Source organism: Streptomyces sp. NPDC048142 (assembly GCF_043202835.1).
In the GTDB taxonomy this organism is placed as follows: domain Bacteria; phylum Actinomycetota; class Actinomycetes; order Streptomycetales; family Streptomycetaceae; genus Streptomyces.
The window spans coordinates 55,361-113,031 of sequence record NZ_JBIDBC010000006.1; the positions used below are offsets into that span (position 1 = coordinate 55,361).

The window sequence follows — 57,671 nt, forward strand, 5'->3', positions numbered from 1 at the left end:
CGCCCGCGTCGGCCATGAACGGCATCACGGTGATCGTGGAGGAGGTCTTGTCGAGGATGCGCAGGTAGAGCAGGACGAAGATCGCCGCGGTGATGAGGAGCGCCACCAGGCCGTCGGGCCACGAGGCCCGCAGGTCGGACCGGAGCGTCGGCCGTTTCGGCTCTCCCGACGGCCGGGATCCGGGGACCCGGGCGTCGTCGGGTGCGGCGCCGCCGGCGGCCGTGGCCGTTGCTGTGGCCACGCCTTCGGGTCCGGCTTCGGGGACCGGTGCGGTGCCTCCGGGCGTCTCGGTGGCCGCTGCCGGTTCGGGGGTGAGGGGCGGATTCGTCATGCGGCCTCTTCGGGGCGGGGGCATCGGCTGGCGGGGCGGATGCGGCGGCCCCGGGCCACGAGGCGTACGCAGACGCGTTGTTGGAGCAGTCGGACGTGGTGAGGGGAAAGTTCCCGGACATCGGCTGTGACGTGGATCACATTGTCATGCTGATGGGGCAAACGAGGTGAACTCCCCTTGTTTCGGCATCTGGGGCTCTTCTCTCCGGGGTGGGTGCGGCTGGCACGATGGCCGTCATGGGAGCCGGAACCGCACTCCGACTCGGGCGCACCGCGGTGTTCGCGGTGGTGTGCGTCGCCGTGTCCGGACTCGGCCACGCGCTGATGTCCGGCGCGCCCCTGCCCCTTCCCGTCCAGGCCGCCGCCCTGCTGCCGGCGGGCGGGGCGGGGTGGTGGCTCGCCGCGCGGGAGCGGAGCGCTCCGGTGACCGCCGCGGCCCATGTCCTGGGCCAGTCGGTGCTGCACGCCTTCTTCGCCTTCGCCGGATCCTGGCTGCCGTCCGGCTCCGGCACGCACCCCTCGGGCAGCGGGCACGGTGCCTCGGGTGCGATGAACCACTCCGCGCACCAGGTCCCGATCGGCGGTTCGTCGGACCTGATGGGGCTTCTGGCCGCCTTCGACGGAACGGTGTTCACCCTCGGCATGGCCGCCGCCCACGCGATGGCCGGGATGGTCTGCGGCTGGTGGCTGTGGCGTGGCGAGGTCGCCCTCGCCCGGCTGGGCCGCTGCCTGGCGCTGTTCGTCCGCACCCCGCTGCGGACGGCCTGGCGGCTGTGGTCCGCGACGCGGCCCGCCCCGCCGCCGCCCGCCCGGCGACGCACCCGTCGCAGGCCCGGCCGCCGCCCCCAGGACCTGCCGGCCCTGCACGCCATCTCGCGGCGCGGGCCACCGCTCTCCCTCTGCTTCCGCTGACCTCCATCCGCCTTCGGACCCCGTACGCCGGAGGCGGCAGGGGTGTGCGCCGCGCGCACACCCGTGACAGGCATGCCTCTTCTCCGGGGCGCCCCCAGCGGTGCCCGGACCGGTCACCGGAGCCGGGCGACCGCTGCCGCGGCTCCGCAAGGACGCGAAGGACTGCTGTGACACTCTCTGCTCCCGCATTACCCGCTCCCGTACTACCCGCTCCTGCTTCTGCTTCCACTCCTGCTCCCGCGCCATCGGTCGCCATACGATCCGCCGTACGACCCGCCGTGCCACCGGCCGCCGCGCCGTCCGTCCGGGTGTCCGCCGTCCGGCCGCCCCGCCCCCGGGTCCCGGCCGCCCGGCAGAACGACGGGCAGATCACCGACTGGGCGCTCGCCGCGGGCGGCGGCGACCGGGAGGCCGCCGACCGCTTCGTCCGGGCGACCTATGAGGACGTCCGCAGATTCGTCGCCTACCTCAGCGCCGACGTCCCGGGGGCCGAGGACCTGGCTCAGGAGACCTACCTCCGGGCGATGAGCGGGCTGGCCCGGTTCGCGGGGCGTTCCTGCGCCCGGACCTGGCTGATGTCGATCGCGCGGCGCGTCGTCATCGACCGGCACCGGGCCGCGGCCGTACGCCCCCGGACCGCCGACACCGCGGACTGGCAGACCGTCGCGGAACGCGCCCAGCCCCGCCACCTGCCCGGATTCGAGGAGTCCGCCGCGGTGCTGGACGCCCTGCGGAGGCTGGAGCCGGCGCGCCGCCAGGCCTTCGTCCTCACCCAACTGCTGGGCGCGTCCTACGAGGAGGCGGCCGCCGCCGCCGGCTGCCCGATCGGCACGGTGCGCTCCCGCGTGGCGCGCGCCCGCGGTGAACTCGCCGGGCAGTGGCGGGCGGAACCGGCCGGACCCGCACCCGACACCACGTAACAAAGCCCTACCGGGCAGCGCCCGCCCGGGATCCTTCGGGGTCCCGGGCGGTACGGCGGCGGAGCAGGAACACCGGCAGCAGCAGGCACTGGAGGCAGACCGCCGTCCAGAACCCCCGCGCCGAGCCCGCCGCCTCCGCCAGCCCGTACAGCTGACCGCCCACCACCCCGCTGGCGAACGCGCCGATGCCCGCCGCCAGCCGCTGCCGCCCGAACACGCTCGCCGGGGCGGACGACGAACGGGCCAGCGCCTCCAGGTCGTTCTTGAGGAAGAGCACGATCTCCCCGAGACACAGCAGCGCCCCGCCCACCGCGATCCCCACGTGCCCCCCGGCCCCGATCACCGCCATGCCCGCCGCCATCGCACCGAAGCCCCACCGCAGCGCGGCCGGATAGCTCAGTGCGGCGATCCGTTCCGCCAGCAGCGGCTGGGCGACGACGAGGAGGGCCGCGTACCCCGTCAGGACGGCCCCGTAGAAGGCCGCCGATGTCCGGGGGACCGCGTACAGGGCCAGATAGTGCTGGAAGAACATGAACGCGTACACGCTCAGCACGGTCACCACGAACGGCGAGGGCCCCGGGCCCGGCGCGCGGGGCTGCTGCCCCGGACCGGTGACGGGGCCCTGGGGCGGCCGGTCCGCGGTCTGGCGCGGCAGCAGCGCGTGCCCGGCCCCGACGAGCGCGAACAGCGCGGTGACGCAGGAGAACAGCACACCGGGGGAGCCCATGACGAGCGGCGCGGCGGCCGGCGGGCCCAGCGCCATGCCCGCGTTGAACGCCGAACCGCTCGCCGACAGCAGCCGGGGCCGCTGCGCCTTTGACGCCCCGTCCACCAGGTACGCCTTGTTCGCCGGGAGATACAGCGCAGCGCCCGCCGACACCAGCAGCAGCGCCCCGACCGCGAGGACCGGACTGGTCAGCCCGGGGACGAACGCGGCGAAGCCCGCCGTACGCAGCGCCAGCGCCAGCAGCATCGCGCGCCGCAGCCCGATCCGCCCGGTCACCGGCCCCGCGACCACGCCCCCGGCGAACTGGATCAGCGAGGCGACGGCCAGCACGAAGCCGACCGTGCCGAGCCCGAGGCCGAGCCGCTGGTGCAGCAGCACCGACATGTAGGGCAGCACGGCGAAGCTGCCCAGAGTGATCAGGAACGAGCCTGCCAGCAGAAAGCCCTGCGGGCCGGTGAACCGAGGCCGTGCGGTCGCCCGTTCAGCGCTCACCCGGCCCCTCCGGAGGGCTTGGCTGTCACGGCCCGTCCGCGATCACCGGGCGGACCCGGACGGCCGCGCTCCACGCCCGGTGCTGGGCCAGCTCCGCCGTGGACGCCTCGGCCAGCACCATGCCCGTACAGCCCCGCTGGTCGCCCACGTGGACGACGCTCTCGCCGGGCTCGCGGACCGGGAACCATTCCACCGCCCCGGGAAACGCCCCGAGTTCGTCGAGACCGAGCCAGCCCTTCAGCACCCCGGGCCGCTCCGCGTACACCAGGACGAAGCCGTACGCGGACCCTCGTACGTCGAGCGGGGCGTCCAGCAGCGCCGGGCGGCGGCCGAGCGCCTCGTCCGTCATCGCCGTGTAGACGTTGGTCCGCAGCGACCGGCACAGCACCTCGCCGACCAGCGCCCCGCCGATCCTGCGGTTGATCTCCACCAGCTCGGGTCCTTCGGCCGTCAGGACGAACTCCACATGGGCGAAGCCACGGGTGTGCCCGGCCGCCGCCAGGACCCGGCCCGCCCACGCCCCGATCCCGGCCCGCTCCTCCTCCGGCAGCGCCACCGGGAACGCCGCCGCCTCCTCCCGTACGACCGCCGCCCGGGACGTCTGGCGGCTCAGCACCCCGAGCAGCCGGGTGGTCCCGTCCCAGCTGAGGGTCTCCGCGCTGTACAGCGGACCCGCGAGGAACGCCTCGGCGAACAGGGCGCCCGTCAGGCGCTGCTGACCCGCCTGTGCCAGCGCCCGGTGCAGCGCCTCCTCGTCGTGCACGATCCACACATGGCGGGAGGAGGTGCCCGCCGAGTCCTTCAGGACCGCGGGCAGCCCCACTGCCCGCAGCACCTCCCCGGCGCCTTCGGGACCCGGCGGGACGGCTACGGCCGTACTCCGGCTCAGCCCGCGCGCGTGCAGCACCTCCCGGACCCGGCGCTTGTCGCGCAGCAGCCGTACGGCCTCGGGGTCCGGCCCCGGAAGGCCGAGTCCGGCGGCCAGCTCGGCGGCCGGCAGGCTCCAGGTGTCCGTCGTGTTGATCAGCCCGGCCAGGTCCGGCACGGCCGCCAGCGCCCGGTGGACGGCCTCCTGGTCCTGTGTGTCGACGTCCACGACGTCCAGCGCGTCCGGCGGCAGGACCGCCAGTTCGTGCCGGTAGACCGAACGGTCGCCGGTCAGCAGGCGCAGCCGGTGCCCCGCGTCGGCGGCGGCGTCCGCCATCCGGCCCAGGCCGAAGGACAGGGACTCCAGTGCGGCGATCGTCATGGCAGCAGCTCCACGGTCGGTACGGGGGAGGGGGCATCGCCCTCGACGGTCCTGGCGGCCTCGGGAGCGGCGCGCCCGGCCCACTCCATCACCGACCACGGCGGCCGCAGGGCGTCCAGTGAGGCGATGGTCCTGGGCCGCAGTCCGGCCGGGTCCAGGGCCTCGGCATGCCGGGCGAACACCCGCTCCGCGTACCGGTGTCCGGTGTCGGCGCCCAGCACCAGATGCAGCCGCCCGGGGTCGCGGGCCGTCTCCCAGGACGCCGTCAGATGGGCCGCCCCGGTGGACAGCCCCGCGAACACCGCGTGCTCCCGCAGCAGTCCGACCGCCCCGGCCATCGCATGGCGGAAGTCCAGCCAGTGGACGGTGTCGTACAGCTCGTGGCGGACGTTCCCGAACGGGATCGAGCTGCCGATGCCCGCGATGATCGCCTCCGGGTCCTCGAACCGCTCGCTCCCGAAGGTCACACTGCCGAACGGCTGGATGCCGACCAGCCGCACCGACCGCCCCGACTCCCGCAGCGCGCGGGCCAGCCCACCGGTCGAGGCGCCCGTGCCCACCGCGCCGACCACGGTCAGCGGGCCCTCCGGCAGCGCCCCGCCGAGCAGCTCCGCGAACTCCCGGTAGCCCTCGTGATGGACCCCGTCGTGGTACTGCCGCATCCAGTGGAAGTCCGGCCGCTCGGCCAGCAGCCGGCGCACCCGGCGCACCCGCAGCTCCTGGTCCAGGCGCAGGCTCTGCGAGGGCGGCATCGCGTCGACCGTCGCGCCGAGGATCTCCAACTGGGCCCGCATGGTGGTGTCCACGGTGGTGGAGGCGACGATGTGGCAGTGCAGCCCGTAGCGATGGCAGGCCATGGCGAGCGCCAGCGCGTAGATCCCGCTGGAGCTGTCGACCAGGGTCTGGCCGGGGACCACCCGGCCCCGGCGCAGCAGCGAGCGGACCGCGCCGAGCGCCGCGTACACCTTCATCGTCTCGAAGCGGGCGAGGACGACGTCGCCGGTCAGCCGGATCAGGTCCGGGGTCTTCACCGCGTCGGTGATGTGCTCGTGTACCGTCGCGACCGCCGGACGCGGTCTCCTCCCGGGCCCGGCCGTGGTGAGTGGACGGGCGTCCGCCCCGGCCCTCACTTGCGCCGCCCGCGTACGATCAGCCGGTCCGAGCGCTGGTCGTAACCGGAGGCGTCGAACCCGCCGAAGCACTCCACGTCGGTGAAGCCCGCGCTCTCGAACAGGGCGTGCAGCTCGGCCGCCGAATAGAGCCAGGAGGTGATGGATGCCGTCCGTGCCGACGTGCCGCGCACCAGCGTCCAGTCCGTGCGCAGCCGCCGCCAGCTGTCGAGGACGGTGTCGCGCTGCACGACGTAGGCGCCGTCCGGCAGGTCGACCGCCTTCGGCCGCCCGATCCAGCCCGCCAGCACCTCCTTGCCCATCACGTCCACCAGGAGCTGCCCGCCCGGCGCGAGGCTCTCGTACGCGTTGCGCAGCACCTGGAGGTTGTCCTCGGCCTCGTCGAAGTAGCCGAAGGAGGTGAAGACGTTCAGCACCACGTCGAAGGCGCCCGGCTCCCGGTACGTGAGCATGTCGGCGCGCTCCAGCCGGACCCCGGCGCCCGCCGCCGCACAGGCGGCACGGGCGCTCTCCAGCATCGAGGGCGACAGATCGACCCCCGTCACCTCGTACCCGCGCCCCGCCAGCGGCACCACGAAGAGACCCGGTCCGCAGCACAGGTCCAGGACTCTCGCCCCCGGTGGGAAGTCCAGCAGGGGCGAGGACGCGACCAGGGCGGCGGTGGACTCGGCCCGTGCCGCCGGGAACATCGTCGGGGCGAAATCGGACCAGAGCGCGTCGTCCTCGTACCAGTGCATGCCTCGCGGTCTCCTCCCGGGCCCTGGGGCCCCGTGGGTGTCCTGCTGCCGTCGCCCCGGCAGCCGTGTCGCGCCACCGGCCGCCGCCTCTGTCACCGGTGGGTCTCCCGCACCCGGTGTCTCTCCAGTAGTCGGCCTCCCCGGCCGGGAAGTTCCCGGGCGATCACCGGCCGGCGCCGGATCACCGCCCGTCACCGCATGTCGCCCCCCGTAACCGCCCGTCGCCAGCCGTCACCAACCGTCATTCGTCCGTCACCGAGGGGGCCTCACCGGAGGCTCCCGGGCGGTGTGCAGGCGACGTAACCAGCGTTGTTCGCCCGGTGTCATCCCCGGTTAACGGGCCCTTCCTAGATTCGGGGGTGACCGCCGCCCGCCCCGCGTCCCTCCGTGGACGCCCGCCCCGGAAGGGCCCTCATGACCGTGCCGACCCCGCCGCCGGACGCTCCTGCCACCGACCGGGTGCGCACGGTCTGCTCGTACTGCGGTGTCGGCTGCGGGATCGTCCTCGACATCGCCTCCGGCCCCGACGGCCGCCGCACCGTCGTGAAGGCCTCGGGGGACAAGGAGCACCCGTCGAACGCCGGCCGGCTGTGCACCAAGGGCGCGACCGGCGCGGACCTCCTCGCCGCCCCCGGCCGGCTGACCACCGCCCTGGCCCGGCCCGACCGCAGCGAGCAGCCCGCCCCGCTCGCCCGGGACGCCGCCATCGCGGAGACGGCGCGCCGGCTGCGGTCCGTGCTGGACACCCACGGCCCGGACGCGGTGGCCCTCTACGTCTCCGGCCAGATGACGCTGGAGGCGCAGTACCTCGCCAACAAGCTGGCCAAGGGTTTCATCGGGACCAACACCATCGAGTCCAACTCCCGGCTCTGCATGGCGAGCGCGGGCAGCGGCTACAAGCTGTCCCTCGGAGCGGACGGACCGCCCGGCTCCTACGAGGACTTCGCCCACGCCGACGTCTTCCTCGTCACCGGCGCCAACATGGCCGACTGCCACCCGATCCTCTTCCTGCGGATGATGGAGCGCGTCAAGGCAGGCGCGAAGCTGATCGTCGTCGACCCCCGGCGCAACGCCACCGCCGCCAAGGCCGACCTGTACCTCCGGATCCGGCCCGGCACCGACCTGGCCCTCCTCAACGGACTGCTGCACCTCCTCGTCGAGAACGGGCACACCGACCCGGAGTTCATCGCGGAACACACCGAGGGCTGGGAGCGGATGCCCGCCTTCCTCCGCGACTACCCGCCCGCCGCCGTGGCGGAGATCACCGGCATCCCCGAGGCCGACATCCGGCAGGCGGCCCGCTGGATAGGCGAGGCGGGCGCGTGGATGAGCTGCTGGACCATGGGCCTCAACCAGAGCACCCACGGAACCTGGAACACCAACGCGATCGTCAACCTGCACCTGGCGACCGGAGCGATCTGCCGCCCCGGCAGCGGACCGTTCTCGCTCACCGGCCAGCCCAACGCCATGGGCGGCCGCGAAATGGGCTACATGGGCCCCGGACTGCCCGGCCAGCGATCGGTCCTGGTCGCCGAAGAACGCTCCTTCACCGAGGAGTTGTGGGGCATCGAGCCCGGCACCCTGCGCGCGGACGGCTCGGGCAGCGGCACCGTCGACATGTTCCGGCGGATGGCCGAGGGGGAGATCAAGGCCTGCTGGATCATCTGCACCAACCCGGTCGCCTCGGTCGCCAACCGCCGGACCGTCATCGAGGGCCTGGAGGCCGCCGAACTCGTCGTCACCCAGGACGTGTTCGCCGACACCGAGACCAACGCGTACGCCGATATCGTGCTGCCCGCCGCGCTCTGGGCCGAGTCCGAGGGCGTGATGGTCAACTCCGAGCGCACCCTCACCCTCTCCCGCCGCGCCACCGACCCGCCCGGGGAGGCCTGGCCGGACTGGCGGATCATCGCGGCGGTCGCCTGCGCCATGGGGTACGAGGACGCCTTCGGCTACACGAGCGCCGAGGAGATCTTCGCCGAGATCACCCGCGCCTGGAACCCGCGCACCGGCTACGACCTGCGCGGGGTGACGTACGAGCGGCTGCGCGAGAGCCCCGTGCAGTGGCCGAGCGCCGACGTCGAAGGACCGGCCCGCAACCCCGTGCGCTACCTCAACGACGGCGTCAGCCAGGAACTGACCGTACGGCCCGACGGGAGCGTGCCGAGGCTCGCCTTCCCCACCCCCGGCGGCCGGGCCGTCTTCCACGCGCGCCCGCACCTGCCGCCGGCCGAGATGCCCGACGAGGACTACCCCTATCTCCTCAACACCGGGCGGCTCCAGCACCAGTGGCACACCCTCACCAAGACCGCGAAGATCGGCAGACTGAACCGGCTGGACCCCGGCCCGTTCGTGGAGATCCACCCCGACGACGCGGCGGCCCTCGGCCTCACCGAGGAGGACGGCGTCGAGGTCGCCTCGCGGCGCGGCCGCGCGGTACTCCCGGCCCGGATCACCGACCGGGTCCGGGCGGGGGAGTGCTTCGCCCCGTTCCACTGGAACGACCTGTTCGGCGAGTACCTCGGTGTGAACGCCGTGACCAACGACGCGGTCGACCCGATCTCGTTCCAGCCCGAGCTCAAGGTGTGTGCGGTCCGGCTGGCGAAGGTCGCCGCTCCCGCGGTGCGCCAGGACCGTGCCGAGGCGCAAGGCCCTGCGCTCACCGCCGTCCTCGGCCCCGCCGACACCGCGCCGCCCGTCCTCACCGACACGGAACGCCGCTATCTGGCCGGATTCCTCGCGGGCCTCGGCACCCGGCCGGAAGGCACCCCGGTGCTTCCGGCGGGCGCCCCGTTCGCCCCGGACCACGCCCTGTGGGTCAACGGGCTGCTGGCCGGCACCTACTCCCGGCTCCCGGAGACCCCGGGACCCGGGACCGTGCCCGCAGCACCGGCGAGCGCCCCGGAGGAACCGGGCCGGCCGGTCGTCGTGCTGTGGGCCTCGCAGACCGGCAACGCCGAGGAGCTCGCCGCGACGGCCGCCCGGACGCTGGCGGCCGAGGGGTACCGCACCACGCTCCTCGGCATGGACGACGGGGCGCCGGACGCCCTGCCGAGCCCGGCCGACCTCCTCGTCGTCACCAGCACCTTCGGCGACGGCGACGCCCCCGACAACGGCTCCGCCTTCTGGGAGTCGCTGAACGCCCCCGGGACCCCGCGCCTGGAGGGCGTCCGCTACGCCGTCCTCGCACTCGGCGACTCCTCGTACGACGACTTCTGCGGCCACGGCCGCCGTCTGGACGAACGGTTCGGCGAACTGGGGGCGGAGCGGCTGGTCCAGCGCACCGACTGCGAACCGGAGTACGAACAGCCCTTCGGCCAGTGGCTCAAGGAGGTCCGGGCGGCGCTGGAGTCGACGACACCGGAAGGGACGGCGACGCGGGCAGAGGCCTTCCCGGCGGCGGCATCCAAGCGGCCGGCGACCGGGACCGCGACAGCGGCAGTGGCGGTGGCAGCGGGCGAGGAGGCTCCCGCGCCAGCCCGCCCCTCCAGGGCCGCGCCCGTCACCGGCCTCCTCACCGGGAACCGCCTCCTGAGCCTGCCCGGCGCGACGAAGGAGGTCCGCGCCTTCACGATCGACACGCGGGGCGCCGGCACCCCCCTGACGTACACGGCCGGCGACGCCCTCGGCGTACAGCCCCTCAACTCCCCGGACCTGGTCGCCGAATGGCTCGCCGTCACCGGACTCGACCCCGCCGCCGAGGTGGACGTCCCCGGGCACGGCCCGGTCCCCCTCGACGAGGCCCTGACCGGCCACCTCGACATCGCCCGCATCACCCCGGACCTGCTGCGCCTGGTCGCCGAGCACACGGGGGACCGGCTGCTGAAGAAGCTGCTGCGCCCCGACAACAAGGGCGAGCGGGACCGGTGGACCTGGGGGAGGCAGGCCGTCGACGTTCTCGCCGAACACCCGGTACGGGCCCCGGCCGCCGCATGGGCCGACGTGCTGGGACCGCTCCGCCCCCGGCTGTACTCCATAGCCTCCAGCCCCCTCGCGGACCCCCACCGGATGCGGCTGACCGTCTCCGTGATCCGCTACGAAAGCCACCGCGGCCGGATACGCAAGGGCGTCGCCTCCACCTTTCTCGCCGACGCCGGACCGGACCGCCCCGTGCCGGTGTTCGTCCAGCGCAACGACCGCTTCAGCCCGCCCGCCGATCCGGCCACCCCGATGATCATGGTCGGGCCCGGTACGGGAGTCGCCCCCTTCCTGGGCTTCCTGGAGGAACGCCGGGCGCTGGGGCACTCCGGCGCCAACTGGCTGTTCTTCGGCGAGCAGCACCGTGCCACGGACTTCTACTACCGCGAGGAACTCGACGCCCTGAGCCGCTCGGGCACCCTCACCCGGCTGGACACCGCCTTCTCCCGCGACCAGCGGGCCAAGGTCTACGTCCAGGACCGGATGCGCGAACACGGAGCCCAGCTCTGGTCCTGGCTCCAGGACGGCGCCCACTTCTACGTCTGCGGCGACGCCTCCCGCATGGCCAAGGACGTCGACCGGGCCCTGCGCGACATCGCCGTCGCCCACGGGGGACTCGATCCCGACGCCGCGGCCGCCCAGGTGAAGCAGCTGGCCTCGGACCGCAGATATGTGCGTGACGTGTACTGAACGAGGGAGTACGGCCATGGGCTGGGCGGAAGTACCGGTGGACACCGAGCCGGCGGCAGGCGCGGTCCTGCTGATCGGTATCCCCGGCAGCGGCAAGAGCACGGTGGCCGAGGCTCTCGCCGCCCGCTTCGCCGCCTCCGCCCACATCGAGGTGGACGCCCTCCAGGAACTCATCGTCTCCGGCGGCCGGTGGCCCTCGCCGGAGCGGGACGAGGAGGCGGACCGGCAGATCTTCCTCCGGGCCCGCAACGCCTGCCTGCTGGCGGCCAGTTTCGTCGCCGCGGGCTTCCTCCCGGTCATCGACGACGTCGTCGTACGCCGTGCCCACCTCGACTTCTACCGCGCCACGCTCACCGGCGGACCGCTGCACTGCGTGGTCCTGGCCCCGGGCGCGGCGAAGGCCCAGGAGCGCAACCTCGCCCGGGACAAGAGGCTGACGACGGACTGGTCCCCGCTGGACGCTGTGATGCGCGCCGAACTGGCCGGCGAGAAGATCTGGATCGACAACGCGGAGCTGACCGTGGACGAGACGGTCGACGCGGTGCTGTCCGCCACCGGTCTCACCCCCCGGCAGCAGGCCTGACGCCTCACTGTCAGTGCCCGGCCGTACGGTGAAGACATCTGTCCGCGCCGCCGGCTGCCGCGCTGCTGGATCGCCCCGCCCGGCTGCTCCCGGGAGGGGTGCGCAACACCTACGGGGTGACGCCCGCGGACTCACCCGCGTGCGGGCTGAGCACCCCGGCCCAGATCAGAACGAACAGGACGACGCCGAGGAGGATGCGGTAGATGACGAACGGCATGAAGCTCTTGGTGGTGATGAACTTCATGAACGAAACTATGTCGACGTGTCCTGAGCGGCTTTGACCTGCTGTTTTCCACCACTTTTCAAGATCGAATAGTAGGGCAGTGGGAGATGGCGCCTTCCAGTGCTCTCTCTCGCTGGCCGCGAAGCACAGCCACCTGCTTTGCAGCGAATCGGCAATCTCCTGCTCCATGGCCAGGGCAACGTGCGAGTAGAGACCTTCCACGCCGGCGACCTCGCGGCCCATGCGGGTCTCCACGGCGATGCGACTGTGTCGATCTTCGTCCAGCCATTCCTTGCCGCCGTGGCGAAGCAGGTACAGCCGCTTACAGGCGTTCGTGGTCGCGGGGAACCGGCCCCTGACCCGCGGCCAAACTGTCCAACAAGGCACTGGCCGCAGTGCGCGCGCCCCGGTCGCTCACCAGCCCGGATGAGATTTTCGGCAAGGGCAGGATGCATGAGGCCGACTGGGACGACAACGGTGCGCCGGATGAGCTGATCGGCACGTGAAGAGCTGTGCCGCGGTGACCTGCATGCCCTGGCGGTCGCCGGAGGCGCTCCAGCGGTCACTGCACCCCAGCGGGCGCTGGCCGCGTTTCTGCGTCTGCCCGCCGGGTGATCTCCGCACCGGGGCACCGCTGCTCTGGCACTCGTGCCCGTACGGGGCGGTGTAGCCGGTGGTCGGGTGCACGGTCGCCTCAGGTCAATGTCGGTGCCGTCGGCTAGCGTGCGAGGTATGCGCTACTTCAATACGGCCGGGCCGTGCGTCCCCACGCGTCACTACATGGTGCCGGCCCAGGAGCGGCTGCCCAGGGCCCGCGGGTACATCGAGCAGGGCCAGTACTTCGTGGTGCACGCGCCACGGCAGACCGGGAAGACGACGGTGCTGGCGGCGATGGCCCGGGAACTGACGGCCTCGGGCCGGTACGCGGCGCTGCACTTCTCGTGCGAGAGCGCGGAGGTGGCCGGGGAGGACTACGGCCAGGCCGAGCTGCTGGTGCTGGAGGCGATTCGGCGGTCCGCGGAGTCCGCTGGGCTTCCTGATGAGCTCGCGCCCCCGCCTCCTGGCCCGACGCGGTGCCCGGGTCCCGGCTCACGCGGGGGCTGACTGAGTGGGTGCGGAACTGTCCGCGTCCGCTGGTGCTGTTCTTCGACGAGATCGACGCGCTGCGGGGGGAGAGCCTGCGCAGTGTGCTGCGCCAGTTGCGCGATGGCTTCACTGTCAGCCGTGGCGGCTTCCCGCATGCGGTGGTGCTGTGCGGGCTGCGGGATGTGCGTGACTACAAGGCGGCCTCGGGCGGGGATCCGGGGCGCCTTGGTACGTCGAGTCCGTTCAACATCAAGGTGGCGTCGCTGCGGTTGGGCGACTTCACCGAAGCCGAGGTCGCCGAGCTGTACGGGCAGCACACCACGCAGACGGACCAGGATTTCACGGTGGATGCGCTGGAACGTGCCTTCAGCTTTACCCAGGGACAGCCGTGGCTGGTCAACGCGCTGGCCCGGGAGGTCGTCGAGGAGATGGGGGTGCCGTCGGACACGCCGATCACGGCCGAGCACATGGAGGAGGCGAAGGAGCGGCTGATCCTGGCGCGTGCGACGCATCTGGACTCGCTGGCCGCCAGGTTGGGCGAGGACCGGGTGCGGCGGGTGATCCAGCCGCTGATCGCGGGCGAGCTGCTCCTGCCGACGGACACGTACGACGACGATCTGGCGTACGTGCGCGACCTGGGGCTGGTCGCTCCGGACGCGCCGGTGCGGGTGGCCAATCCGATCTACCAGGAGGTCATTGTCCGGGTCCTGGGAAACAACACGGAGGGCCAGGTCGTCGCCGTCCCGAGCAGCTTCCGGCTGCCGGACGGCCGGATCGACATGGACAAGCTGCTGTGCTCCTTCGCCGAGTTCTGGCGGGAGAACGGCGAGATCCTGGCCACCGCCTCGACCTACCCGGAGGCCGCAGCACAGCTGGTGATGATGGCCTACCTGCACCGGATCGTAAACGGGGCGGGTTTCATCGACCGGGAGTACGGGGTCAGCCGGCGGCGCGTGGACCTGCTGATTCGCCAGCCGTACACCGCTGCCGACGGTTCGCGGGCGGTGCAGCGCGAGGCGCTGGAGCTGAAGGTGCGGCGCCAGGGCCGCACCGACCCCCTTGCCGAGGGGCTGGCGCAGTTGGACGACTACCTGGACCGCATGGAGCTGTCCACGGGCACCCTCGTCGTCTTCGACACCCGCCCGCAGGCAGCCCCGGTCCACGAGCGCACCGCCTTCTCGCAGCAGACCACGCCCTCCGGGCGCACCGTCACCCTGCTGCGCGCCTGACGGCCGGGAGACCTCATCCAGAGCGCCCCCGGATCTTCCTCCCGTGGCCGTGTTCCCGGAGCAGACGGGTTCGGTGCGGGAGCCGAGGTCTTCGGTGCCCAGTACGCGACGTGCCCGGCCACCCGGGTCACTGGTGGCTGGCCTGCGACGTGTCGAACTACGGCATCGCCTGCAGACACTCCAACAGCGGCGGAGCCCGCTACAACGGTGTCCGAGAAGGCCGCGCCAAGGGCAGCCAGTTCCCGCTCGTAGGCGGAACCCGCGCCCGCACGTCAGCCGACGACCTGGACCGCGAACAGCCGCTGCTCCTGGACCCAGCCCACCACAGCGACCCCGACCTGCTCGGCTTCGACAGCGCCAACTACGCCCGGCGCAGCAACACCCCCTACTCGCCGGCCGAAACGAAACGCGGCCTGTGCCGCGCCGACGAAACCATACGGATCCTCGCGCTCAACGACTCCCACCTCGTCCCGCTCCGCAGCCGCCTCATGCGGGCGGTCGGCGTGCTCGCCCGCTACGGTGACAAGACCGACATCCAGCAGCTGATCGACGACAAGGTGAGAACCAAGGCGCCATACAGCTCGGCAGCCGCCATGGCCCTGGCCCTGCAGCTCGCCTGCGACCGGCCCGCCGCCGCGCCCACCACCGCAGCGACGCCCACACCCGCCGTCGACCCGGCACGTTCCCGAGTCGACCTGCAAGACCTGCTGGAACATCTGGACCCGGACGACCTGAAGGCCGGCATCACCCTCACCGGCCGGCACGAGAAGAAGGTCCACCGGGCAGTCCTTAACCACGAGGGCCAGATCAACGTCCTGGGCCGCCCCTGGCGCACCCCGACCGCCGCCGCCAGGGCCGCGACCGGCAGCAACAAGATCGACGGCTGGGATTTCTGGCGTCTGACCATCGCCGGTGTGGAGCAGACTCTTGCCGAAATCCGCGCCATGCACTTGCCGCCACCCGCACCAGCCTGAACGGCGCAGGCGAGGCATGGGAACGCCAAGGACAAGGCGGCTGGGCGGCTGGACGAGCCACCACTGAGTCACGCGAGCTCACTCGAGCCGTCGACCCACTCCAGTCGCCAACTCGCTAACTGAAGCGCGCAACCACGTGGAACCGTTGGTCAGGGGTTCGCTCGCGTATCTGCGGGGAGGTGGATGGTCATCTACACGTTGTTCGGTTCAACGGTGTCTCGTCGTCTCGATTAGGGCAGCGGTGCCAGCCGCGTCACACTCCGGTGAGCCCGAGGCGGCGGGCAAGGTCGTCTTCCGCGGCGCGGTCCTGGGGAGACAGGTTCTCGCGCATCCCCAGGGAGATGCCCACGTCGGGATCGTCGAGCTTCGGTGTCATCACAGCAGCCCCCACAAATGGGGTGGTCTCGGGCAGCCGTATCGCCAGACGCTGCGCCCAGACCTGTTCGGAGCGGACCCACGCCATGCCGGTGCGGGCGGCGTCGAAGAGGAGGATGGTGGGCCGGGTGTTGGCCTGGCGGAGCTTCTGCTTGTCCTCCAGCACGGCCATCACCTGGTCCTCCACGTCCGTCATATGCCGGCCTGGTTCCGCGCCCCAGAAGCCGCCGGTGACGATGATCCGCGATCCCTCCGTGAGGTCGGCCGCCCGGTAGAGCCCGACGTGGATCAGGAGGCGCTTGCGGGCCGACCAGGGCTGATCCACGGTGGTCACTGCGGTGCCGTAGTTCTGGCTGCGCGCCCGCTGGACGGTCTCTTCGACCACCTTGTCCCGCTCGGCCTTCTTGATCACGAGGGGCTGGGAGTCGGTCCTGAGTTCCACGAGGACCGACGGGGTGATGTCGGCGAGCGCAGCCTGGAGTTCGTCGCGCAGGTCCTGCAGACCGTCCAGGCGGCGGGCCTTGACCTCGATGGCGAGGTTCATGTCGCGCAGGGTCAGTTCCGGCTCGGTGGCGCCGTTGCGCCGGCCGAAGTCGAAGGGGATCCCGGCGCGGGCGAGCTTGGCGCCAGCCACCATCTCCGCCCGCGGGATCAGCAGGTCGTTGGTGGTCGCGGCAGCACGGAAGTCGTGGCGTATGCCGGCAAGCCGCTCGGGCTTCGCCTTCTCCAAGGTCCCGATGATGTTATCGAAGGCTGTGACGATGGCGGAGGCGACGCTGTCGGTGCCGCCGTTCCCGCTGGCCAGATCGAAGTAGTCGCGCAACGGGTGCCCCTGCGGGGCCCTGTCCATCCAGTCCTGCAGGAAGGGGAATGACGTGCCCACGTGAAGTCCTTCAGGGGTTGTGCCGGGCGGGGAAGTGGTCACGCCTGCGGCACGGCCAGCGTACGCGCGGGCGGGAATGGGGCGCACCGGGTTTCTGGAGGAGATGCGCGGGGCCGGACCAGTTGGTCCGGGCCCGCTCGCGTATCCGCAGGAAAATAGCTGCTCATGCACGCGATGCCGTGCTCAACCCACCTACTCCGGAGGCGGCGTCACCAGCTTCGTAGCGCTGGGGTCGACGTCCGCAGCACAGGACAGGGTCGGCAGGTCGCGGTCGAGCAGGCCGTTCATTTCGATGGCCGCCCGACTGAGGAGGTGGGCGGCCTGGACGGACTGCCCGTCGGCGACGGCGGCGTAGAACCGGGCGGCATAGGTGATGGCGTCGACATCGCCGATGCTGTCGGACATGCCGATGGCGAACGGCACTGTGTCGACCAGCTTCCCGGTCTGAGCTGCGGAGTGGCAGGAGTTGAGCAGGACCAGCAGCGGTTTGTCGTCCACTGCGGCGATGGCCCGGGCGAAGGCGCCGGCGCTGACGATGGCACCTTCGTAGAAACCGTCCTCGCCTTTCTCGAAAGCGATCAGGTCCTGCGTGCTGTGACCGGAGAAGTGCACGACGTGGGGACGGAACCGGGTCAGCGCGTCCAGGAAGACGTCCGCCGTCGCGGCCGGGTGGAGATCCAGGTCGACAAGGTCGCGATGGGTGGCACTCTGCACGGCCGCACGAATCCTCTGCTGCTCCTGGCCGACTCGCAGGTCACCGGCGGAAGCGGCCGCCAGGAGCAGCACCCGCAGTTTCTCCGGCTTCGGGGCCCGCAGTTCCCTCATCACCGTGCGCACCTCGCCCTCCGTCGCCGTCAGGCGGCTCTCGATCTTCTGCTGCTCAGCCGCGGCACGCCGCTCCGTCTTCTGCTGCTCACGCTGGCGAGCCTTCTCCGCGGCTGCCCGCTCAGTCTGTTCCGCCTTCGCCAGCTTGGCCGACAGGTCAGCTGCCTCCTTGGAGAGCTTGCCCACCTTGGCGCTCCACGTGCTGGCGTCCTGGCCCGCCTTGTTGGCTTCGTTCTCGTACCGCTGGGCGGCGCGCAGCTTGCTGTTGACGGTGCTCTGGCTGCTCGCCTTGGCAGCGGCCGCCTTCTCCTTCGTGGCCTTCGCGCGTTTGTCGGCTTCCTTTTTGCGGGACTCTCCGACCTTCTTCTCCGCGTCAGTGCGAGCCTTGGTTTTCCTGTCCAGTTGGCTCCGGTAGTAACTGGCGTTCATGGGTGTGCCTCTCTGCGGTTCCCGCCTCGCCAGGCTATGGTCACCCACTGACAAAGCTTCGTCTGCCAGGACTGTGTTCGAGTGGGACGGGGTCGAGGGGCGGGAGCGTTCGGACGGGTCTGACAGCAGCCAGGCCCAGGCCTGAAAGTTCTTGCGTTCTACTTTCACGCGTTGGAAGCGTCCGTGGAAGGCCGGCACCCCCTCGTAGAGGGTCTCGGAGACGAGGAGCGCGTACTCGGAGTGCGACTCCCGCAGTGCAGCTGAGTCGACGAGCCGACTGACGCGGATCACGGTTTCCCCTGCCAAACCGTTCCTCTCCGTAGAGACTGCTCCTGTGTCCATCGCGACTCTCACCCGCATGGTGTGCCCTTGTTCAAGGGCGTGTCGCAGTGCTTGGGCGAAGCCCTCGGCAAATTGAGGCACAGCCCTTGTTTCGTCTGCCCCTGGGGGCAGGAGGATGAGGACGCCATCGCCTTGGTCGTGGCGGACGCACGCGTCAGGCTCGACTCCCGCCGCTTGTATCGCATGGCGAAGAGCACCATCGAGATTCTCGCGCCATGACTGTCGCGAAGCCGCGGTCATCGCCGCGAATCCCACGGTGTCGACGGCGATGCACACCCTGTGGATCGCTGGCGCCGCACCATTCTGGAAACGCAGACCGGTGATCATCCTGTCGGGATGGGACGGCGGCGTGTAGCCGATGACGCATTCCTCGAGCGGTGCTGGCCCGGCAGGCTTTTCGTCATCGTCCACGGCCACAACGAAACCTGCGACAAAGGAATCGCCCGACATCCCCAGATGGTGCTCGGTCTGCGTGAAAGCCGCTTTCCAAGAGAAGGGCGTTCCGGTCCGCTTGCACTCCACTGGGTAGTACCGGCCGTCGATGTGCCAGAGCAGGTCGAACCGACGTGTGTCCTCCGGGCCGAGCCGACGTTCACGGTCTAGGTGGAGTCCCCGCCCATCGAGGAAATGTGATAGATCCTCGGCAATCTCCGTCTCCGTCATTCGCGAGCCGTCAGGCCGGGCGTGGACGTAGAGAAGCAAGTGGAGAAGCAGAAGGTCCGTGTCCTGTGGGGTGCTGCGCACTCGGGCGAAAGCGGCTTGGACTTCCGAAGGGCACAGGTGCAGCAGCGATTCCACATACTGCGCGCGTAGACGGGGTCTCACGTCGGCGGGCGGCTCGCCGCGGCGCTCTGCGACCGTGTCCACTAGATTCATGACGGAATCCCAGCGAGGAATATCCGTTTCGCCGGAGTCTGTGGCAATGCCTAGGTCTTCGGACAACATCTCCAGGGATCCGTCCAGTCCGTCGTTCGACACCCATGCGAACGCAGGCTCGGCGGAGGGTTCCCCGGTGGTCGGGGACAGCACAGCTCTGTCGGAGGCAGTGTTGTTGGTTTCGGGGTTCGCCAGTCCCAGGCGTGCCTGCAACGCGGGCCCGAGGTAGGCGAACGGTGTGGCGGTCACTTGGTCGTCCGGGCCCAGGGGCCACGCGGGGAAGTCCGAGGAGTGGCCGATCAGGGACTCGATGCGCTCTCCCACCCGCCGACTGCAGTCGAGGAGTTCGGTGGTGGGGACGGCATCGAGCAGCAGATCCTTTGCTTCGGCTGTGAAGTCGAACAACTGGTGGCGGCCGGTGAACTGCGCGTCCCCGGATGGCAGAAGGGGTTGCATCAGTCCGCCCAGGAGGACCTCGGCCAGCGGTGCGGCCCCCTGCCGCTGGTGGAGGCAGGAGTGGACGAGTTGCATCACGGGCACGGTGACGGGAGCCATGGCGGCCAGGTGCGCGGCCAGGCGTACCGCTTCGGGCGAGGCGGCGCGGCCGAAGTCCCGGACGGAGACGCGGCTGGGCTTGCCAGCAGGTGTCTGGGGCCGGTGGGGTGACCACAGGCGTACCCGCATGGGGCGCCCGACCATGGTGTTCACGTCGGCCCAGGTCGAGAAGCCGGTCGGGGTGAGGTCCAGTACGGGGATGGGAACGGGCGGAGGCGGGGCGACACTCGGGGGGAGTACCTGGTCCGTCACTGTCCAGGCGCTGTTCGGCACGCCCGGGCGGGGTGAGGTGACCTGCCAGGTGTCCGCCCGTACGCCGGAGCCCGCCCACAGCCGACGGGGGAGGGTGTGGATCACGGCGGTGGGACCGTTGCGGGCCCATCCTTCGAGTACGGGTCGGATCCGTCCGTCGCGCCAGGCGGCCGCCGCGCCGTCGGTCACCACCAGCACCATGGTGCGTCCGGAGGCGTCCGTGACGCACTCGGTCGGTCGGGTCGCCATGGTGGTGTTCCACGGGCGCCCTAGTCTGACTCCGGCCTCCTCGGTGGTGTAGCGGATCTGGTGGATCTCCACCTGGCGGAAGGCTCCACTGCGTTCGAGGAGCCCCTTGAGTTCGGCGCACTGGCGCTCCCACAGAAGCATGGACGTGCCGCCGTCGATGATCAGGGCCAGCCGAAGCCATCGCTCCGTCTGGGCACGCAGCGCAAGCTGCGGACTGCGGGTGTCGGCCTGGAGGTCGGCCGTCGCCACTTCGTCGACCTCGCTGTGCTGTCGGCTCGGGACGCGCCGCTTCAGAGGACGCAGCGCTCTGCCGAGCGGCAGGGTCCGGCCGAGGGCCCGGTCACCTGGGGTCCGCAGGGCCCCGGCCGGTGTTCCGGCGGCGGGGCCGGAGAGCACTGCGAGGCGGGGTTGCTGGGCGGCCTCTGCTTGCGCTGTCAGCTGATCAGCCCCTGCCCTGGGAAGATCTTGCGGGCCCGGCTCCGAGAGAGTGTCTGACAGGGCGGGGGCGGTGCTCGGTGCCTGCGGGTCCGTTGTGCTCCTGGCATAGCGGGTCAGGGGCGCCGCCGGGCCGGACGGGACGCGTGCTGCGAGCCAGAGGACGTCCAGAAAGTCTTCCGGTTCCATGGGCAGCTCGGTGCTTGCCAGGATCCTCCGCAGTTCTGCGAACACGTCTCAGCCGTCCGCGTTGAGCCGGTGCAGAACCGTCCTCAGCAGACCGCCGCCGTCCAGCCGGGCACCGCCGTGGCGCAGGAACACGGCGTTGAGGAGCTGGTCGGTGGCGAGTTCCCCGATGGCTCGCTGGGCCAGGAACGCCTGTACCAGATCACCGGCGTCAGCGAGAGCGTCCGGCCCGAGGTGGCTTTCGATGATCTTCTCCAGACGCTCCTTGTCCGGGTCGCCGAGGTGCAGGGGCAGGCAGCGGCGGCGGAATGCCGGGGGGAAGTCTCGTTCGCCGTTGCTGGTGATGACGACGAGGGGGAACTCGGTGCAGCGCACCATCCCCCTGTGTACCCTCGCCCGCTGATGCGGATCAGCGGTGAGGACGTCGATGTCGGCTTGGTTCTCGGGCAGTCTGGACAGTTCCGGGATCTCGAAGGTGCCTTCTTCGAAGATGGTGAGGAGGTCGTTCGGCAGGTCGATGTCGCCCTTGTCCAGCTCGTCGACGAGCAGTACTCGGGGGCCCTGCGTAGCAACGAACGCGGTGCCTACCGGGCCCAGCCGCAGGAATGAGCCGATGTCGGGCCCGACCTCCCCCGGACTCCGGTCGAGGCCGCTCTGCTGCAGCCGTCCGATGGCGTCGTAACGGTAGAGCGCCTCATGGAGCGTGGACCGGCTGTTAACCGGCCAGTGCAGTACCGGGCCCAGATCCAGTTCGTGCGCGATGGCGGCCGCGAGCGAGGACTTGCCGGTGCCGGGGTGTCCGGTGACGAGCAGCGGCCGGCGCAGGTGGATAGCGGCGTTGATGACGTCCGTCTCCTCATGGCCGATCACGTAGGGGGACTCACCCGGTGTGGTGCCGTATCCCATGCTTCCGAACCGCCGCCAGGGCGGAGCCTCAGGAATCGTGACGCTGTGCCGCAGGCCATCTCCTCGGAAGATGCGCCAGCCCTCGTCATCTGCGGCGGAGCCGGTAGCCGTGGAAGTATCCGTCTCGGGCTGATGCGTCATCGGGGACTCGCCTCTTCGGAATCGGAGGAACCGGTCGGTTCGGACAGTTCGGTGAGCGACAGTACGGGCGGCAGCGGCCGGTCTGCGGCTTCCAGCAGTACGGCGGGGCGTACGGGGTGGGCGATGGGGTCCGCGCAGGTTTTGGCCCGGTAGCTCCGAACACGCTCAGGCAACGACTCCACGGCCGCCTGTGGCTGCAAGGGGGCGAAGTAAGTGTCCGGGACCGGACCTGTTGCCTGCCGGTCCCACAGCACGACCGGACAGCCGAGTTGAAGCGCTGCCTGGACCAGCCGCTCCCGGCCTCCCGGTCCGGCCCGCACCACGGCACGGGCCGCGCAGATGTCGTCCATTAATGCCCCGTACGCCGCGTATCCCTCGGCGTGCCGGTCGTCGAGGTAGATCACCGTATTGTCGTGCCGCCCCGCCCAGCGGCGCTCCAGTGCGGCCCGGCGCTGCTCCTCGCGATCGTCGGAGGCCAGGGGCAGAGCGCGCAGCACAGTTTCCCACTCCACACCTAACAGGGTGGGCCGCAGGTCCCCGTCGTCTGAGCCGTTCCAGGCGTCGACTGGCAGCTGCACGGCGTCCGGCTGCAGCAGGATCTCGACGAGCGCGGTCTCGCCGGTGGCATCGCGCAGCCGCGACACCGTCTGCGCGATGCTGCGCACCACTTCCCGTGGTGAGAGGGGTTCCGCGCTTTGCGCGGCGGCCGGTGCGAGGTCGCCCGAACCCGTGTGGGTCCACAGCGCACAGGTGAAGCGTTCGCCGCCGTCACCGCCGCCGAGGACGCTGCGGTTTGGTGGCTCCGCGTCCAGCAGCGCTACGACACGCGGTCGGCCGCTGGCTGTGCCAAGCGAGCTACACCACGTCAGCGCGTCGGCGCGCCGCTCTGCCAGACCGGCTTCCTCGACCCCCAGTCTGCGGGCCACCCGGTCTGCCCACTCGCGCAGTTCCCCGCAGACTTGGGGGGTGAGCGCGGCGAGCAGTTCGGTGAAGCGGATGACCGCAGGAACCAGCTGTGTTCCCGGGTGCGCCACGCTCTGCCCGCCTGTGTATTCCTCGAAGTGCTCCACGCACGCCATGAGGTGAGCGACGGTGGGTCTGTGCGCGCCGCCCTCCACGGTCGGCGGCAACCATGCCTCGGCGAAAGGCTGTGCGTCCCGTACAGCGGCGATGACATGGGCCATCGGCGGCAGTGCCGGGGGCCGGCCGAGCAGTTCCTCCAGTGAGGCGTACTCCAAGGGGGACAGCAGGCCGGGCGCCCCGTGGCTGCGGCCCAGCGCCAGCAACTGGTCGGCCGACCTCCGGTCTTGTATGCCTACCACCTCTACGACGGCGGCCATGGCCCGTTCCACCGTGAGAAGCGCGTGGGCGATCTGCTCATCGGTGGGACATGGCCCGAGCTGCACCTGCGGGCAGTGCGTGGCGAGGTGTTCGACGCACCGGGTCCGCAGATCCTCGTCCCTGAGGACGCCGTGCAGAACGAGGACGAGCTGGCTCCGGCCGGTCGACGCCGGCAGCGGAGCGCGGCCTGGTGACACCAGCTCTTCCCGGGAGCCGTCCAGACTACGGATCTCGATACTGACCGGAGTCTGCAACTCGGGTGTCCGTCCCTTGACATGGGTGAGGAGAGCGGTCAGATCCGGTCGCAAGTCGACGGAGTTCGCCTCCAGCCAGTCGAGTACGGCGTGAGAGAAGACCCCGCTGCTCAGGGCGGCGTCGTTCTCCGCGACCTGGCCGGCGGCGGCCGCGCACAAGGCGAACTGCTGGACACCACGCCGGCGAACCGTGGGGAAGTCGGCGATCGCGGGTCCCGTCGGGTGGTGATGGTGCTCCAGGAAAGTCGCGCATGCGTCGAAGAGCAGCACCTGCTGTCCGAAGCCGTCCAGATCGTCGCGCTGGAGGTACTCAAGCAGGTTGGCTGTATTGATGCAGCGCTTGTCGTTCGGGGTAGCCTCGGGACAGAGCAGCAAACGCCGGTCCCCCTGCGCCAGAACGCCATGGCTGCCCCAGAAGACATAGAGCAGATCGCCGCTGCGCCCGTCGAGGCCGGTGGTGAAAGCATCCATGAGCTGGCCCCGCTGCCAGGCCGGCTGCCAGGTCAGTTCACCGGACTCGGTCAGAGGTTCGAGCCGACACCGGCTGTCCTCCCCAGGGGCCAGCAGGAGCTGGATGTTCGCCTCAGGCACACCGCCTTTGCGCAGCCATCTGTAGAAGCGCAGGGCGTCGTCCACAGCGCCGGGCAGATCCCAGTCGGGGTTCCGGGGGTACCGTTCGAGTCCGACAACCACGGCGTGGACACGTGCCGGGTCGTCGACGGCGTTCAGCTGAGCCATGTGCCGACTGCGTCCCAGACCTTGTGGTTGGACCAATAGGCGCTGTGCGCGAAGGGGAACGGCTGCCGGTTGTCGACCTCGTGATCGGTAGCGATGGTGGAGAAGACCTGCGCGGCCCGGAACGACAGTAGGTCGCGGCGATCGTAGATATTGAGCCAGCGCTGGGGGAAGTGCCTGGGAAGCGGGTGCGGGTGTTCGAGTGAGACCAGGGCACCTGCCTCGTAGAAGAACGGAGCCTGGGAGCCGACGGTGATCAGCTGGTCGACCCGGTCGACCTCCTCCTGCACCATGAGGTCCACGCAGGCCACTCCGCCCAGGCTGTGGGCGATCACGGTGACTGCGTCTCCGGGGGCGTGCTCGATGGTGCGCTTGATCAGCTGACGCAGGGCGTGCCCGCGGGCCTGGTAACGCAGGATGTCGCCGACCGCAGGCAAGATGAGGTCGTCGTTGTGCTTGCCTCGCCGCCGCCGTGCGTGCCTGGTCAGCGCGAGCAGTGCGGGGGTGGCGGCGGCCTTGGCTACCGTTCCCCCCAGCGTGCGCCCCTTCGTCCGCAGCTCAGCGCTGATCAGCGAGAGCAAGGCGTCCCGCTGGAGGCCTTCGAGGGAGTCGACGCCCTGGTCCGCTGCCTCTGCAAGCGTCGCGGCGACGACGGCTCGGGCGAATGCGTGCCGGTGCTCATAGCCGCCTTCGTCTGCCGTGGCCGCGGCGTCCCGCAGCTCCGGTGACTCGGCGACCGTCCGCACCGCGCGGTCGAGGGCGCTGTCCAGCCCGTGTTCCGCGAAGGCGTCTCGTACACGGGGAGACACGACGTAGCCGGAGAGTTCGTCGAGCAGCTTCTGCGCTGGGCTCTGTCCACGCCCCATTCCCGAGGCGACGGCGGGACGAAGGCCCAGTAGACGCAGTTCGTAGCCCGGGTCTTGGTAGAGCACGCCCCAGACGGCCACGTCCTCGTCCTCTTTGCGCCCGCCGCCGGAGTCGGTGTAGCCGGGGATGCTCGCGCCCTCAAGCGCCAGCCCCGCGCCAGCCTCGCGACCCCAGAAGCAGCCCCGCACTTCGGCCCCGGGTTGCAGCCCCGCTAACTCTGAACGCACCGTGGCGAACGTCTTGTTGTACGACTCCTCGCGCACTGCGGTGCCATGGACGAAAACCACTGAGCGCTGCACGTTCCCCCACCCCGCGGACGCATAGGACCGGGCGTCGTCGCCCGGCCACCTGATGCTAGTGCGGCTGTCCGCGGCAGGCCACCGCCGACAGCGTCTGCGGGTGTGGCGGCCAGGTGGGCGGTCCTGTGGGGGTACGCCCCCCGCTCGACACCACCCGTATACCAGCCCCCACCAGGACGGATGAGTTTTCGGCAGGCGCAAGGTAAGCAGCTCTGTAAGTGCGCGCCCCGTCTCGACGATCGACCGGCTGTGAGTTCGGGTCTGACTCAAGCATCAAGGAAGGCTGAGATCTGGCTTCGGACCGCGTCCGGAGGTCGAGTCTGGCGCACGCACTCTGCGGCCTCCACTAGACTTCCGAATACGTTCCGAATACTATGGATCCATGACCATCGCAGCAGACCTCCCCGTGGCGACTCGGCGCTCCTCGGACCTGAGCAAGCACTCCGCCGAGGTCTTCGCCGAGGCCGAGGACCACCCCGTGACGGTGACCCGGCGCGACGGCGAGGCTCTGGTCCTGATGTCGCAGCGCGAGGCCGAGGGCCGTGCCCGCTTGCTGAACTTTGCCGCGCAGCTCATCACCGTCACCCTCGACGACCGCGGCTCGCTCGCCGAGCGGATGTCCAAGGCCTTCCCTTGGATGCTCGCGCTGTCGTCGGCCGACCGGGAGTCCTGCGCGCAGGACCTCGTCGATGCGGCGCGCGCGTCGTTCGCCACCGACCAGCCGCACCTCGCGATCGCAGAGCTGACCTCCTGGAAGGAGACGGCCACGGCCGTCGCGGCCGGGCTCAGCAGCGGCAGCGCCGGTCTGGAGTGGTTCGACGACGATGAGACCGTGGAGCGTCCGTAGCCGTGGCGGCCGCCAGGAAGGGCGAGCTGGTTCCTCGCCCTCCGAAGAAGATCGAGTACGAGATCCGCTTCGCCACAGCCGACGCGCAGAAGGGTTGGCGCGACCTCGTCGCGACGATCCGCAACCCCATGACGGAGACCTGGGACTTCCTCACGCGGACGCCACTGTCCACGACGCCGACGAACTATCGGCTCAAGGGTGAGCTCGGCGTCATCGAGCGTGGCGGCGCGACCCATGAGCGGTGGCAGCACAAACCGACTGCGAAGGGCACCGCGCGCATCTGGTTCTACGTCCACGAGCGCACGGTCTTCCTGGAGCAGGTGCACACGAGCCACCCGAACGAGACGAAGTAGGCGCGCTTCGCAGCGTCGCACATCGTCGGTGAGCGCGCATCCGATAGGGATGATCGCTGTGTGGCTGCCGCGACCGGGGACTGGGAGCGCGAACGCGAGAGGAGGGTGACCGCACCCCGTGCCGCCGGTGCCGAGTACCGCTCCCACGGCCCGCAGCCGTCCGGTGTGGCGCTCCGTGTCCACGAGGTGCACTGGCCTGAGAGCCTGCCCGGCGCAGGATGGTGACGATCCGGTCGACTTGCGACTGTGGCAGAGGAGGCGCGCCGTCGGCCTTGGCGGCTCCCGCCTTCCGGAGGTCCTCGAGTACGACCGGAGAGGCCGGGTGGCGCGGTCATCGTGTTCGCGAGGCGCTCTGGTTGTCGGCGGGCTCTACGCTCACGGTCGTGCGTGCCAAGTGTCGAACTGACCGTGGTACATCGCTGCTGTTCTCGGCTGTGTCGCCTGCTGCAGCTGATGAACCCAACAGTTGCCTCCTTCCTCAAGTACGAGCCGCTCTCGACTCGTCAGCCGAACGCGTCGGTTTCGCTCAGGACGACTGGTCTTCGTCTGCCCGCAGCAGCGCTGCCATGCCCACCCATGACTGACGAAGCCGGTGCCAAGCGCGGAAGCTCGGCCTGTGCGGCGAGGAGGAGCTGAAGGCCGAGGCCTTCGAGCCGGGAGGACGCCATCGCCACAACCTCCTGCGCGAATGGGCAACGAGCCTCGCTCTCGCCGGGCCTGGAGTCGGGAGCCTCGCGGGGCCGCCGCGGAGGAGGAGGGCGAGCGGCTCCGCGGCATCGTGTCCACCGCTCTTCGCTACCTGCGCGAAGCAGGAGAGGGCCGCAGGGCGGGTCGGATCGAGCGCGGCCTGAACGGGAGGTAGCTCGAGTCGGTCGGAGTGTCAGTGGTCGCCGCCATACTCAGAAGATGTGCAACTGACTTTCAGGCGCATGTCCAGGAGCCCTCGACCGAGTAGGAACGAATTGACACCCGAGAGCGAAGCGGTGCCCGACCGGGACCCGTACCTTCTGGCGCAGATGCGAGAGGCCTTCGGGCGCGTGGTCTACAGCCACAAGAGCCATGAGAAGCAGGCGGACATCTGCTTCACCAAGCACCGGTGGCAGCAGGGCGTCCTTATTGCCCTCACTGCGATCGGTTCGGGCACCTTCCTTGCCGCGGTGGTCGGCCTGCTCGGCAACGCAGTGCTGACGAGCCTCGCGACCTCTTCTATTGCGCTCCTGGTCAGTTGGATGAGCCTTGGGGCGAAGACCTTCAAGTTCGAGGAGGAGTCTGAGGCCCACCGCGGCATCGCCTCTCGGCTGTGGGACGTCCGGGAGTCGTACATCTCCCTCATCGCCGACCTGATGTCCGGCACCGTCTCCAACGCGGAGGGCCGAGAGCGGCGGGACGAGCTGCAGCAGGCCGCGCGCGACGCGTACGCCGACGCGCCCAGGACGAGCAGCAGGGCGTTCGCGCGTGCCCAGGGCGGGCTGCAGAACAACGAGGAGATGACGTTCACCTCGCGCGAGATCGACCTCTTCCTCCCGGAGGCGCTTCGGCTCGGCGAAGGCGAGGCATGACGATGAAGACCTCAGAGATCTTCGAAACGCTGCTCCAGAACCTCAAGGTCGGAGAGACGGCCACGACGGTCGCCTCGCGGCGGGACGAGATCACGAAGGCGCTCAACAAGGACTTCCGCGACAAGGACGGCTGCACCGAATACAAGCTGATGGTCGGATCGTTCGGTCGGCACACCGCGATCAAGGGCGTGTCCGACCTCGACATGATCTTCATCCTCCCGCCCGGGATCCGGGCGAGCTACGACGGGGACACCGGCCCGCGGAGGGTTCTCGAGAGGGTTCGCGACGACCTCAAGGCGCGGTACAAGAACACGGAGATCCGCGTCGACCAGTGTGTCGTCCGAGTGCGGTTCACGTCCAACGCCTTCAAGTTCGAGGTCCAGCCGGCATTTGAGAACGCCGATGGCAGCTTCGACCACCCGGACACGAAGGCTGAGGGCTGGAAGGTCACCAAGCCGCGCGAGGAGATCGCCGTGACCAGGGAGTGCAAAGACCGTACCTCGACGAACATGCGCCACCTCGCCCGGATGGCACGGGCATGGAAGAACGCGAACGGCGTAAATATGGGCGGCCTGCTCATCGACACCCTCGTCTACAACTTCTTCGACCAGACCGACGACTACGACGCAGCGGGCGCGGGCTCGTTCGACCTCATGGCCCGCGACTTCTTCGCATTCTTCAAAGATCAGCCAGAGCAGGAGTACTACCTGGCGCTGGGCAGCCGGCAGCGGGTCCACGTCAAGGCGAAGTTCCAGCCGAAGGCGAAGAAGGCGTACAACCGATGCCTCGAGGCGATCGCGGACGAAGGCAAGACGTCCGCCAACAAGAAGTGGCGCGAGGTCTTCGGCACGTCGGTGCCGTTGGCGAAGAGCCCGAGCGAGTCGTCCCGGTCGTTCAAGGACACCGAGGAGTTCATCGAGGACGAGTTCCCGGTCGACGTGTCCGAGACCGTGTCCATCGACTGCGAGGTCACGCAGGCCGGATGGCGTCCGACCTGGCTCCGCACGATGCGTCGCGGCGGGATCCTGCTCAAGGCCGACAAGAGTTTGAGGTTCGTGGTCACCAGTTGCTCGGTCGGGGAGCCCTACACGCTGAAGTGGAAGGTGCTCAATCGTGGTCCGGAAGCCGAGCGGCGGGACAAGATCCGCGGCCAGATCGTCGACTCGAGCAAGCGCGGGGGTCCGCATCGAGCACTCGGACTTCAAGGGCGAGCACGTCGTCGAGTGCTACGTCGTCAAGGACGGGGTCGTCGTCGCTCGGGACCGGATCGACGTGCCGGTCAGCAACACGAGCGTAAAGACGGCGAACGTCTTGTAGGGAACGGATCCTCGGAGCGCGACGAGACCCAGCCGAATCTGCCGGGGTCTCGTCGCATCAGGCGCATCCGCCCGTTGGATTGAAGCATGAGCAGTTCTCTCGCTGCCATGCTCGAGTCCCTGCTCAACGCCGAGATGGCCTTCGCGGGCAAGTGGTACGGCGTTCGCTGCGCTGCTGAGCTGCGCTCCGAGGATCCCAGCAGGTCCGCGGAGCAGATCGTCTGCCTGCTCCGCGACGAAGCAGATACCGCGGAAGCGGAGTTCCGGCAGCTTCGAGACCTCGGCTGAGGCTGGTTCTCCGTCGGACGCTCCCAGAGAATGGTGCCGTGGAACGGCAAATCGACTTCTCGCGCGACCGGCAGATGCTGTGCGGCGGCTGCGGCCGTCGCTTCGTCGTCGATCTGGACTGGATCAATCGGTGGGAGCAGGTGAAGGAGACCTGCCCCGGCTGCGGCACGGCTTGCGGGCACGAGAACTCGCCTCGGGTGACGCTCGACTCCGGCGACCCGGCGCTCGACGACGAGAGGGTCGCGCAGTTCTCCTGGTACCACACGAGCACGCAGCCGGACTGGCCGACGCGGCACTTCGACCCGGCAGCCGTCTTGACTCCCGAGACCCGCAGGAGGATGGGCGGAGAGCAGCGGGTTTCCGCGTGGGCCGCGCGCCAGCGGGCGAAGGCCCTCCACGTCGGTACGTACGAGGCCGCTGTCCACAACATGCTGCGTCGGATCCGCGACCAGGCGGACCAGCGCAGCCAGTTCTATCTGTATCGGGTCCGTCTGAAGCCATCCGTCGTGGTGCGGGAGGGGTGGCTCGTCGACCCCAGCAACTTCGTCGGCGACGTCGTGCTCGACGAGGTCTGCCCGCCGGGCGTCGACGTCGCCCGCTACCTGAACTTCCACGAGGATCCGGGAGGGCTCTCGCTCGCGCTGGGGAGGGACGCGATCGCCAGCGTTCAGCGGATCTCTGTTCCGCTCCCCGACGCCTGGGATGGCGGCTGGGTGCGCGATGCCGTCGCGGCTCTCGAGGGCGTGAGCGGCACCGTCGTCCCGGCGACCGGCAAGCTGGCCCGCTTCATGCGGCCGTCTTCGTCGCGAGCCGTCCTGGGCCGAGAGCTCGGTGCGTTCCTGGCTGGCAGACTGCCGGTCAACCTCCAGGACCAGTTCGCGTCGGCTGCGGCGTTCGCGGAGGGAGAGGATCCAGAGCAGTGGGCGCGACGGACCAGCGGGCTGTTCGATCTGATCGACGATCCGGCTCGCGTGCTGGCCGCGCTCGACCAGCAAGATCCCCGGGAGGTCTGAGAACGGCCTGTCCGCTCCTGAGGGGCAGGAAGCCCGGAAGTTCGCTGTCGGTCTTTCAGGTTGACGCCGCCCTGAGTCGGGAGAGCGGGAGCAGGGGCTTTGGGGTTGGCTGCCGTCGCCGAGGAATCAGGTCGAGCTCTGCCGCCCTTGCCCGACCCGCAGTCGCCGCAGCCAACCGCTTGGTTTGAGGACCGTCTCGTAGACGGCCCGGAGTGTCGTCCGGGCGGACGGAACGCCCTCGCGTGGAGGTCGTGATGGAGTCCGTGGTGACCAAGCGCCTGGGCGCTCTGCCTGTCGCTGCCGAGTTTCTGCGTCGGCTGGACGTCGCGGGGATCGTCGACGGGCTGCGGCCACCGCATTCGCGGGCGGACCTGACGCACGGCCAGGTGATCGAGGTACTGATGGCGAACCGGCTGACCGCTCCCGCGCCGCTGTTCCGCGTCGGGGACTGGGCGTACTCGTGTGAGTGCGTTGTGGCAAAGGGAGTCCTTGTTCGATGAGCAGGGGTTTCTTCGTGTGCGGGGCATGGTCGTGGAGGGGTAGGGGCAGGCAGCGGGCGGCTTGTTGTTGATCGAGGAGGTTGTGATGCCGTCGGTGCTGGGGTTGATGGAACGGCGTGAGGTGCGGGCGAGGCAGGAGCTGGAGTCCTGGACGGAGGTCCTGGAGCAGGCTCAGGTGGAGGTGGATGCCGCGCGGGAGCGGGTCGAGCGGGCCCGGGTGGGGCGGGAAGAACTCGTGTCGGTGCTGGCCGAGGAGAGCGCGGTGACTACGCCGGTTTCTGTGCCGTCTGGTGGTGAGGTGGCTGCCGCTGGGGGGTCGAACGGTTCAGGCCCGGTGCATGGCGGGCGGCCGCCGGTGTGGCTGCCGGGCATGGGTGAGGAGGTGCTCAGCGGTGTATACCGGGAGGTGTTCGCTGCGGTGGTGGCCGCTTCGGAGCCGGTGAACGGGGTGGAGCTGGCACGTGCGGTGGGCCGGGAAGCGGAGATCAAGAACGAGGTGGAGAAGATCCGTCACCGTGCCTATGTGCTGGAGAAGCGGGGCTGGCTGGTGCGGGCGGAGGACGGACGATTCATGCCGACGCCGGAAGCAGTCGCTCGGGACGCTTCTCCGGCCGGCGCGGAGCGTCTGCGGCCAGGCGCCGGGACAGCCTGATGGTGGCCGCCCACCACACCATCTGGGCATGGTGGTCGGGGCGGCGTTCGTGGTCGCGGTTGAGGCGGCGTGAGCGGGAGAGCCAGCTCAGCGTGCGCTCCACCACCCACCTGCGGGCCAGTACGACGAATCCGCGTTGCCCGTCACAGCGCCGCACGACCTCGATGCGGACACCATGTCGGGCGAACGCCTTCGACAGCGCCGAACCCTGGTAGGCGCTGTCGACCCACACCAGTTTCAGCAGCCGGCCCGGCTGTTCCATGAATGCCTCCAGCAGCGCCGGGGCGGCCTTGGAGTCGTGCACATCGGCCGTGGTCACGGTCACCTCCAGGAGCAGGCCCTCGGTATCGGTCAGGATGTGACGTTTGCGGCCGTCGCGTGACTTGCCGCCGTCGTATCCGCGACTGTCACCTACGGTTTCGGAGGCGTCCACCGACTGGCTGTCGATGATTCCCCCGCTGGGCTCGGCGTTGGGCCCTGAGCGTTCCCGCGTCGTGCGGCGCAGGCGTTCGTAGAGTTCACGCGCGTAATCGCAGGCCCGCCAGCGGCGGAAGAAGTCGTAGACCGCCCGCCAGTACGGGAAGTCGACCGGCAGGGCCGTCCACTTCACACCGTTGTCGACGAGGTAGCGCACCGCGTCGAGCATCTCGCGATGGCAGAACGCCTCCGGGCGTCCGCCACGCTTCAGGAGCCAGGCCGGCACCGGCATCACGGAGCGGACCTCGGCCCACTCCGCATCCGTCATGTCACTCGGATAGCAGCCTGCCCGCCGCCCCGCAGCGATCGAACCGAACCTGTGCACGTAGCAGTCACACCCAAGGGTGACCGCGGTGGACGCAGGCACAGCAGAAGTGGTCAACTCGTCCGACAACGGGTCTCCTTGCTCCTGACCGGCCTCAACAACCACGTCACTACCAGGGGGCCCGTTTCTCTATGCCCACGACCGCATCGGCATCTCTGTCCGAATGGTCACCCGCCCCGCGGGCTTCGAACGAGATCCGGTTTGCCACAACGCACTGAGGCCGTCAAGGGTCTTGGTGGAGGCCGATGCGTGTCCCGGCTGGTGCATTGACGCATCTCATCGGTGTCTTGCGCGGGGCTTCGGCGATGCAACCGCAATGAAGTATCTCCAAGCGGCTCATCATCCGCACCGCTTTAAACAGGACCCAACACAGGCCTGACCAGCGCTGGTCTCCGGCGGCATGCCGCCGGAGAACACAGGACGATCAGACTGTCAGGTGCTTCGCGAGGTCGGTGAGGCTGCTGAAGATCGGAGTGTTGAACTCCTTGTCGAGATGGGAACGGTTGACCGCGGTGTCCCACGCCTTCTTATCCGTGACGACCACGTCGCAGTACGGAATCGCGATCGACAGCGCGGCTATGTCGCGCAGATCGTTGATCGTCCAGTTCCGGTGCACGTCCTTGAGATAGTGGAAGTGCATCATCGTGACGACCTTGCGGGACGGAAGCGCCATCAGGAAACTCGTGAGATCGTCCCGGCTGTGAAACGGACCCTGCTTCACGAAGCCGGCGCTCATGAGCGCGCGGGTGTAGTTGTCGATGATGTCGAAGCTGAGCTGGCGGGCGACAATGGCGTCCATCGATCGCTTAGCGATTTCCGGGACGGTGCGCAGTGTGTTGATCATGACGCTGAAACTGGCGAGCTGATCGTCCGCGACGCGCCGGGCCGCATAGGGGTCATAATCCGGGATCGCGGACCGAAGAGTCCCGGGTGGCCCCCTCAGGACCCAGTACTCGGTGGTCGCGTTCGCCGAGGCCTCGAACTCCGACACTGACATCCCCAGGCGGGTCTCCAGCTCTTGGCGGTTCTCCTCCGTGATTCCGTTCAGCACCATCCGCTTGGCCTCGCCGAACGCGAACCCCACGCCGATACCGAATTTCGTCACCTTCTTGGGGAAGGCGGGGCGGCCGAGCTGGCGGTTGAGCTCCAGCGCCAGTTCCTCATCGACGATCTTAGACCCGGGTGCCATGGTCACGAACCTGGACAACAAGGCCATCGCGTCCGCCGCCCGCTCGCGGTGAGCGTCGCGGGGATTCTCGGTCAACTCCATGTAGTGCACGGTCGAGAGGGGAAATATGACCTCTCCCCGCTCGACATGGCCCTGGAACTGCTTCAGAGCCATGACGTGGTCGGGGTTCTGCGGGTTGCCCGCGAGTGCGTCTCCGAGGGCATACCAGTGGTTCAGGTCGAGATAGACCATCAGCGGAAGGGGTGTTGCCATGCCCGCGATGCTAGGTCGCCCAATCGCCTGATGCATCGGACTTTTCCCGTTGCGCGAAGCCCGTCTGGCAACGAGTGGATCAGCTGGTATGTCTCCATCGTGAAAACGGGAACCCGTTGGTCTCTTCGCCCTGAAGAGCTCCGACACCTCCGAGTTCGGCGCGACAGGGCCTCAGGAATCCGCGAACCCGTCGGCTTCCACGGCCGTCGCCGCGCTGGACGACCTTACCGGTGCTACCTACGGCCGGGCCAAGATCGATGTTCTGGTCACCCCCGAGCAGTGGGACGCCCTGGGCCGCATCGGCGCCCCAGGTAGCCTGGCCTCCGGTGCCCAGAAGGCCATGGCAGCCGGGGTCGCGTCTCTCGACCAGCTATGAGGCGGCAGAGCGCCCGTTACCTCGTCCCCGGAACCACGGTCAGGCGTACGCCAACCCTCGTGACTTTCTTGGCCCCCGCCCACGACGGCGGGCGACCTGGACTGGGTTATGACCGCTGGCCGGGCGCAGCGCGCACTGACGATCGCGGCGCGCCTCAAGGCCGCCTGATCCTTACGCAGTTCGCGCTCCGTGCCCGCTGCCCGGTGCGGTCGCGTTCGGTGAACTGCTCCCTGTCCCTGCCGAGGATCTCGTCCGTGCAGGTCAGGCTGCATGTCGGTACTCGTGGATGCCGCCGAGGCGGTCACGTCGGCGTATGTCGAGGTGGGTGAGCTGCTCCGAAGCGGTGATCGGTGGGGGCAGAGCGTGCAGTGGTCGGGCGCCTGCGCCGCCCAGGAGGCGGTCGGGTGCGCCGTCGCGCCCAGGACGCGGATGCGTCGGCCGACGTGCCCGATCACCGCGAACACGTACAGCCGCGTCCCGGACAGAGTGATGGTCTCGAAGAAGTCGCAGGCCAGCAGGGCATCGGCCTGGGAGCGCAGGAAGCCGGCCCAGGTCGTTACGCCGCGTTCGGGTGCCGGGTCGATCCCGCCATCCTTCAAGATCTCCCACACGGTGGAGGCGGCCACCTGCACGCCCAGGACGAGCAGCTCACCGTGGATGCGCCGATACCCCCACCCGGGATTCTCCCTCGCCAGACACAGGATGAGAGCGCGGATCGAGCGCACCGTGCGTGGCCGTCCCGAACGATTTGGACGGGAACGGGCCGAATGGCGGCGCGCGAGAAGATCGGCAAGCTGATGACGTTGTTCGTCACCGTGAACCCTCGGCCCCTACGCCGATCCCGCGGACCCGCGTCGGGTTCCCGCACGGAGACTGGCGGAGCAGGTCCTACAGGGGCTCCAGCCGGGCTGACACCCTCTCAGCCCGGCCGTGTGGGAGCTGCCCGAGCGCCGTCATGTGCGCCGCGCTGATTACAGGATGTACTCCTCCATCAGTTCGGCGAGGTGGGCGATGGCTGGCCAGGTGGTGGCGATCGTCGTGTGGGCGTGGAGACGTCGCTGGGCGTGGACATACATTGCCCAGTCGGCGGGGTTGTCTCCGTCTTGGAGGAACGCGGGCACGATCTCCAGGGAAGTCGGGTTGGAGCAGGTCTTGGTTCGGTTGCCCGGTTCGGCCGGGTCGAGCTTGGTGACGCCGAGCGCGGTCTGGTTCTGGGCCGAGCGGGGGTTGATGCCCCAGAACGCGCGTTCTCCGACCTGGACGACCCCGGAGAACCGCCCGTACCTCGTCACAGGAACCAGCTCTTCCGATTCCTCGCCGGTCCTGACCAGCTCCTCGGTGACTCCGAAGGACCGGGGGACCGCGTCGCGGTCGCTTCGTTCCCGGAGCCGGATGATTCGCAGGCCGGGCTGGTCGCCGGGCTTTCGGATCGCCGGAGTCACAGCGGGGTCGGTCATGCCGACCCCTGGCAGGACCAGCTGGGCGAAGGCGATCCGGCTGTCCTGCAGCCACGGCCAGATCTCCCGATCGCTCGTCCGCGCGCGGCGTACGAGCAGGAGCCGGTCGGCTGTGGAGTCGAGGGCCAGGGCGCCGGTGATGAACTCGGCGAGGGCCGCGCGTGAGGTGCGGGTGGCTACGCGTCCGCGGCCGGCGGTCAGCGCCTCGGGAAGTGCGGTCAGCGGCATGGGGTGCTCGGTCGGGCTGCCGGGCGTGGGCATGAGCTGTGCGGTGGGCTCTTCGTGGGTGTGCTGCCGGATGAGGATGGGCACGATCATCCGTTCGCCCGCCGGGACGAGCCAGACCGTGATCAGTTCGAAGGCGCCGTCGATGCCCTGGGGTACGGCGATCTTGGGTAGGTGGCCGGCCTGGCGGAGCGCGTCGTTGAGGGCGGCGGCGGCGCGTTCGATGTCGCTCGTGGCGAAATCGGTGTCGGCGAAGCGCTTGGTGAGGGCGGCTTTGCCGGGATTGGGGTTGGCCGGGGCGATCGGGCGAAGGCACTGGACGTTCCGGCGGAGAGCCGGGAGGGTCTTCTTGAAGAGCTTCTTTGGATCGCCTTGGCGCGTTCGTGAGAAGTAGGCGGCTCCTTCCATCTCCACGATGCAGGCGATGGGTTCGGCGAGGCGGGGGAAGGCTTCGGCGATCCTCGTGGCGCGCTCGGTCTCGCTCCTTTCGTACTCGGCGCGTCGCACGGCCTTGTCGGGGTTGGTGGAACGGGGAAGGCCGGCGGTCAGGTCCCGGGGGTCGCAGCGGTGGAGCGTGACGTTGATCGGCCCCGTGAAGCCGGCGGAAGTCGCTGTGGATCGGCCGGGGGCCAGGCCGAGCTTCGCGGCGGCAGCGACTTGCAGGCCCTGCCAGGTCCGGTCGGAGGACACCCATACCTCGATTTCGTAGGTAGGGGCGTCGGGCAGCTCCAGAGGCAGGAGCGCCTTGGCGCGGGTCCGGGCCTTGGGCGTGGGCGCGAGCGGAGCCAGCCCCTTCTCCTCCAGCTGGTGGGCGACCCGGGTGAGGACCTCCATGTGGTCGCGGGGCTGGTAACCGTGGCCGACGGGGTGGTCGTGGACCGAGCGCACCGGCGGGGCGCCGTCCTTGTCGGGGCAGCGGTAGGTCATGCCGGTGCTGTGGACGAGGTGGGCGGCGAAGGGCTGGGCTGCCGCGTCGCCGGGCGCGGTGCGCAGTTGGTCGAGGCTGGGTGGCTGGTGGTGGGTGAGGCGAGCGAGGATCTCGGCGACGCCCGGCTCCCAGGTCCAGGTGCTGCTCTCCCCGCGCCGCTGGATGGTGACTCCGCTCTGCAGGAGCATGGGCCGCTCGCGGCGGTGGACGAATCCTTCCTTGGCGGACAGGAGGACGCTGGCGGTCGGGTCGCTGAATCCGCGGCGGGGGATGTACTCGACTGGGCGCGTCGCGAGGCGTGTCATGTTCAGGTCTACGTGGAGGTGGACTTCGGGGACGCCGGGCACTGTCTCGAGGTGGAAGGTCAGGACGTCCACACTGGCTCCGGCCGAGCCGTCTGTGTCGGTGAGGGTCTCGGGTGCGCCGAGGTGCAGGGTACGGCGGCCGTCTGCGCGCGTGGGACCGAGCCGCAGGTCGCGGTGGTGTCCTAGAAGTTGGAGCCCGTTGCTGGTGAGGTGCTCGGCGACGAGGCTGGGCAGGAGGTTGAAGACGTGGCTCGGGGGGGTTGGCGGTGCCGTTGGCATGAAGGTCGTGGCGGGCGAGGTCGAGTTCCTCGGGGATCCACTCCAGTTGGCCGGCGCCTTCGAGTTGGCTGTACCAGTCGGTGTCGGGCATGTGGGGTGCCACGCGGGCCGAGGCCCATGCCGACAGAGCGATCAGAAGGAGGTCCGGGTCGACCTCGGTCCGGGCCCGGAGCCATGCGGGATCGCGGGGATTCGTCTGTACGGAGGTGATGTCGGGGTCGATGAGGGTGAGCAGGTCCCTCAGCGAGCGGGTGGGCAGGTAGTCGGGCCCGCCGCGGGGGCGACGGCCGGGCCGGGTATCCCACGCCCTCTCCAGGAGGGCGAGCATCCCCGGCGGGCAGGTCGTTCGATAGCCGGTGACGGGCCAGGTGGCTTCCGATGTGAAGGTGAGGACGGTGGCTTGGGTGCTGCGGTAGGCGGGCATCAGCGGTGACCCCAGTCGATGTTGTCGAGAAGATGGGAAGCCAGGCCCCAACAGGCCTTGGCGAGTTCGTGCTCGAGCCGCTCGGAGGCCGTGGCTGCAGGGCCGGGGTCGGTGAGCCAACCGTGCAGGAGCTGCTGCGCGGCGACGATCACGCTGGTACGGGCGGTGTCCGGGGCGGTTTCGTCGAGGTTCGCGGTGCGGGGGGCGAAGGCCGCGTCGCAGAGGTAGACCAGCACGGGCTCGTTGCCGCGGATGCCACGGCCGAGGGTCTGGTGGAGGGGAACGAGAAAGTTGCCGACGAACGCGGCGTGCTCGATGGGGTCGGTGAGCCGGGTGAACAGGACGGGCTCGCCCACCCGTCGCTGCCAGCGGCGACGCTCGCTGCCGCGGAGCTTGCGCGCGAGGTCAACCGGATCGGCGTGGTCAAGAGTGACGTCGGCAGGATTTCGAAGACGGCGCATCGCCTCGCGGCTGAGGAGCGAGAGCGGGAAGGTCGCGTCGTCGGCGGGCGGATGGATCCGGGCCAGGTAGAACACGGCGCCGAGGGCCGCGACGCGGCGGGCGTTGAGGATGTTGTGGCCGCGTTGAACAGCGCCTTCGGCTGCCACGAGGATGTCGGCACCGGAGGCGGCGAAGGTGGCAAGACGCCGCCGGGGGATGCTGTGGCGGGTGGGCGGATCGTCGTCGCGGATGACATGGAGGGCCGTGTACGGGGTCTTCTGGTTGATGTAGTCGGCGACGGTTTGAGCGTCCCGCGTGCTCTGCACGGTGAACAGGACCTGCTGACGGTCGGAGGCAAGACGCTGACGGGCCTGCTGGAGCAGCGACTCCCGCGCACCGGGGGCGGGATTGCAGATCCACTCGGCGGACGCGCACAGGGCGTGCGCGTGGAGGGTCGGGTTACCTCCGGTGCCCGAGGTGAAGACCGGGCGGCCGTCGCGGTAGCGCGGCGGACGGAAGAACATCTTGCTTTCCAGCAGCGCCGCCCTGGCCTTCTCGGGTTCGCGCAGGACCAGGTTCGGGGTGACGTCGAGGTGGAAGCGGGGCGAGGCGGGCATCCAGCTGGTGGCGGAGGCCAGAACGACGTTAGGCCCCTGGATCCCTTCGGCCTCCAGGAGGTCATGGAGGTGATACAGCAGCCACCGGCCCACACCACGCAACCACAGGATGCTGAAGGACCCGCTGTCGCCGGCGGGGTTGGGCTGCCACTGCAGTGCCATCAGATTGCCCGCGGCCTGTTCGGGCACGAAGGACATCAGGTCGCGGGGCGGCTGGCGGCTCCAGAAGTCGTCGCCGTCACCGATCTGCGACGGGCTGATGGCCGGCAGACGCTGGGCGACCTCGAAGAACGATGTGGTGATGCGCGCGGCCCACAAGCCGCCCTGCAGCAGCTGCGCGAGTTCCGCCGCCGTGCCCCGGGCCGTGATGCCGTCGAGTACCGGCAGATGGGCCGCGATCCACGCCTCGGCGGCCTCCTGCGCCGACAGGGGAGTGTCGTGGGCCGCTGTCATGGCCTCGATCAGCTCGGCCCAGTTCTCTGCGGGCACCTGGAAGGGGGCGGTGACCAGCGGCTCGAAGTTCTCTTCGAAGTACCGGTCGGCGGCTTCCTCCAGTTCCGCCTTGCGGGCGAAGTCGTTGCGCTCGCCGAGGCCATGGAGGCTTCGGGACAGGCGCCGCAGGAGGCTGTATCCGGTGAACGGTCCCTCGGCGATGATCGCGCGCAGGTGGTCGGCTCCCGGGTCGATCATCAGCCGGTAGAGCTCCGTCAGCGCCTGGTCGTGGCGCCGGAAGTGCTTTTCGCCCGCCGTCACCTCGGGGTCCCGCAGGACGAGGAACCACGAGTGCTCCAAGTGCTGTCCGATCCGATCCCCCACGCGATGGCTCCAGCCCCGGCCGGGTTGGGAGAGAATCTCGTGCAGCAGGAATCGGTCGTCGAACTGCTGCTGCACGGTGTCGGCCTCGTCCAGCAGGAGAACGGCCAGGTGATGCTGGGCCGCTTCGGCGACGCGGACCTCGATCTGGGACTGCGGCATCATCGTGGAAGTCAGGCCGGCAGCCGTGGTCACCCACACCTGGGCATCGGCCACATGGCGAGCCGCTGCGTGGGCAGGGCATCGCGAAAGGATCGGGCAGTCCCGGCGCCCGCGCTGGCCGTCCACGAAGAGCTTGCCCCTGCACGGCCGCTCCTCCCTCGGGAGCGGAGCCCGGTCGCTCCTGCTGGTCAGGCGCAGCTCCTCCACGTAGCACTGGTCGTCGGCGAACGCTGCTCCAGCATCGGCCCCGGTGGGAAAGGTGGTAGCGCCGTCGTGGAGGAGGGAGCGCCAGTAGCGGTCCTTGTGGACTCCCTCCCGGGTCCGTCCGAAGATGGGGACAGTGTTGATGCCGAGCGCCTGCAGGAAGGTGACCTTGGCGTACATGTCGCTACCCGAGGCGAGCACGAAGCCCACCTTGCCCCCGCGCTGGGCAACGATGTAGGCAATCATGTCCAGCAGTGTGGACTTTCCGCTGTTCATCAGGCCCACCACGTGCCACAGACCGTCGATGACCATCTCCTGTGGCTGCTCCAGGAGGCGCCCTCCCGCATGGTCGGCCAGCAGGGCCTCCATCTGCTTCAGCCGCTTGACGAAGTTCCGGTTTTCGATCTCCGGGTGAGCGACCGGGAGCTCGTCCATCTCGGCGGCAGCCCGCTTGAAATCCTCCATGGTGAGAGGAATCGGCTCCCGTGTTCGGAAGGCCGTCGCCGCCAGCTCGGGCGGGGCCGGCGCAGGGACGAACGTCTCAGGGATACGGATCTTTTCCCAGCTGCCGTCAGTTCGCTCGAAAGAGCACGTCGAACCAGGCGGCGCCGGCCGATAGCCGTTCCCCGCCTTGTAGGGGGCGGCTTCCTGAAGCTTCTGCCGGTAGACGTCATGGCGTGCCGCGGCGTACGGGGAAGGGCGCCGGCTGAACACCGTCGACAGTTCAGCCTTGTGCCCCGCCATGTCGCCTGGCTCGAACCCGCGCACCTGGGCGGGGAGCTTTACGTAGTGGTCGAGCTTCTCCCGCATCGTCCCGGTCTTGGCAACCGGGCCCATCAGCTCACGCAGAGTCCGGATCTGCGGGTCGAGCACCGGGTCCAACCGCATGTACCCGGCGAGCACGGGCCACAGAGCGCCGATGCCCCGCCCCGGCATGTGATCGGCCAGGAACGACAGCCCCAGTTCGAGGGCACACAGCTCCCACGGCTTGAGCGGGCCGAGCATCGGCCGGACGCACTCGTCATCCAGCTCCTTCACCAGCGAGGTGCTCCAGGAACGGGTGTCCCTCATCGTGCGCCTCCCACCTTGGTCGCGCGGATGCGGACTTGCCGCAGGAATGCCTTCTCATCGAGGACTTCGACTCCGGCGGCCCGGCCCTGGAGCTCGCGTTCCAGATCCGTGAGGTAGCCAGGTGTCTGGAGGCGGTGCATCGGGACGACGATGATGCGCCGACGCGCCGGCACACGGGGATCGCTGCGGAACCCCCTGGCGAGGAGGGTGGGGCTCGCACAGTCCTTCGCGTCGATCGCCCAGCATTCCCTCCCCCCGACGGCGCTCACCGGTTCGAAGATCAACGCCGCGTCCCAGGCGTCCAGACACGGCCACGGCTCAGCCCGAACCCGGTCCGCCGGCAGTTCGGCGAGCCGGTCCAGCAGCCGCCCTTCGAGCAGTCCAGGGTCGTGGAAGAACTGACGGGTCGCCCTGTGCTGGGTCCAGTACCCGCCCAGACACGCCACCTCGAACCGCTCTGGCCTTCCGTCGCACCCTGGAGTGCCGCAGCCGCTCGTCCCGTCGTCGACCGGGTTGCGGCACTCCCGACAGCGACTCAGCCGGACCTTCCCCGGACTCTCGACCGGATGGAGGATGTACGCGGTGCGCACGAACTTCGCGAGGTACGAGTCGCTGTCGGCGTCCGCCTTCGGCAGCTCTCGAGTCAATGCGTGGACGTCGCGGTCGCTCAGCACGGGGCGATCGATCAGCAGGCGCCGCAGGCGGCAGTAGATTCGCTGGACAGCCTCCTCGTCGTCACCGTTCATCCGAGCGCACGACATCAGCGCCGCGAAGGTCTGGTTTTGAACCAACTCCGCCTCGACGTCTGCGTGCCGGACCAGATCGGCTGCCTGCTCGGCGAACTCTGACAGCTCATCCTGGTCCAGCAGGACGGCTTCGAGATCACCGTCGGCGAGGGAGAGCGGAACGGGCCAGGACCCCAGCGGGCGACGGCACCACTCGAACAGCTCAAGGTCGTTGCCAGGCCAGTCCGACCCCAGCACCTGCGCCTTCCACCACAACCGCCCCCGGGCGTCACGCCAGGCGCGAGGCAATGGACTGTGTGCTTCAGCAGACCCGAAGTGCCCGGCATCCGCCTGCTGCCGACCGAGCCGGATCCTCGCCAAGGCAGCACACAGCAACTCCACCGTCACGTAGTCGTCCGCTGAGCTCCGCAGGCCCGTTCCGCTGGCGAGCACGACGTCTGGTGACTCCACTGTCCCCTCCGCCGATGGACAGTCGCCTGGCGACTCCGGTGCGGCGGACTGAGTGGGCGCATGGCCAGCGAATCTGGCGGCTTCCTGAGTAGTACTCACAGCCGATCGGTATACAGCACGTCACTGACAATGCACTATCAGTCACGCATGAATGTTCTTCGAGCGAACGGATGCTCGATATATGGGGTTGCGTTCAAGGGCGGGTGGCAGCTCCAGCTCCGCGGTCGATCTCGGTGACGACCCAGAGGATGCCGCAGGGGTGCCAGGAGCGGGCCGCGACCAGGTCGAACTCGCTGCCGAGACCCGCCGCTTCTTCCGTGGACACCGACATCGGCCGCACACGTCCGCGGCTCCTTCGGCGGCCCGCACGTCCGCTACGTCCGCCCGCGACGATGGATACGACGCCGCGGACCGCCTGGAGCTCCTGGCCGGAGCGCCGGCATCGCGGGCACCCTCCACCCCGAGCTCGGCGAGAACTTGTTCGACCAAGCCGTCGACGCGGCCGTCGGCATCAACGACGAGTCGGCCCGGCCCCCTTCAGGGCGGGGTTGGCGGCGGAAAGAAGACCGCTTGATTGGTGTTCAGCCGGCGCCGGGCCCCGTCCTTGTCCAAGGACCACAAGGCGGCCAGCCGTGGCAGGAGAGCGGGGAGGTCGGACGGGCGGCTCGGCCTGCCGTGGTGGCGGGTGAAAGGCCGTCGGTTTCCAGGAGTACACGATCGGGCGGGATCTCCCGAAGCAGTCGTTGGGCGCGTGCGGAGGTAATCATGGCGGGGTTGACGGAGAACGAGGGCTTCCCCTGTTCTTGCCCACATCGGGCACGTTGGGCCCCGCCGCCCCGCTCATGAACCGTGCTCATGGTCCGCGTCCAAGGCAACAAGCGGGACCCCCGCGCACTGTGACTCGGGGCAGGCCTCATGCTTCTGCGAGAGGAGCACCAGACTGTCCGTCATGGACACCTCCTCAGGACACCCGGACCGTGAAGAAGCAGAGCGGCTGAGCACCGCCGTGGGGGTCCTCGCTGACTTCCTGAGCCGCCAGCCGCTCACTCAGACCCTGGCCTCGCTGGAGCACCGATTGAAGGGCGCCGACGGGATAGATGTCATGCGGGTCGCGGAGGACGGCCACGTCGTTCCGGAGCTGCTTGCCTCAGCGCTCACGGTCCGCGAGAGCCTGGGCCGGATCAACGACTTGATCCACGCCTGCGGCATCCTCCTCGTACTGCCCCACATCCTCGGGGAAGGAGAGCACATCACCGTCCGCCCCTCCCTCGGCGCCGGCAATGACCCGAGCCGCCCGTACGACGTGGAGACAGACCAGCGCATCGCGGAGTTCAAGCTCGCTCGTTGGCGCGGCGCGGACGCCATGCGTAAGCGCCAGACCTTCAAGGACCTCGTGATGCTCGCCGCCGACACCTCCGGCCGCCGGGCAGAGCTGTTCGTGATCGGCCCCGAGCCCCGCCGCTTCCTGACCACCAGCACTTCAACCGCGGCCTGGGCCCTGGACCGCACCCCAGGGGCACTGCGGACCTTCACCACGGTCTTCGGCCCGCCGAGCATGTCCGTCGCCCAGTTCACCGCGACCCATGCCGCCCACGTTCAGATCACCGATCTGCGGGATCTTCTCCCCGCGCCCGTCGTAGCCTTCCTGCAGTGAAATGTCCCCGGTATGAGGCACGAGCCTTGCGAAAAGCCCTGCACTCACGCTCCCCCGGCGGCGCGTTCCTCGTGCGGGCCCTGCTGGTGCTGACGAACCGGGAAGTCGCCCGCTGACCGACGATCTTCGCCGAAGTCATCCGTCCGCCACCAGCACGAGCATCCCGAACCCTACGCACACCAGGCCCGTGACCAGCAACTTCACGATGCACAGTGCTCATTGACCCGGCTTCCAGGAATGCCGCACACGCGTGAGCCCACGCCGGCGGAACTGAAGCCATACCTCAAGGGATGGAGCCCCGACGGACCGGAACGGCGCGACGGACGATGACGTGAGCAGCCGGCCAGAGGTGCGGCTCGCACGACTGGTGGCGCTGGCGCCCGTCAGTCGTCCTTGGCGATCCGGGATTCCCGCCGCCGCAAGCCGGGCTGTTCGTCGGCGCGGCCGCTCAGAGAGCTCGCCGCACGACATCCCCGCGCGTAGGCACCGGGATGGGGTACCGCCTAAGATCCGGCTGAGGTCGATCTCCACAGGGAACAGAACCGCCCCCTTGATCACCCCGCTGAACGCCCCACCGGTCCCGGGCCTTCCCTGAACCTGCGCGGGTGCCCCGAATGTCAAGGCCGTTCTGCCATCTGAGAATAGGGACTTCCAGCAGCGCTAGGGTTTCCGGGACAGGCCGTACGGCACGCTGCCGACCAGGGGAACGAAACACCATGGGACACGGAGCACGCAAGCAACTGGCGAAGCTGCTCGATGCCTCGGAGCGATGCGGGGACTTCAGTACCCGCAGCGAGATGTCCGCCCGCGCGCTGCGGATCGAGGTCGACGGCGTCGGGGTGCTGCCCCTGCCGTTGCGCGCTCCGGTCACCAAGAAGCTGATCGCGCAGGCCCGGCAGGCCCGCTTCGGCCGCGGTGAGCAGACCCTGGCCGACACCAGCGTGCGCGATACTTGGGAGATCACCCCGGACCGGATCACCCTGGGCGGCCCCGACTGGGACCGCACCCTGAGCGGCGTCCTCGACGGCGTCCGTACCGCGCTCGGTCTGCCGCCCACCACCGTCCTGCGGGCCGAACCGCATGCGCTGCTCGTCTACGGCAAGGGCCAGTTCTTCCTGCCGCACCAGGACTCCGAGAAGGACGACTCCATGGTGGGCACCCTGGTGGTCTCGCTGCCCTCGCACCACACCGGCGGCGAACTCGTAGTCTCGCACGCCGGCCGGAGCGTCGTACACCAGGCGTCCCGGGAGAAGCTGACCTTCGCTGCCTTCTACGCGGACTGCCTGCACGAGGTCAAGCCCGTCAAGTCCGGCTACCGCGTCACTCTCACCATGAACCTCCTCGCCGAACGCACCCGCCCGGCCGGCGAGGACGACGGCGGCCCGGCCGCCGACCTGGCCCACTGCCTGACCGAACACTTCACCGAGCCGGCCGAAGAGCGCTACGCTTACGGCCGCCAGAAAACGGCGCCCCCGAACCGCCTCGTGTACCTCCTCGACCACGAGTACACCCAGCGTGGCCTGGACTGGGACCGCCTCAAGGGTGCCGACGCCACTCGCGCCGCTCTGCTCCGCCAGGCCGCCGGGCAGGCAGGCTGCGAGGCGGTCCTCGCATTGGCCGAGGTGAAAGAGACTTGGGACGCCGTACCGCCCTACGACCGCTTTGACTACTACGGCGATGTTGAGCACTTCGACGGCTGCGAGGACGAGGAGTGCGAGGGTGAGTGCCTCCTCGACCCCGACGGGGAGCCCGGGGCCGAGCGCCGCCGCAGTGGCGACTTCTCCGACTACGAGCTGGGCGACCTGATCGACGACGAGATCACCCTCGACTGGTGGACCCGCCCCGATGGCGCCGACGGTGAGCAGATCTCCCTGCCCGTCTCTTACGCCGAGGTGTGCGCCACCACCGAGAACAAGGACCTCACGCCCTACCAGTCCGAGTACGAGGGCTACATGGGCAACTACGGCAACACCCTGGACCGCTGGTACCGGCGGGCCGCAGTGGTGCTCTGGCCCCGGCAACGCTCGTTCGCGGCACGCGCCGAGGCCGGCTCCGAGGGAGCCCTGCGAGAACTCCAGGGCCACCTGGACACCGGGGAGTTGGAGCTGGCGCGTACGCTCGCCCGGTCGCTCGCCCCGATCTGGAAGCATCGCGGTTCGGGCGAAGCGGCCGCTCCACTCTTCACTGCCGCCCTGCACGTCGCGGCGGGACTGGAGGAAGCGGACACCGCCGCGATGCTCCTTGCGCCCTTCGGGGTGGAGACCCTGAGCGAGCGACACGTCCCCGATCTTGCGGAAGCGGCCGCACGGTACGGGCGGACGTGGTCGCGCGGGGCCGTCGGCAGCTGGTTCGGCTCGGTCGCCGCGTACACCGGGGCGGATCGCGCAGCGTGGCTCGAGTCTCTGCCCGGCCTCTGTGCCGCGCTGCGGACCGCTGACGGTGACGGAGACGCGGTGGCGGCACCGCTGGTCGAAGGCGTCTGGCAAGCGGCCGAGCAGCAGCTCACCGGCTGGCTCGACGTGGGCCGCGAGGCGGAGTGCCGCGCGGGCATGGAACGGCTGGGAGCTCCCTTGGCCCGCATCCTGCAGGCGTGCGACCCGAAAACCGCTGGCACGATCGTCACAGCGCTGCGCGGCCTGCCGGACACCGCCCTGGAATGCCTGCTCCCAGCCCTGCGCACCGCGGCCCGCCGACCGACGACCGTACGAGACGGGGCACCCGCGGCCCACGCCTTCCAGACGCTCGCCGACCACTGCGAGGCCCGGCTCACCGCGGCCGTTACCCGCCCCGTACGCGCGGCGGACGACTGGTCACTCACCCCGGCCGGTACCTGCCGGTCCGGCTGCGGCCTCTGCCCCGACCTCGACGCCTTCCTCACCTCCCGCACCCGTCGGGTCATGGATTGGCCGCTCGCGAAGGACCGGCGCCGCCACATCCACAGTCGTATCGATCTGGCCGGCCTGCCCGTGTCCCACACCACCCGGCGTCAGGGACGCCCCTACACCCTGGTCCTGACCAAGACGAACGCGGTGTTCACCCGTGAGCAAGCGGCCCGCATCCGCGCCGAGACCGACCTGGCGTGGCTGCGGGAGAAATGGCCCCGGCCACGCGGCTGAAAGGGGACAGACAAGCCCCGCGGTTCGCGCGCCTGGAACCGGCAGTCCGCACCCGGGACGCGGATGCCGCCGCGTCCCGGCTGGCCGCGCATCGCCACCTGCCGGTACCTCGGGGCCACGCAAGCCTGGGCGGCCGGCGGACCGGCGCCGGACGGGTAGGCCATCGGCTCGATCACCCCGTGGGAATCTAAGCGAAAACGGCCTCTCCACGGACGCGAATCCGGATCATGGAGGGGTGGAGGACTGGCACGACTGTAACGACCTGGCCGAACTGCGCATCCGCCTCGATGTGGCGCTCGAAGAGATCGTCGCACTACGCGCGGAGCTCGCCGAGGTGCGCGCCGAGAACCTGCGCCTGCGCAGCCGCCCGGGAGTTCCCGCAGCCGACGCGCCGCGGGCGCTGCCCCCGGTCCCCGAGCCTCCCGCACCGGTCATTACGGAAGGCGGGCACGGGCTGCCGTACGCGGACGCGACCTCCGGCGCGGAGGCAAAGATCGCGCTGTTCCGGGCCCTGTTCGCCGGCCGCGAGGATGTCTACGCCACCCGGTGGGTGAGCGCGAAGACGGGCCGGACGGGCTGGAGCCCCGCAGAGGACAACCCCTTCGCCAAGAACAAGAACGATGCCGAGCGGGTGTTCTGGCCGCTGACCGACAGAGCCGTCTACAACCACCTCTCCCACCCCGAGCCCGGCGCCCGGGAGACCCACCTGGGGCTGTACCCACTGCTGGCAGACGACACCTGCCGCCTCCTTGCCGTCGACTTCGACGGCAAGGACGGCAGCGACTGGCGCGGCGACGCGGCCGCCTACGCCTCCGCCTGCCACGACGCCGGTGTCCCCGCCCTGCTCGAGGTCTCCCGCTCCGGGGCCGGCGCCCACGTATGGACCTTCTTCGCCGCCCCCGTCGCCGCGGTTACCGCCCGCACGCTGGGGATGGCGCTTCTTCGCCGGGCGATCGACGTCCGCGGACAGATGACACTGTCCAGCTACGACCGGCTCTTCCCCGCCCAGGACCTACTGCCGACGAACGCCAAGGGCAACGCCCGGTTCGGCAACCTGATCGCGCTCCCGCTGCAGGGGGCCTCCCGACTCAAGGGCACCACGGTGTTCTGCGCCCCGAAGACCTGGGAGCCGTACCCCGACCAGTTCGCCCGCCTGTCCACGATCGAGCGGCTCTCCCCGACCCAAGTCGAGGCGCTCGTTGACAAGCTCGGCGAGGTCAAGGCGGGCCCGTCGGCGACCGCGCCGGTCCTGCCGCCCAAGTCCCGGCGGCGCGCTCTGGGCAAAGCCCCCGAGGTCGTCGAGGCGCGCTTGTCGGCGATGCTCGCGATCTCCACCAAGGGCCTGCCGACCGCCTTGGTAGCCGCGCTCCAGCACACGGCGTCGTTCCACAACCCGGAGTTCTACCGCCGCCAGAGCCAGCGGTACTCCACCTGGGATACCCCGCGCCTAGTCTGCTCCTTCGACGCCACCGACCCGGACTGGATCAAGCTGCCGCGTGGCCTGCGCGATGAAGCGGCCCAGCTCATCGCCGTCGCCGGCGGCACGCTCACGGTCACCAGCGAACTCGCGGACGTCGAGCCGATCAACGCCCGCTTCACCGGCGAGCTGACCGACGTGCAGGCCCGCGCGGTCGACGCGGTAAGGGACCACACCAGCGGGGTGCTCGTAGCGCCGCCGGGCTCGGGCAAGACGGTCATGGCCTGCGCGCTGATCGCCCACCACGAGACGCCCACCGCGATCATCGTCAACCGCTCCGAGCTGCTGTCCCAGTGGCAGGACCGCTTGGCCACATTCCTCGAACTCGACGAGGGCCGCGTCGGTTCCCTGGGAGCGGGCAAGGACCGCCGCGGCCATGTGGTCGACCTGATCATGCTCCAGACGCTCAGCCACCGCGACGCCCCAGACGGCCTGCTGAACGGCTACGGCCTGGTGGTCGTCGACGAGTGCCACGCCGTGGGCGCACAGGGCGCCGAAGCCGCGATCCGCAAGGCCCGCGCCCCACGCTGGATCGGCCTGTCGGCAACCCCATACCGGGCGGATCAGATGGATCCGCTGATCACCATGCAGTGCGGACCCATCCGGCACGAGATCGCCGACACCAGCGCTTTCGCGAAGCACCTCATCGTCCACCCCACCCCGTTCACCACCGACGAGCCAGGCAACGACGGAGCCTCATTCCAGGCGATCTACACCGAACTCGCCGCGAACTCCGACCGCAACACCCAGATCGCTGCCGACATCGCAGACGCCGCCCGGCGCGGACGATGCAGCCTGGCCCTGACCAACCGCGTCGAACACCTCCACCAACTCGGCACCGCCCTCGCCACACACGGCATCGAACCCCTGCTCCTGCACGGCGGCATGCTCTCGGCCGAACGGGCCCGCGTCCGTGCCCGCCTGGCCGACGAGACGACTACCCCGCTGGTGCTGCTGGCCATCGACAAGCTCGCTGGCGAGGGATTCGATGCCCCCAGGCTCGACACCCTGTTCCTCACCAGCCCGGTCTCCTTCAAGGGACGGGTGATTCAGCAGGTCGGCCGGATCATGCGCAACACCGAGTCGAAGAAGTCCCACGTCGAGGCGCACGACTACCTCGACGCGGACGTGCCCTGGCTGGAACGCATGCACCACAAGCGGCGCCGCATCCTCGAACGCCGCGGCTTCACCGCCACGACCTCCGAGACCCTGCTCCAGCCGCCCGCCCAGCCCGTTGTCCCCGCGCGCCACCGACCGGAGCCCTCACAATCCGCGCCGACACCGCCGGTGGCCGAGGTGCGGCGGTGGGCCAAGGACCAGGGGATGGACGTGCCACCGCGAGGCCGACTCCGCAGCGACATCTGGGACGCCTGGCACGAGGCCCATTCCCAGGCTCAGCCGGTCAGCTGATCCGGTGAGCCTGCGGACGGGGGGGTGCCTCCATGTCCTTCGTCAAGGCGCCTGTGTCGGGGTTGGGGTGATTTGGTCTTGTTGGGGTCATGCGGCGAGCTCGACGTCCGTGGGCGTGCGGGACTCGTAGAAGGTGCCGTCGCGGAGCATGGCGAACAGGACGCTGATGCGTTGGCGGGCGAGGCGGAGGAGGGCTTGGGTGTGGGTTTTGCCGCGTGCGCGTTGCTTGTCGTAGTAGGCGCGGGAGGCGGGATCGGCGTTCATGCAGGCGAAGGCGGACAGAAACATGGCGCGTTTGAGCTGGCGGTTTCCGCCTCGGGGCGCGTGTTCGCCGTGGATCGAGGTGCCCGACGCCTTCGTGGTCGGGGCGAGGCCGGCGTAGGAGGCGAGGTGGGCGGCGGAGGGGAAGCCGGTGCCGTCGCCGACGGTGACCAGCAGGACAGCGGCGGTCCTGACGCCGACGCCGGGCATCGACGTCAGGACCTCGGAAAGAGGGTGGGCCTCCAGCAGGGCGTTGATCTGGGCTTCCATCGCCCGGCGCTGGGTGTGGACGGCAGCGAGCGAGGCGGCCAGGGAAGGGACGACGATGTCGAGGGTGCCGGTGCCGGGGACGACGACGGTCTGTTCGTCGAGGGCGTCGAAGACGTCGTCGATCAGCCGGTGAGCCATGCGGGGGGCTTTCGGGCGGATCAGCTCCACGAGTCTGCGGCGGCCGGCCCTGCGCAGGGCGGCCGGGGAGCCGTAGCGTTCCAGCAGCCAGGTGACGGCCTGGTGGTCGAGGCGGGGGCCCAGGACGCGTTCCAGGCTGGGGTGGAACTGGGTGAGCAGGCCTCGTATCCGGTTGGACGTGCGGGTGGCCTCGGCGGCGAGGTCCTGGTCGAAGCCGACGAGAACCGTGAGTTCGGCGGTGATCTCGTCGGTCAGCTCCAGGGACCGCAGGGTGTGCGGCATGGTGCGGGCGGCGTCCGCTATCACCGCGGCGTCCTTGGCGTCGGTCTTGGCCTCGCCGGGGTAGAGGTCGGTGATCCGGCGCATGGCGAGTCCGGGCAGGTAAGCGACCTTGCAGCCGGCATCGCGGGCGACGGTCAGGGGCAGGGCGCCGATGGAGGCGGGCTGGTCCACGATCAGCAGGACGGTGCCGAACTTCGCGGTCAGCTTGTCGAAAACGGCCCGCAGCTTGGATTCGCTGTTGGGCAGCGGCTCGTCGAAGACCTTCTTGCCCGCAGGGGTCAGTCCGTGGCCGTGGTGGGCCGACTTGCCCACGTCCAGGCCCAGGAACACACCGACGTTGTCGATCTCGAACATGCTGCCCTTCCAGCGGTGTTGACGGTGCCGGCCCCAGCTCGGGTGTCGTGCTCGCGCATCCACGTTATGCAGACCTGCCGCCCGCGAACTGTCCGGCATCGCGCCGGACCGGGCGGTGGCCGGACCTCTCATCAGCGTCTCCGACGAACACCCCCGGGCCCGGTGACACCACCCCCCAGGTCATGCCTTCGACAGGGGGCAACCGTCATGCCGGGCCCGGAGGCCAGCGGCCCTCTTGCAGGACCACGAAAAACATAACGGGGCGAGGGCGTCCATGGTCAGTCTGTGACGAACGACCTGAACGCCCTGGCAACGGCACTCTACGTCCGGATCGACGACACGTTGCAGGCTTCGCCGGAACTTGCCCCGTGGCGCCCGGCGGTCGGGATCGCACCCACGCTCAGTGACTCCGCACTGCGCACCCTCGCCGTAATGTCGGCGCTGCTCGGCTACACCTCCGAGCGGCGCTGGCTGCGCCGTGTCGCGGCGGACTGCCGCGGCATGTTCCCCTACGTACCCGACCAGTCCGGCCACAACAAGCGGCTGCGAGCGGCCTCGTCGCTGCTCACCCGCATGATCCGGATCCTGGCGGCGGACACCACGCTGTGGAGCGACGATGTCTGGGGGGTCTACTCCACCCCGGTCGGCTGTGGCTGCTCGCGAGAGACCGCGAAGCGCTCCGACCTGGCCGGCTGGGCGCAGTACGGCTATTGCTCGTCGCACTCCCGGTACTTCTGGGGACTGCGGCTGCACCAGGTGTGCACGATCGGCGGGCTGCCCGTGCTGCTCGCACTGACCGGTGCCAAGGCCGACGAGCGCGAGACGTTGCGCGACATGCTCGACACCGCGCCGGACGTGACGGCCTCCCACTCCCGGCAGACGATCACCGGTGACAAGAACTACTACGGCCGCGAGTTCGAGCGGGACCTGACCGAGCGTGAGCTGGTGCTGTTACGGCTGGCCCGCAAGGGAGAAGCCGAGCGGGCCGGGGCGCATCTATGCAAGCCGCTGCGGCAGGTCATCGAGTCGATCAACCAGACCTTCAAGGGACAGTCCTGGTCGACCGCGGCGCCCCGGGCGGGCCCGCGCCCCGCCGCTTGATCAGCAGCTGGACCATCTGAAACGGTACGAGGTGTTCGGCGGCGCCCTGCCGCTGCCGGGCACGACGGAGGCGGCCCGCCCGAACATCTCCATGTCAATCTGGCGCACCCTCGCTCACTCACCGCGTCTACGCCTGCGAGTCCTCCTTCAGCGCCGACATCGTCTGGACCCGCCTCGACCGCGTCGACTTCACCCCCGCCGCCCGCCTCGACCCGACCGCCGACAACCTGGTCGGCGACGTCACCGGCCGGTACGAGCTGCGTGAACCGTTCACCCTCGCCCCCGGGGGGCGTGAGGCGGCTCACTCTTCCAGCTCGCGAAGCCGTGGCCCGGCGTCCGGCAGAGAGTCAGGGCACGAGGCTGTCGAGGTCGATGTCGAGGGGGATGGGGACGGAGACCTTCAACCGGTTGCGGTGGATGCCGGTGGCCACGTAGCTGCTGGTCATGACGTCGAGTTCGTAGGTGTGGACGGTGGGGGCACCGGCCTCGTCCGCGACGCGCCAGAAGTGAGGGATCCTGGCCTGTGCGTACTTGAAGGGCTTCAGGGAGCGGTCGCGGTCCGCCGACTCCTCCGAGACGACCTCGATGACCAGGGCGACGTCCTCGGGCGCGTACCACGTCCGGTCGGGGTCGTACGGGGCGGTCGTGATCAGGATGTCCGGCTCGGGGCGGCTCTTCTTGTCGAGCCGGACGGTCATCTCACGCTCGGCGTCGAACCCGACGGGGGCGGCCTGGCGCAGGGCGAAGGTCAGGTTCTCCACCAGCCGGGCGTGCCAGGACCGCTGCGGCGACATCATGAAGATCAGGGCTCCGTCGATGAGTTCGGTGTGCCGCGGTGCCTGGGCGAGGCCGTCGAGGTCATCGGCTTCCCAGCCGCTGATCCTGGGCGGGATCATCCAGTCGGGGAGTTCGGCGGTCACGGCTTCCTCCAGGCGCCTCGAAGAGGTCAGGGGCCCTCATCCCGGATCGCGGACACGGGCGCAACGCTGGTGTCAGCATAGTCGAGCGACCGGACCTCTCACTCGGCCCGTGTGAGCCCGACGAGCCGGAGGCCGGTGATCATCTCGGTGTGGATCCGGGCGCCGTGGTTTATGGACGAGCTGCTTCGGCGGAGTGGTGCACGTCAGCTTGAGCGTCGGGTCGAGGTCGGCCGACACCAGGCTCGCGATGTCGTCGAGGTCGCAGTCGTAGCCCCGTCCTTTCCTCACAGGGCAGGGGGCCGCAAGTGGTGCCCTGGCGTACGGCGGTGCCGCGGCTGGTTCCCGGGTTCCGTCGAGCCGTGCGGAGCGTCAGCTGGTGCTGGACGCGACCTGCCACGTGCGGGCCGCCCGCGCCCTCGACCGGCTCGCTCGGGACCTGGTCGACAGCTCGGAGTTCACCCCGATCGCCCTGCACGCGGATGCCTGGCGCCACAGCCGGCCCTCAGCCTCACAGTTCGCGAGCCCTGCACCTGTCCGGCTGCATGGAGGGCGCCCAGTTCTGGTTCCCGAACGCCGTCGGCGCCGGCTCGGCCACCGCTGCCCGCGCCCTCTACCTCCTGCACCTGTCCCGGGCCGAGGTCACCGTCGCCCACCACTGGCAAGAGCAGACCACCAGCCCCACTGCTGACCTCGCAGTCGTGGTGTCGTCAGGGTGCGTCCGGTGCCGGTGAGGCATCCGTTGATGATGTCGCTACGGTATTGGATCCGACGGAGTCCGTGTCGTAGCCGGCGGATGAGTGATCGGGGTCGGTGAAGGCGGTGTTTGCCTGGGTGGTCCTGCGGAGGATGGGCCAGATGCCTTCGAAGGCATGGAGGTTGGGCGCGTAGGGTGGCAGGTGGTAGGCGATGATCCAGTCCTGTGCGTCGGTGAGGGCCCGCATGCGGAGGTCTCACCATCGCCTTCAATCCGGCCTGGCCTACGCCGAGCAACATCTGCACGGACGCCGAGCTGATCACCGAACTCCTCGCCCCCGCCCTGTTCGGCCACCACCGGCCCCGGCAGGTCACCGAGGTCGAGCACCACCTCGCGCACGCCGTCTTCGCCGCCCTCGCCCACGTCTCCGGCCCCCTCGCTGGGTGCCTGGCCGACTGCCGGTACGTGCACGAGCCGCGGACCGACGAGGACCGGCTCACCGACCACTCTGCCCTGACGGTCGCCCTGGCGCTCAACGCCGGGGCGCCGCTGGACGTGACCGATCCGGCCGCGGCGGATGCCGCGGCGCCGGCGCTGTTCTGACCCTGCTGCAGAATCCACCCGAGGAGGACGGCGTGAAGGTTGACACCAGGGACTACGTGACGCGGCTGCGGAAGTGGCTCGACGCGGCCCCGACGTCGGTGGAGGACGCGCGGCTCCTGCGCGTACTCAAGATTTCTGAGGAACTGGGGGAGGTCGCGGAGGCCCTTCACAGGGCGCTCGGCGCCAACCCGCGCAAGGGTGCGTCCCACGACTGGGGGGACGTGGCGAAGGAACTCGCGGACGTCATCGTGACGGCCGTGGTCGCCCTGGACAGCGTGAGCGGGGATGGCGCGACTGTGGTGGAGCAGCAGCTCCAGGGCCGCGTGGAGGAGGAGATCACGGCGGCCGGGGACATCCGGCTCCTCCAGGTCCTCGCGATCAGCGGCGACATGGGCGCCATCGCCAACGCCGTGTACGGCGCGCTGGGCACCGGCGCGCGTGGTGAGGCGGTCGAGATCACGCATACGTGGGAGGACGTGGAGGCGCGCCTCGGCCTGCTCATCCTCACTGCCGCCGCCGCACTGGACGACCTCACCGGCGATGCCTGGGACACGGTGGATGAGCGGCTGCGTTTCCTCGTGGCGAGGGTCGCGGCCTAGGCCGGACATGAACCTCAGCTGACCCGCTCCACCCTCTGCACGGAAGGGCCCGCACGGCCGTGCGGGCCCTTCCGTGTCATCCCCTACTTTGCGGACGCACACGCCCTAACAGGGCGTATCCCGCCTCCCTGGTGGGAGATGAGTGGGAGACAAGTGGGAGATGATCATGGCGTGGTGCTGCAATCAGGCGCTAGCAAATGCTGGATAGCGCTACCTGTGTGGCCCGGTTTCAGCCGCCGGATTCGCCCGCGTGCGGGCTCAGCACACCGGCTCCCACCAGCGCGAACAGCAGGATGCCGAGCAGGATCCGGTAGACCACGAAGGGCATGAAGCTCTTGGTGGTAATGAAGCGCATGAACCACGCGATGACGGCGTATCCGACGACGAACGCCACCAGCGTCGCGAAGATGGTCGGGCCCCAGGAGACATGCCCCTCTCCCACGTCCTTGAGCTCGTAGGCACCCGAGGCGAGCACCGCGGGGATCGCCAGCAGGAACGAGTAGCGGGCGGCCGATTCGCGGGTGTAGCCCATCAGCAGACCACCGCTGATCGTCGCGCCCGACCGGGAGACCCCGGGGACCAGCGCCATCGCCTGGCAGAAACCGAAGATCAGACCGTCCCGGACGCCCAGATCCTTCAGCGTCTTGCGCTCCTTCACCGCGCGGTGCTTGCCGCCCGCCTCGTCGCGCGCGGCCAGCCGGTCCGCGATGCCGAGGACGATGCCCATGCCGATCAGTGTCGTCGCGATCAGTCGCAGATCGCGGAACGGGCCGTCGATCTGGTCCTTGAGCGTGAGGCCCAGCACCCCGATGGGGATCGAGCCGACGATGACCAGCCAGCCCATCTGCGCGTCGTGGTCGCCGCGCATCGAACGGTCCGTCAGCGAGCGGAACCAGGCCGACAGGATCCGCGCGATGTCCTTGCGGAAGTAGATCAGCACCGCCGCCTCCGTGCCGATCTGGCTGATGGCGGTGAATGCGGCCCCCGGGTCGTGCCAGCCGGCGAACGCGGCGGTCAGCCGCAGATGGGCGCTGGAGGAGATCGGCAGGAACTCGGTCAGTCCCTGAACCAGTCCCAGGACGAATGATTCGAACCAGCTCATGGGGCTTTGGCCATCCCGGAAGTGATCGTGCATCGGCCACGGACGACTGGGCCCGTCGGCTGCGTGCGGAGCGAGGAGTGCGGAGTGCGGGGTGAAGCGCGGAGTGAGGAGTGAGGAGTGCGGTCAAGGACATTGAGGTCGCGGGCAGCGTATCGCCTGAAAGTAAACGCCAGGCTGACTGCACCGGTCGTCCACGTGCGGCCCTGCGCTCAGCCCCCCGGCGTGTTCCGGCCGAGCCGGTGGCGCTTGCGCCAGGCGACCAGCGCCCCGCCGAGACCGGACAGCACGATGAAGCCCATGGCGGCCAGGAACACGGGTGAGGTCGGCGACGCGGCCTCGCTGCCGGCTATCACGTACGCCGCCGTGTTCGGGATCGACCCGAGCCCGGTGGCCAGGAGGAACGGCGGAACACCCATCCGGGAGGTCGCCGCGCAGTAGTTGGCGGCGGCGAACGGGATCCCGGGAAAGAGCCGCAGCGCCAGGACGGACCGGAAGCCGTGCCGGCTCAGCACCCCGTCCGCGGCGGTGAGCAGCCTCCCGCGCAGCAGGGTCCGCAGAGCGTCCTGGCCCAGCACCCGGCCCAGCATGAACGACACGCCCGCGCCCAGCACCGTGCCCGCCAGCGCCGCCGCCAGACCCGTCTGCGCGCCGAACAGCGCGCCCGCGGCGATGTTGAGCAGCGGGCGCGGCACGAACGCCACCGTCAGCGCCCCGTACGCGAGCCCGAAGATCATCGCGGCCGTGCCCCCGGTCAGCTGGGGCGGCCAGCCCGACGCCAGCAGCCGCTGTGGTTCGAACAGCAGCATCGTCGACGCGGCCCCGAGCAGGACCACCACGAGCAGCGAGAACCGGGACCACGGCGACAGCAGCGCCCTGGAGAGGCGCGGAGCCGGACCGGCGGCCGGCCGGGCGGTGGGGACGGGGTCGAACATTCGGGGAGAGTAACCGAAAACGCCGTATGATCGTCGTCATGTACGTCGCGTGAACCCCGCCGCCGACGCCCCCGTCCCACCGGACAGCACCCTCGCCGACACCGTCCTGGAGCGGTTCGTCGGCGCCTACGCCGCTGAGGCCGCCGTGAGCGGTGCGCTCCTCCTTTGAAGGCCGTCCGAAAACCGTTCGACGCGGCGGCCGCGCCCGGCCATGATCAGAGGCATGTTCCGGTACGCCTTCCTCGCAGCGCAGTCCGCAGTCGCGGACGCGCCGAAGGCTGCCGTGAACGACGCGGCCCTCGCAGCCGCCCTCTCCGCAGAAGTCGCGGAAGGAGCAGC

44 protein-coding genes and 2 pseudogenes (2 of these 46 running past the window's edge) are annotated in these 57,671 nt (G+C 69.8%); 25 read left to right on the forward strand and 21 right to left on the reverse strand.

Annotated elements, in window-relative coordinates; all coding sequences use genetic code 11:
* Positions 1–331 carry the beginning of a ferric reductase-like transmembrane domain-containing protein gene (locus ACGF2Y_RS10365; RefSeq protein WP_392944871.1) on the reverse strand. It extends 749 nt beyond the left edge of the window, so the window shows 331 of its 1,080 coding nt (coding positions 1–331); the start codon lies at positions 329–331; the stop codon falls past the left edge of the window.
* Positions 332–567: 236 nt separating this feature from the next.
* Between ACGF2Y_RS10365 and ACGF2Y_RS10370 the strand changes: the two genes are divergently transcribed.
* Positions 568–1,242: a hypothetical protein gene (locus ACGF2Y_RS10370; RefSeq protein ID WP_392944873.1), complete on the forward strand. Its 675-nt coding sequence runs from the start codon at positions 568–570 to the stop codon at positions 1,240–1,242.
* Positions 1,243–1,550: 308 nt separating this feature from the next.
* Positions 1,551–2,162, forward strand: coding sequence for a sigma-70 family RNA polymerase sigma factor (locus ACGF2Y_RS10375; protein ID WP_392944875.1), 612 nt, complete (start codon positions 1,551–1,553; stop codon positions 2,160–2,162).
* A gap of 7 nt (positions 2,163–2,169) precedes the next feature.
* Here ACGF2Y_RS10375 and ACGF2Y_RS10380 read toward each other — a convergent pair whose 3' ends face one another.
* From ACGF2Y_RS10380 to ACGF2Y_RS10395, 4 genes are read right to left on the reverse strand one after another with little or no spacing between them, the layout of a single operon-like run.
* Positions 2,170–3,381: an MFS transporter gene (locus tag ACGF2Y_RS10380; protein ID WP_392944877.1), complete on the reverse strand. Its 1,212-nt coding sequence runs from the start codon at positions 3,379–3,381 to the stop codon at positions 2,170–2,172.
* A gap of 25 nt (positions 3,382–3,406) precedes the next feature.
* The gene (locus tag ACGF2Y_RS10385) at positions 3,407–4,630 is read right to left on the reverse strand and encodes an ATP-grasp domain-containing protein (protein ID WP_392944879.1); all 1,224 of its coding nucleotides are present in this window, start codon (positions 4,628–4,630) and stop codon (positions 3,407–3,409) included.
* Positions 4,627–5,760: a pyridoxal-phosphate dependent enzyme gene (locus tag ACGF2Y_RS10390; RefSeq protein ID WP_392944881.1), complete on the reverse strand. Its 1,134-nt coding sequence runs from the start codon at positions 5,758–5,760 to the stop codon at positions 4,627–4,629. Before ACGF2Y_RS10390 ends, ACGF2Y_RS10385 begins: the two co-directional genes overlap by 4 nt.
* The gene (locus ACGF2Y_RS10395) at positions 5,757–6,497 is read right to left on the reverse strand and encodes a class I SAM-dependent methyltransferase (RefSeq protein WP_392944883.1); all 741 of its coding nucleotides are present in this window, start codon (positions 6,495–6,497) and stop codon (positions 5,757–5,759) included. The genes ACGF2Y_RS10390 and ACGF2Y_RS10395 overlap by 4 nt, the downstream gene beginning before the upstream one ends.
* A 414-nt stretch (positions 6,498–6,911) precedes the next feature.
* Between ACGF2Y_RS10395 and ACGF2Y_RS10400 the strand changes: the two genes are divergently transcribed.
* Together ACGF2Y_RS10400 and ACGF2Y_RS10405 are read left to right on the forward strand one after the other, a co-directional pair.
* The gene (locus ACGF2Y_RS10400; RefSeq protein ID WP_392944885.1) at positions 6,912–11,105 is read left to right on the forward strand and encodes a molybdopterin-dependent oxidoreductase; all 4,194 of its coding nucleotides are present in this window, start codon (positions 6,912–6,914) and stop codon (positions 11,103–11,105) included.
* Positions 11,106–11,121: 16 nt separating this feature from the next.
* Positions 11,122–11,688, forward strand: a complete 567-nt coding sequence (locus tag ACGF2Y_RS10405) for an AAA family ATPase (protein WP_392944887.1) — start codon at positions 11,122–11,124, stop codon at positions 11,686–11,688.
* 109 nt (positions 11,689–11,797) lie between these two features.
* On the opposite strand, the pseudogene ACGF2Y_RS10410 reads toward ACGF2Y_RS10405, so the two are convergent.
* Positions 11,798–11,956, reverse strand: a pseudogene (locus ACGF2Y_RS10410) (undecaprenyl-diphosphatase); the annotation flags it as partial.
* Positions 11,957–12,643: 687 nt separating this feature from the next.
* Here ACGF2Y_RS10410 and ACGF2Y_RS10415 point away from each other — a divergent pair.
* From ACGF2Y_RS10415 to ACGF2Y_RS10425, 3 genes are all read left to right on the forward strand, one after another.
* A complete protein-coding gene (locus tag ACGF2Y_RS10415; protein ID WP_392944889.1) occupies positions 12,644–13,015 on the forward strand; it encodes a hypothetical protein in 372 nt (123 codons plus the stop codon).
* An 8-nt stretch (positions 13,016–13,023) separates the two neighbouring features.
* The gene (locus ACGF2Y_RS10420) at positions 13,024–14,226 is read left to right on the forward strand and encodes an ATP-binding protein (protein WP_392944891.1); all 1,203 of its coding nucleotides are present in this window, start codon (positions 13,024–13,026) and stop codon (positions 14,224–14,226) included.
* A 110-nt stretch (positions 14,227–14,336) separates the two neighbouring features.
* Positions 14,337–15,200, forward strand: coding sequence for an HNH endonuclease (locus ACGF2Y_RS10425; RefSeq protein ID WP_392944893.1), 864 nt, complete (start codon positions 14,337–14,339; stop codon positions 15,198–15,200).
* A gap of 253 nt (positions 15,201–15,453) precedes the next feature.
* Here ACGF2Y_RS10425 and ACGF2Y_RS10430 read toward each other — a convergent pair whose 3' ends face one another.
* The 5 genes from ACGF2Y_RS10430 to ACGF2Y_RS10450 all read right to left on the reverse strand — a co-directional run bounded on the left by ACGF2Y_RS10430 (position 15,454) and on the right by ACGF2Y_RS10450 (position 25,150).
* Positions 15,454–16,458 (reverse strand): hypothetical protein, encoded by a 1,005-nt coding sequence (locus tag ACGF2Y_RS10430; protein ID WP_392944894.1) that lies wholly within the window; start codon positions 16,456–16,458, stop codon positions 15,454–15,456.
* 192 nt (positions 16,459–16,650) lie between these two features.
* Positions 16,651–20,610 carry an SAV_2336 N-terminal domain-related protein gene (locus tag ACGF2Y_RS10435; RefSeq protein WP_392945337.1) on the reverse strand — a complete coding sequence of 1,320 codons (3,960 nt, stop codon included), beginning with the start codon at positions 20,608–20,610 and terminating at the stop codon, positions 16,651–16,653.
* A gap of 48 nt (positions 20,611–20,658) precedes the next feature.
* Entirely contained in the window at positions 20,659–21,654 is a 996-nt protein-coding gene (locus ACGF2Y_RS10440) for an AAA family ATPase (RefSeq protein WP_392944896.1), read from the reverse strand.
* Positions 21,651–23,987, reverse strand: coding sequence for a hypothetical protein (locus tag ACGF2Y_RS10445; protein WP_392944898.1), 2,337 nt, complete (start codon positions 23,985–23,987; stop codon positions 21,651–21,653). The genes ACGF2Y_RS10440 and ACGF2Y_RS10445 overlap by 4 nt, the downstream gene beginning before the upstream one ends.
* Positions 23,975–25,150, reverse strand: coding sequence for a hypothetical protein (locus ACGF2Y_RS10450; protein ID WP_392944900.1), 1,176 nt, complete (start codon positions 25,148–25,150; stop codon positions 23,975–23,977). The genes ACGF2Y_RS10445 and ACGF2Y_RS10450 overlap by 13 nt, the downstream gene beginning before the upstream one ends.
* A 382-nt stretch (positions 25,151–25,532) precedes the next feature.
* On the opposite strand from ACGF2Y_RS10450, the gene ACGF2Y_RS10455 reads away from it, so the two are divergent.
* The 10 genes and pseudogenes from ACGF2Y_RS10455 (at position 25,533) to ACGF2Y_RS10500 (ending at position 31,678) form a co-directional block, all read left to right on the forward strand.
* A complete protein-coding gene (locus ACGF2Y_RS10455; protein WP_392944902.1) occupies positions 25,533–25,997 on the forward strand; it encodes a prevent-host-death protein in 465 nt (154 codons plus the stop codon).
* Positions 25,998–25,999: 2 nt separating this feature from the next.
* Positions 26,000–26,350 carry a hypothetical protein gene (locus ACGF2Y_RS10460; RefSeq protein WP_076094230.1) on the forward strand — a complete coding sequence of 117 codons (351 nt, stop codon included), beginning with the start codon at positions 26,000–26,002 and terminating at the stop codon, positions 26,348–26,350.
* 60 nt (positions 26,351–26,410) lie between these two features.
* The gene (locus tag ACGF2Y_RS10465) at positions 26,411–26,575 is read left to right on the forward strand and encodes a hypothetical protein (RefSeq protein ID WP_385959989.1); all 165 of its coding nucleotides are present in this window, start codon (positions 26,411–26,413) and stop codon (positions 26,573–26,575) included.
* 737 nt (positions 26,576–27,312) lie between these two features.
* A complete protein-coding gene (locus ACGF2Y_RS10470; RefSeq protein WP_392944904.1) occupies positions 27,313–27,909 on the forward strand; it encodes an SLATT domain-containing protein in 597 nt (198 codons plus the stop codon).
* 2 nt (positions 27,910–27,911) lie between these two features.
* A pseudogene (locus ACGF2Y_RS10475) lies at positions 27,912–29,018 on the forward strand (nucleotidyltransferase); the annotation flags it as partial.
* A gap of 4 nt (positions 29,019–29,022) precedes the next feature.
* The gene (locus ACGF2Y_RS10480) at positions 29,023–29,226 is read left to right on the forward strand and encodes a hypothetical protein (protein WP_392945339.1); all 204 of its coding nucleotides are present in this window, start codon (positions 29,023–29,025) and stop codon (positions 29,224–29,226) included.
* An 86-nt stretch (positions 29,227–29,312) separates the two neighbouring features.
* Entirely contained in the window at positions 29,313–29,513 is a 201-nt protein-coding gene (locus tag ACGF2Y_RS10485; RefSeq protein ID WP_385959995.1) for a hypothetical protein, read from the forward strand.
* 38 nt (positions 29,514–29,551) lie between these two features.
* Positions 29,552–30,526, forward strand: a complete 975-nt coding sequence (locus ACGF2Y_RS10490) for a hypothetical protein (RefSeq protein ID WP_392944906.1) — start codon at positions 29,552–29,554, stop codon at positions 30,524–30,526.
* Between the two features lie 266 nt (positions 30,527–30,792).
* Positions 30,793–31,026, forward strand: a complete 234-nt coding sequence (locus tag ACGF2Y_RS10495; RefSeq protein ID WP_392944908.1) for a DUF4277 domain-containing protein — start codon at positions 30,793–30,795, stop codon at positions 31,024–31,026.
* 85 nt (positions 31,027–31,111) lie between these two features.
* On the forward strand, positions 31,112–31,678 hold the full coding sequence (locus tag ACGF2Y_RS10500; RefSeq protein WP_392944910.1) for a hypothetical protein: 567 nt from the start codon (positions 31,112–31,114) through the stop codon (positions 31,676–31,678).
* Here ACGF2Y_RS10500 and ACGF2Y_RS10505 read toward each other — a convergent pair.
* The 6 genes from ACGF2Y_RS10505 to ACGF2Y_RS10530 form a co-directional block, all read right to left on the reverse strand.
* The gene (locus ACGF2Y_RS10505) at positions 31,596–32,423 is read right to left on the reverse strand and encodes an IS5 family transposase (protein WP_392944912.1); all 828 of its coding nucleotides are present in this window, start codon (positions 32,421–32,423) and stop codon (positions 31,596–31,598) included. The two genes, ACGF2Y_RS10500 and ACGF2Y_RS10505, sit on opposite strands and share 83 nt — an antisense overlap.
* A gap of 481 nt (positions 32,424–32,904) precedes the next feature.
* Entirely contained in the window at positions 32,905–33,921 is a 1,017-nt protein-coding gene (locus ACGF2Y_RS10510) for a hypothetical protein (protein ID WP_392944914.1), read from the reverse strand.
* Between the two features lie 1,347 nt (positions 33,922–35,268).
* Complete coding sequence (locus ACGF2Y_RS10515) at positions 35,269–37,491, reverse strand: RNaseH domain-containing protein (RefSeq protein WP_392944916.1); 2,223 nt, start codon at positions 37,489–37,491, stop codon at positions 35,269–35,271.
* Positions 37,492–37,914: 423 nt separating this feature from the next.
* Complete coding sequence (locus ACGF2Y_RS10520) at positions 37,915–41,223, reverse strand: hypothetical protein (RefSeq protein WP_392944918.1); 3,309 nt, start codon at positions 41,221–41,223, stop codon at positions 37,915–37,917.
* Positions 41,220–42,518 carry a hypothetical protein gene (locus tag ACGF2Y_RS10525; RefSeq protein WP_392944920.1) on the reverse strand — a complete coding sequence of 433 codons (1,299 nt, stop codon included), beginning with the start codon at positions 42,516–42,518 and terminating at the stop codon, positions 41,220–41,222. The genes ACGF2Y_RS10520 and ACGF2Y_RS10525 overlap by 4 nt, the downstream gene beginning before the upstream one ends.
* Before the next feature lie 94 nt (positions 42,519–42,612).
* Positions 42,613–42,759, reverse strand: coding sequence for a hypothetical protein (locus ACGF2Y_RS10530; protein ID WP_328435279.1), 147 nt, complete (start codon positions 42,757–42,759; stop codon positions 42,613–42,615).
* A 609-nt stretch (positions 42,760–43,368) separates the two neighbouring features.
* On the opposite strand from ACGF2Y_RS10530, the gene ACGF2Y_RS10535 reads away from it, so the two are divergent.
* The 3 genes from ACGF2Y_RS10535 (at position 43,369) to ACGF2Y_RS10545 (ending at position 50,076) form a co-directional block, all read left to right on the forward strand.
* Positions 43,369–44,073 (forward strand): PE-PGRS family protein, encoded by a 705-nt coding sequence (locus tag ACGF2Y_RS10535; RefSeq protein WP_392944922.1) that lies wholly within the window; start codon positions 43,369–43,371, stop codon positions 44,071–44,073.
* Between the two features lie 716 nt (positions 44,074–44,789).
* A complete protein-coding gene (locus tag ACGF2Y_RS10540; RefSeq protein WP_392944924.1) occupies positions 44,790–47,189 on the forward strand; it encodes a 2OG-Fe(II) oxygenase in 2,400 nt (799 codons plus the stop codon).
* 235 nt (positions 47,190–47,424) lie between these two features.
* Positions 47,425–50,076 (forward strand): DEAD/DEAH box helicase family protein, encoded by a 2,652-nt coding sequence (locus ACGF2Y_RS10545; protein ID WP_392944926.1) that lies wholly within the window; start codon positions 47,425–47,427, stop codon positions 50,074–50,076.
* An 87-nt stretch (positions 50,077–50,163) separates the two neighbouring features.
* On the opposite strand, the gene ACGF2Y_RS10550 is transcribed toward ACGF2Y_RS10545, so the two are convergent.
* Entirely contained in the window at positions 50,164–51,381 is a 1,218-nt protein-coding gene (locus ACGF2Y_RS10550) for an IS110 family transposase (RefSeq protein ID WP_392944928.1), read from the reverse strand.
* Between the two features lie 285 nt (positions 51,382–51,666).
* On the opposite strand from ACGF2Y_RS10550, the gene ACGF2Y_RS10555 reads away from it, so the two are divergent.
* The gene (locus tag ACGF2Y_RS10555) at positions 51,667–52,482 is read left to right on the forward strand and encodes a transposase (RefSeq protein ID WP_392944930.1); all 816 of its coding nucleotides are present in this window, start codon (positions 51,667–51,669) and stop codon (positions 52,480–52,482) included.
* A gap of 347 nt (positions 52,483–52,829) precedes the next feature.
* Here the strand turns inward: ACGF2Y_RS10555 and ACGF2Y_RS10560 are convergent, their stop codons facing one another.
* On the reverse strand, positions 52,830–53,378 hold the full coding sequence (locus ACGF2Y_RS10560; protein ID WP_392945341.1) for a Uma2 family endonuclease: 549 nt from the start codon (positions 53,376–53,378) through the stop codon (positions 52,830–52,832).
* A gap of 566 nt (positions 53,379–53,944) precedes the next feature.
* On the opposite strand from ACGF2Y_RS10560, the gene ACGF2Y_RS10565 reads away from it, so the two are divergent.
* From ACGF2Y_RS10565 to ACGF2Y_RS10575, 3 genes are all read left to right on the forward strand, one after another.
* On the forward strand, positions 53,945–54,133 hold the full coding sequence (locus ACGF2Y_RS10565) for a hypothetical protein (protein WP_392944933.1): 189 nt from the start codon (positions 53,945–53,947) through the stop codon (positions 54,131–54,133).
* 428 nt (positions 54,134–54,561) lie between these two features.
* Positions 54,562–54,699, forward strand: a complete 138-nt coding sequence (locus ACGF2Y_RS10570; RefSeq protein ID WP_392944935.1) for a hypothetical protein — start codon at positions 54,562–54,564, stop codon at positions 54,697–54,699.
* 32 nt (positions 54,700–54,731) lie between these two features.
* Entirely contained in the window at positions 54,732–55,298 is a 567-nt protein-coding gene (locus ACGF2Y_RS10575; protein WP_392944936.1) for a MazG-like family protein, read from the forward strand.
* A gap of 229 nt (positions 55,299–55,527) precedes the next feature.
* Here ACGF2Y_RS10575 and ACGF2Y_RS10580 read toward each other — a convergent pair whose 3' ends face one another.
* Together ACGF2Y_RS10580 and ACGF2Y_RS10585 are read right to left on the reverse strand one after the other, a co-directional pair.
* Positions 55,528–56,400, reverse strand: coding sequence for an undecaprenyl-diphosphate phosphatase (locus ACGF2Y_RS10580; RefSeq protein ID WP_392944938.1), 873 nt, complete (start codon positions 56,398–56,400; stop codon positions 55,528–55,530).
* 209 nt (positions 56,401–56,609) lie between these two features.
* Positions 56,610–57,332: a TVP38/TMEM64 family protein gene (locus tag ACGF2Y_RS10585; RefSeq protein WP_392944940.1), complete on the reverse strand. Its 723-nt coding sequence runs from the start codon at positions 57,330–57,332 to the stop codon at positions 56,610–56,612.
* 223 nt (positions 57,333–57,555) lie between these two features.
* Here ACGF2Y_RS10585 and ACGF2Y_RS10590 point away from each other — a divergent pair, with 223 nt between their 5' ends.
* Positions 57,556–57,671, forward strand: partial view of a hypothetical protein gene (locus ACGF2Y_RS10590; RefSeq protein WP_392944942.1) — the 5' portion only. 43 nt of this gene lie beyond the right edge of the window; 116 of the gene's 159 nt are visible here — the first part of the coding sequence; its start codon is at positions 57,556–57,558; its stop codon lies off the right edge, out of view.

What these genes read in the sequence shown, in the direction of transcription:
- ACGF2Y_RS10370 (WP_392944873.1), top strand. Translation starts at nt 568, where the DNA reads ATGGGAGCCGGAACCGCACTCCGACTCGGGCGCACCGCGGTGTTCGCG.
- ACGF2Y_RS10385 (WP_392944879.1), bottom strand. Translation starts at nt 4,630, where the DNA reads ATGACGATCGCCGCACTGGAGTCCCTGTCCTTCGGCCTGGGCCGGATG.
- ACGF2Y_RS10395 (WP_392944883.1), bottom strand. Translation starts at nt 6,497, where the DNA reads ATGCACTGGTACGAGGACGACGCGCTCTGGTCCGATTTCGCCCCGACG.
- ACGF2Y_RS10400 (WP_392944885.1), top strand. Translation starts at nt 6,912, where the DNA reads ATGACCGTGCCGACCCCGCCGCCGGACGCTCCTGCCACCGACCGGGTG.
- ACGF2Y_RS10405 (WP_392944887.1), top strand. Translation starts at nt 11,122, where the DNA reads ATGGGCTGGGCGGAAGTACCGGTGGACACCGAGCCGGCGGCAGGCGCG.
- ACGF2Y_RS10415 (WP_392944889.1), top strand. Translation starts at nt 12,644, where the DNA reads ATGCGCTACTTCAATACGGCCGGGCCGTGCGTCCCCACGCGTCACTAC.
- ACGF2Y_RS10435 (WP_392945337.1), bottom strand. Translation starts at nt 20,610, where the DNA reads ATGGAACCGGAAGACTTTCTGGACGTCCTCTGGCTCGCAGCACGCGTC.
- ACGF2Y_RS10440 (WP_392944896.1), bottom strand. Translation starts at nt 21,654, where the DNA reads ATGACGCATCAGCCCGAGACGGATACTTCCACGGCTACCGGCTCCGCC.
- ACGF2Y_RS10445 (WP_392944898.1), bottom strand. Translation starts at nt 23,987, where the DNA reads ATGGCTCAGCTGAACGCCGTCGACGACCCGGCACGTGTCCACGCCGTG.
- ACGF2Y_RS10455 (WP_392944902.1), top strand. Translation starts at nt 25,533, where the DNA reads ATGACCATCGCAGCAGACCTCCCCGTGGCGACTCGGCGCTCCTCGGAC.
- ACGF2Y_RS10485 (WP_385959995.1), top strand. Translation starts at nt 29,313, where the DNA reads ATGAGCAGTTCTCTCGCTGCCATGCTCGAGTCCCTGCTCAACGCCGAG.
- ACGF2Y_RS10500 (WP_392944910.1), top strand. Translation starts at nt 31,112, where the DNA reads ATGCCGTCGGTGCTGGGGTTGATGGAACGGCGTGAGGTGCGGGCGAGG.
- ACGF2Y_RS10505 (WP_392944912.1), bottom strand. Translation starts at nt 32,423, where the DNA reads ATGACGGATGCGGAGTGGGCCGAGGTCCGCTCCGTGATGCCGGTGCCG.
- ACGF2Y_RS10510 (WP_392944914.1), bottom strand. Translation starts at nt 33,921, where the DNA reads ATGGCAACACCCCTTCCGCTGATGGTCTATCTCGACCTGAACCACTGG.
- ACGF2Y_RS10515 (WP_392944916.1), bottom strand. Translation starts at nt 37,491, where the DNA reads ATGCCAACGGCACCGCCAACCCCCCCGAGCCACGTCTTCAACCTCCTG.
- ACGF2Y_RS10520 (WP_392944918.1), bottom strand. Translation starts at nt 41,223, where the DNA reads ATGAGGGACACCCGTTCCTGGAGCACCTCGCTGGTGAAGGAGCTGGAT.
- ACGF2Y_RS10535 (WP_392944922.1), top strand. Translation starts at nt 43,369, where the DNA reads ATGGACACCTCCTCAGGACACCCGGACCGTGAAGAAGCAGAGCGGCTG.
- ACGF2Y_RS10540 (WP_392944924.1), top strand. Translation starts at nt 44,790, where the DNA reads ATGGGACACGGAGCACGCAAGCAACTGGCGAAGCTGCTCGATGCCTCG.
- ACGF2Y_RS10550 (WP_392944928.1), bottom strand. Translation starts at nt 51,381, where the DNA reads ATGTTCGAGATCGACAACGTCGGTGTGTTCCTGGGCCTGGACGTGGGC.
- ACGF2Y_RS10560 (WP_392945341.1), bottom strand. Translation starts at nt 53,378, where the DNA reads ATGATCCCGCCCAGGATCAGCGGCTGGGAAGCCGATGACCTCGACGGC.
- ACGF2Y_RS10565 (WP_392944933.1), top strand. Translation starts at nt 53,945, where the DNA reads ATGGAGGGCGCCCAGTTCTGGTTCCCGAACGCCGTCGGCGCCGGCTCG.
- ACGF2Y_RS10580 (WP_392944938.1), bottom strand. Translation starts at nt 56,400, where the DNA reads ATGAGCTGGTTCGAATCATTCGTCCTGGGACTGGTTCAGGGACTGACC.
- ACGF2Y_RS10585 (WP_392944940.1), bottom strand. Translation starts at nt 57,332, where the DNA reads ATGTTCGACCCCGTCCCCACCGCCCGGCCGGCCGCCGGTCCGGCTCCG.